Source organism: Citreicoccus inhibens, from assembly GCF_019039035.1.
Taxonomy (GTDB): domain Bacteria; phylum Myxococcota; class Myxococcia; order Myxococcales; family Myxococcaceae; genus Citreicoccus; species Citreicoccus inhibens.
Genome location: NZ_JAHNZT010000014.1, coordinates 1 through 55,884, shown reverse-complemented (window position 1 = coordinate 55,884; position 55,884 = coordinate 1). Strand labels below are relative to the sequence as shown.

Sequence of the window (55,884 nt, the reverse complement as noted above, 5' to 3'; positions counted from 1 at the left end):
GGCTTCCTCCACGGACAACGTGCCCAGGCTGCCCGCGAAGAAGCCGGCGACCGCGGGCGAGTCCTGCAAGAGGACGAGCCCCTCGGGCGCCAGGAAGTGCGCCGCGAGGGGACGCTCGCCAGAAACAGCAGCGGCGAGCGGTCGCTCGAGTTCGAGCGAGGCCGACTCGCCGCTGACTTTCGGAAGGGCCTTGGGTCGCGCCGCCACCGCGAGGCCTCCAAGAAACTACTTCTGCTCGGCCTTCTGACCGCCCGCCAGCTCGGCGTCGATGATGCTCTTGAACTCCTCGAAGGGCTGCGCGCCCGAGAGCATGATGCCGTTGATGAAGAACGCCGGCGTGCCGTTGACGCCGACCTTCGCGCCGTCCGCCTGGTCCGCCTTCACGACTGCGGCCTTCTCACCCGAGTCCAGGCACTTGTCGAACTTCGCCGTGTCCAGCTTCAGCTCGGCGGCGTACTTCTTCAGGTTGTCCACGCCCAGGCCCTGCTGCTGGCTGGCGAAGAGCTTGTCGTGCATCTCCCAGAACTTGCCCTGGTCGTTGGCGCACTGAGCGGCCTCGGCGGCCTTCTGCGCGTCCTTGTGGAAGTCGAGCGGGAAGTTGCGGAACACCAGGTGCACCTTGTCACCGTACGTCTTGGTCACCTCGTCCACCGTCGCGATGGCGCGGCTGCAGAACGGGCACTGGAAGTCGCTGAACTCCACGATGGTGACGGGCGCGTTCGCCGGGCCCTTGGCCGGGCCGGTCGCAGCCACCTGCTTGCGCTCGGCGGCCGGGCGCGGGGGCTCGGGGAGCTGGTACTGCACGTTGTTCTGCTTGCGGAGCTCGTCGAAGAGCGCCTGCGCGCGCTCCTGCTTCTGCTGACCGGTGAGGTACTCGACGATCTGCGGCTTCATCTGGTCGACGGTGGCGCCCGGGGGCAGCTGGCCCTTGGCCCCCTCGAAGACCTCCTTCACCTTGTCATCGGAAGGCGCGGGGATCTTGTCGTCGATCTCCGACTTGAGGAACTGGTCCTCCGTCTGGTTGTGCTTCTTCGCCTCGGCCTGCACCAGGCGCTCCGTGACGAGCCCCTCCAGGCCCCGCTTGCGCAGCTGGTACTTCTGCTTGTCGAGGTTCGCGAGCGGATCCTTGATGCGATCGTTCAGCTCAGCGAAGGTGACCTTCTGGCCGTTGCCGTACGTGGCGACGACGGCGTCCGGAGCAAGCTCACCCGCCGAGGCGGTCGCCGCCTGCGTCGGCGCGGTCGCCGGAGCCTTCTCCTTGTTGCAGCCGGTGGTGAGGGATGCCGCAAGGAGTGCGGCGGCCAGAATGACGCGAGTGGGGCGCATAGAGGACATAAGGCGCGGACTTAGTCGAGGCGCTCAGGGCTGGCAAGCAAATGGAACTACGCGACCAGCGGCTCCAATTCGAGACCACCCGACAGGCCCGGCATCGCCAACTCCATGCCCTCCACCTCGGGCCGGCGCACCGTGACAATCTCATATGCACTGGGGTCGGACAGGACCTTGCGCACGAGTTTGTGATTGAGCGCATGGCCCGTCTTGTAGGCCGTCATGTGTCCAATGACAGGCCGACCAAAGAGCGACACATCGCCCACCGCGTCGAGGATCTTGTGGCGGACGAACTCGTCCGGGAAGCGCAGGCCCTCGGGGTTGAGGATGGACACCTCGTCCACCACGATGGCGTTCTCCAGCGAGCCGCCGCGCGCCAGGCCCAGCTTCTTGAGCTTCTCCACGTCGCGCAGAAAACCAAACGTGCGCGCGCGGGAAATCTCTCGTGAGAAGCCGCGGTCGTTCAGCTCCACGTCGAAGGACTGCCCCTGGATGACGGGGTGCTCGAAGTCGATGGTGCAGCTGATCCGGAAACGGCGCGCCGGCGCGAGCGAGGCCTGCTTGTCCCCTTCCGCCACCGCCACGTGCTTCTTGATGACGAGGTACTCACGGGGCGCGTCCAGCTCGCGAACCCCCGCCTCCTGGATGACCTGCGCGAAGACGGCGGCGCTGCCGTCCATGATGGGCACCTCGGGCCCGTCCAGCTCCACCCGCGCGTTGTCGATGCCCAGCCCCGCCAGCGCCGACATCAGGTGCTCCACCGTGCCCACCCGCACGCCGTCCTTGCCCAGCGAGGTGGCCAGCGCCGTGTCCACCACGTACTCCGCCAGCGCGGGGATGGACACCGGCCGAGGCAGGTCCGTGCGCACGAACACAATCCCATGGCCCGCCGGCGCGGGGCGCAGGGTGAGCGTCACCGGCGTGCCCGAGTGGAGGCCCACCCCTTGGCAAGTGGCGGTCTGAGAGAGAGTGCGCTGGCTGTGGAAGGACTGGGACATGTGGGTGTCGCCTCGGTGGCTGCTTCGCTGCTGCCGCTCTCTGGGTGTGACTCCAGGCCGGATGGGAGCCCTACCGTTCATCAGTGGTCTGACGCGCCGCACACAACAGCAATCAGCATGCCATCCCGCTGTGACAGGCGGCTCGCGCCCGAGCGGGTCCTTGTGTCCGCCAACCTCTTGGAACTGCTAGCGAAATGGTGCCGCGGTCCGGGACCTCCGGCCCTTTCTCCGGCAGGGCCCCGCCAAGAAATGCGGAATTCATCCGCACCACCGTGACAACCTTGTCCGAGATCCATCACCCGACCCGCCTCGCCTCGCCCCCAGGACACGACTTCGCGGAGAGTGCGTGTCCTGGGTGAAACAGCGGCGGGTCTCTATCGCAACGGGCGGGCCCGAGGCAAACCCGGGAGGGCGGCTCTAGCGGGCCGCCGGGGGCAAGAAACGGTCGCGCAAGGCCTCCGCCTCCTGGCGATCAAACCCCCGGCCCTGCAGAAGCGCGCGCCGGCTGACCGCGTGGAAGGTCGTCTCGAGCGTCTGCGAGAAACGGCGCAGGTCCTCGGCGAGGCGGCTGCGGATGCCGGGGCCCTCTGGCGGCCAGGGCAGCTCCACCAGCAGCGAGGTGAAGCGATCGAAGGCGTCGTAATCCGCGTAGCGCAGCAGCTGGTAGCCGCCGTCGTGGAAGTAGTCGAGGAACGAGCGGAGCGCCTCCAAGACACGTTCGGCGGCGGGGACATCGTCGGCGCGCAAGTGCGCCTCGGCCGCGCGGCACAGCTGCGCGTAGACCCACAGGTCCTTGCGCAACCTCAGCGCGGCCTCTTGCGCGCTGGTGAGCTGCGCGAAGGCGTCATCGCCCGTCCCAAGGCCCGGGAAGAGGGCCTCGGCGAGCGCCACCACCTGCGCGCGCAGCACGGTGATGAAGGCATCGGCGGCGCGGCGCGGCGCCTCGGGCTCGCGGTCCAGGTCCACGAGCACCTCGCGCGCGATGCGGTCCGTCTCCTTGGCGAGGTCGCGCGCGGCCCGCAGCGCCGCGGCCTGGAGCGGCTTGGGGCCCGCCTTCGGCGACAGCTCCGTGTGCAGGTAGTTGGCCAGCGCCGAGCACTCGCCGCGCACGAGCGACAGCAGCACGCGGATCCGCCGCGGGAACGGCGGCTGCGCCTCCGCGTCCACGTGCGCCAGGTAGTGCAGCACGCGGAACAGGCCCAGGAACGCGGTGGTGAAGAGCGGGCGCGTGTCCTCGGGCAACGTGGCCAACGAGTCCAGCAGTCGCAGCGAGCGCAGCCGGTCGTATTCGACGCGGAACTCGAGCGGGCGGAACGGCCGGAAGTAGCGGTTGAGGACCACCTCGCGCAGCGCCAGCTTGCCCACGTCCTGGAAGAGGCTCAGGCCGATGACGGGCAATTGCAGCAGGTGGTCCAACAGGTTCTTCAGCGCGTCGAAGGCCTCGCGCAGGACGAAGAGGCTCTCGGGCGGAGTGACCTGGTCCAACTCCTCCTCGATGAGCAGGCGGCGCACCCGGTCATCCGCGAGCTGGGTCTCCACGTACTTGCGGAACACCATCTTCGGGTCGCTGTCCGGATCCTGTAGGTGGCGCGCGACGCGCACCGCGCGCTCCATGGCGTCCCGCACGTCCACGAGTTCCTCGTGGAAGTCGCGCGTGACGAGCGGACGGGCGCGCATGTCCACCACCGCGTTGTGGAGGTTCAGGTAGCGCTCCACGCCCCGCAGCCACATCTCGAACTCGAAGAGGAGCTGCTCGCGGCCTTCCACCGGCACGCCCCGCAGCCAGCGCTCGCGCTCGGCGAGGAAGCCGGCGCGCGCGGCCTGCGAGGTGCGCATCAAGTCCCCGTAGAAGTCCCGGGGAGCGTGGGGTGCCGCGGACACGGGGGCGGTGGCTTGGCTCATGGGTCGCTTGCGGCGGTCAGAAGAGACTTCCCTGAGGCGTGCTGGGGGGCGGCGCCTTCTTGAAGTACTGATAGGCGCGGTGCGTGGCGGTGCGGCCGCGTGGCGTGCGCTGGAGGAAACCCTCCTGCAGCAGGAAGGGCTCGTACACGTCCTCGATGGTATCGCGCTGCTCGCCCACGCTGGCCGCGATGGTCTCCACGCCCACGGGCCCTCCCCCGAACTTCTCCAGGATGGTGAGCAGGATCTTCCGGTCCATCGAGTCCAGGCCGCTGGCGTCCACGCCCAATCGGCTCAGCGAGTCGTGCGCGAGCGCGTAGGTGATGCGGCCATTGCCCTCCACCTCCGCGAAGTCTCGCAGGCGGCGCAACAGCCGGTTGGCGATGCGGGGGGTGCCGCGCGAGCGCGTGGCGATTTCCTGGCTCGCCGCGCGATCCAACGGCACCCCGAGGATGCGCGCCGAGCGGTCGAGGATGAGCTCCAGGTACTTGGGCTCGTAGTACTCGAGCCGCTCCTGAATCTGGAACCGGTCGCGCAAGGGCGACGTGAGCAGGCCCGTGCGCGTGGTGGCGCCGATGAGCGTGAAGGGCGGCAAGTCAATCTTCATCGCCCGAGCCGCGGGCCCGGTGTCGATGGTGATGTCCAGCCGGAAGTCCTCCATCGCCGGATAGAGGTACTCCTCCACCGCCGCGTTGAGCCGGTGGATTTCGTCGATGAAGAGGACGTCGCGCTCGTTGAGGTTGGTGAGCAGTCCGGCCAGGTCGCCCTTGCGCTCCAGCGCGGGGCCGCTCGTCACGTGCACGCCCACGCCCAGTTCGTTGGCGATGATGTGCGCCAGGGACGTCTTGCCCAGGCCCGGGGGCCCAGAGAACAGGCAGTGGTCCAGGGCCTCGCCTCGGGCGCGCGCGGCCGTCACGTAGACCTTGAGCTTCTCCGTGACGGCGTCCTGCCCCACGTACTCGTCGAAGGTGCGCGGGCGCAGGGAGGCATCGAGCCGGGCATCCTCCGGCTGGCTAGCCCCCGAGAGCGTGTCGGACTTCCTCGCCATGACCATGCCGACCCTATACAGGATGGGGGGCGCATGTCGCTGCACATCTGCCGCGGTGCGGCTTGGCCGGACGGGGACCGGGAGGCTTCCCCGGGAAGACCCGCGCCGGGCGCTTCTGCCATATTCCAGACATCGCCCGAGACCGCCGGCCACCAGGTGCCCCGCTTTGAGTATGGGAGACGAACCATGAGCCCCAGCGCCGTGTCCTTCCGTGCCCTGCCCTTCCTCGCCGAGGCCCGCGCCGAGCGCGTCCACGGACTGCGCATGCAGCGGCTGCGGCGCGCCACCCTCCAGGCCCGCGAGGCCTTCACCGCCGAGGGCCCCGTGGCGGCGGTGGCCACGTGCGACCTCATCACGTTCCCCTACCCCACGATTTTCGCCTTCAGCGGCGCGGCCATGTCTCCCGCGCCGTACGTGATGATGACCAACCGCATGCAGGTGGTGCAGTTCGTCGAGGCGGAGACGGGACAGCTGCGCACCCTCCTCTTCAACCCCACCGACTACGAGCGGGGCTACGCGGCGCCCTTCTACCGCGCGCTGCGCGAGCGCTACGGCGCCTTCCTCTCCGACAAGGTGATGTCCACCCGCCACGGCACCGTCCAGAGCCACCTGGAGCGCCTGGGGCTGACGCCCGGCGACGTGGACTACCTCGCGTTCGACCACCTCCACATCCAGGACCTGCGCGGCTGGCTGGGCGGGGATGGCCAGCCCGGCTTCTTCCCGCGCGCCAAGCTGCTCGTGCAGCGCGCCGAGTGGGAGCTGGTGAAGCACCTGCACCCCATGCAGCAGGTGTGGTTCGTGCCCGGGGGCGCCGAGGTCCCCGAGGAGCGCGTGGTGCTGCTCGACGGCGACGCGTGGCTCGGCCAGGGCGCCGCCATCCTCAGCACGCCCGGCCACACCCAGGGGAACATGTCCCTGGCCGTGGCCAACGCGCGCGAGGTGTTCGTCATCAGCGAGAACGGCGTGTGCACGGAGAGCTACACGCCGCTCCAGTCGCACATCCCCGGCGTGCGCCGCTTCGCCGAGCAGCTCGGCTGGGAGGTGGTGCTCAACGGCAACACCCGCGAGGACTCGCTGGAGCAGTACACGTCCATGGTGGTGGAGAAGCTGTTCGCCGGGCCCTCCGCCGTCGAGGGCGCGTACATCAACTTCCATCCGTCCTCGCTCCTCACCTCCCACCTGCTCGCGCCCGGGCTCGCTCCCTCGGTGGTGCTGCCCGCACCGAACGAGGGAGACGTGCGCCCCACGCCCGCGGCCCGCCGCGCCGCCTGAGCCGCGAGGCGCTCAGCGCGCCTCGGCCGCCACCGCCTCCAGACACCGAGGCGTGGCCCGCAGCGGGAGCGACCACAGCGCGTCGTCCCCCGTCCCGTCCGTGGCCGCGAAGTAGACGTTCCCCCCGAGCCCCACGAAGCCGTGCGGGTTCGACGACGCGGGCCCCGGCGCGATGTCCGTCAGGCGCCGCGCCGTGGACGGAAGGGCCTCGGAGAGCCACGCCTCGCGGCCGCGCTGCGGCGTGTCCGCGGAGAAGACGAGCGCGTCGCCCACCACGGTCAGCTGCTCGGGCGAGCTGCCCACGGAGCCCGGCTCCAAGTCCGCCCACAGGCGTGTGCCCGAGGACGTGCCGTCGCTCCTCCACAGCTCGCGGCCGTGCACGCCGTCATCCGCGGAGAAGAACAGCTTCCCGTCCAGCACCACGAGCCCCGAGGGCAAGGACGACTCCGCGCCCGGCCGGATGTCCTTCACCATGCGCGTCCCCAGCCACGTGCCGTCGCTCTTCCACAGCTCGCCGCCGTGGGCCCCATCGCCGGGCCCCCCCCAGAAGCCCTCGGCGCCCGCCATGAAGTACACGGCGTCGCCCATGCGCGTGAGCGAAGCCGGATAGTCCCCCTGGAAGCGCCGCAAGGGGAACGAGAGCAGGGGCAGGCCCCAGGAGACCCACAGCGCCGCGATGCCGTCGCCGGGGTCCACCAGGAAGAACAGCCGCGAGCCCACCGGCGTCAGCGAGAACACGAGCGAGGTCTCCGGCGCACGGAACAGCACCTGCGCCGCGCCGGAGGTCTCCAGGGCCCAGAGCGTCACGTCATGCTCGCCGGACGCCACCAGCACCAGCCGGTTGTTCCACACCGCCAGCCCCTCCAAGTAGACCGCCGCGGGCCCCGGCGCGAACTCCCGCGCGAGCACCGTCCCCGCCGACGTCCCATCGCTCACCCACAGCTCGCGGCCATGCACGCCGTCGTCCGCGGTGAAGTAGAGCTTGCCTCGAAGCTCGGTGAACCAGTCGGGCGCGCTGCCCGCGGGCCCCGGCCGCACGTCCTTCACCAGCACCGTGCCGCCAGACGTCCCGTCGCTCTTCCACAGCTCCGGCCCGTGCACGCCGTCATCCGCCACGAAGAAGACCTGGCGCCCCACCCGCTTCAGGAATCGAGGCGTGCCTCCCGCGGGGCCCGGGCGCACGTCGCGCAGCATGCGCGTGCCGGTGTCCTCGCCATTGCTCGCCCACAGCTCGCGGCCGTGGACTCCGTCATCCGCTGAGTAGAAGAGCTGCTCGCCCCCCAACACCAGCAGGTCCGGCCGGCCGCCCCCCGGCGGCGCATTGGGCGACGCGTCACCCACGCGATGCGGCGCGCCCCCACAGCGCCCCGCGTCCAACTCCTGGGATTCCACCCCCACGCCCGGGAGCCCGTCATCCCAACCCATGGGGCCACATCCCACCCCACAGCCCGCCAGCAACGGAACGAGGACATGAACACCACGCCACGCCATCATCGCGAGACTCCTTGTCCACGGTGGAAGCCCTCCCCTCCACCGTCCGGGCTGCAAAGTGACATCCCCGGCGGAATTCATCAGCAACCCTCAGGCTTCGGACCCGTTGGCATGTCCGAGAGCCTGCGTGCCAATCCGACCGTGCGTCCACCTCGACACCCGCGCCGTCCAACCTCCAACCGCTTCCATTTTAACTGGAATGGAAGTTTGTGCGGGTTCTGCCCGGAGTCCCGAACTTCAACCGCCTGAGCGCAACGCCTTGAGTGCCTCGCGGAAGAGGGCCTGGAACGTCGCTTCGGGGCCCAAGCGTTCACTGGCCAACTCGGCGGCCTTCTCCGCTTGGGGTGGTTTGTAGCCCAGGTTGAGCAGGGCGGAGACGAGGTCGGACTTCGTACCGCCGACCTGGGGAGTGGGGGCCGCGGCGCCCCGGGCCACGGCCTCCAGGTGAATGGACTTCACCTTGTCCTTCAGTTCCAGCACCAGTCGCTCGGCTGTCTTCTTCCCGACACCGTGAATCTTGGCCAGCCGGGCCACTTCTCCGTGCGCGAGCGCCGTCACCAGCTCCGCGACCTCCATGCCGGAGAGGACGGACAGGGCCATGCGCGGGCCCACGCGGGACACGCCGTTGAGCAGGAGGAACACCTCCTCCTCGGCGACGGTGAGGAAGCCGAACAGCTCGAAGGCGTCCTCGCGCACGACGGTGCGGATGCGCACCTCCACGGGCTGGCCATCCGCGGGCAGCTTCCCCAGCGAGAGCGTGGAGAGGTTCACCCGATACCCGACGCCGTTCACGTCGATGACGGCGTCTTCCAGCCCCTTCTCCACCACGGTGCCACGCAGCCGGGCAATCATCGCGTCTCCGGGCGCTTGTAGGCGGGCGCCAGCCGCTCCGCGAGCAACGACGCCGCGCCCTTGCGCTTGCCCCGGCCCGCTGACGGGCCCGCCGACGGAATGCCGGCCCGGCCCTGGTTGAGATGACACAGCGCCACGGCCAGCGCGTCGCTGGCGTCCGCGCGCTCCAGCGTGGAGGCGTCCAGGTCCAGGAACGTGCGCACCATGCGCGCCACCGCGTCCTTGCCGTCCGCGCCTCCCGCGCCCACCGACTTCTTCACCCGGGCCGGCGGGTACTCATGCACCGCGAGCCCCGCCTGCGCCGCCGCGAGCAGCGCCACGCCGCGCGCGTGTCCCAGCACCAGCGCGCTGCGTGCATTGCGGAAGGTGAAGACGCCTTCCACCGCCACGGCCGTGGGCTTGTAGCGCGCGATGGCCTCGCTCAGCGCGAAGTGCAGGTCGCGCAGGCGGTCAGCCAGGGGCGCGGACTCGGGCACCTTGATGACGCCATGGCCCACGTGCACCAGCTTGCCCCGCCGGTCCTCCACCACCCCGTAGCCCATGAAGCGGCTGCCAGGGTCCACGCCAAGCACGCGCACGTCCAGTGTCCTTTCCGCGGCCCGCGCTAGGGGGACAGCGACTCCATCAGGGATTCGTCGATCTCGAAGTTGGCGTGCACGTTCTGCACGTCGTCGTTGTCCTCGAGCGCGTCCATCAACCGCAGCACCTTGCGCGCGTTGTCGCCGTCCACCTTGAGGGTGTTCTGCGGCACGTAGGTCCACTTCTGCTCGCCCAGGCTCATGCCCGCGGCCTCCAGGCTGGCGGCCACGGTGTGCAGGTCCGTGGGCGCGGTGCGGACCTCGAAGCCATCCGCGCCCTGCTCGAGCACGTCCTCGGCGCCCGCCTCCAGCGCCTTCTCCATCACCGCATCCTCGCTGGGTCCGGGCTTCACCGTGATGACGCCCTTCTTGTGGAACATCCAGCCCACCGCGCCCTCGGTGGCGAGGTTGCCGCCCCACTTGCCGAGGATGGAGCGCACGTCGCTGGCGGTGCGGTTGCGGTTGTCGGTGAGGCACTCGACGATGAGGGCCACGCCGCCGGGGCCGTAGCCCTCGTACGTCACCTCTTCGTAGCTCTCGCCCTCCAGCTCACCGGTGCCCTTCTTGACGGCGCGCTCGATGGAGTCGCGGGGCATGTTGGCCTCGCGCGCCGCGGCGATGGCGACGCGCAGGCGCGCATTGCCCGCGGGGTCACCGCCGCCCAGGCGGGCCGAGACGGTGATCTCCTTGATGACCTTGGAGTAGAGCGCGCCCTTGGTCGCGCCCATCGCGGCCTTCTGGCGCTTGATCTTCGACCAACGGTTATGACCGGACATGGCAGCGTCGCCTCTCGCGGGTGCTCAGCGGTGGGAGTGCAACCCTGTCCGGCCTTCTGCCCTGAGGCGGGCCGCCGAGTCAAACCTTCACGAACCGGCGGGCTCGGGGGACTCGGGCTCGAAGAGGCGAGGCGCCTCGGCGCCCGGGAGCACGCGCTCGCGCTCCTCCACGAAGCACGCGGGCACCAGCACGCCCAGCATGAACAGGCGGGTGGCCGCCTCGTACGCCACGGCCTCGGGGAAGCGGCAGTCGAGCAGCATGGCGCGCAGCGTGCGCCGCCCGTCGAACAGGCGCACCACCTCGCCCACGTCCTCGGGCAGCGTGGGCAGGTGCCGCGCGAGCCGCGCGAAGTCCACCGTGAGCCGCGCGGCCAGGGGCAGCCCTCGGGCCCGGAGCACATCGAAGCGCGCCAGCCCCGGCAGCACCTGCTCGCACAGGAAGGCGCGGTCCATGGTGAACGAGCCCTTGTGCAGCTCCGGGCCGAACACCACCGCGTACGCCCCCGCGCCGAAGCACAGGAGCCGGCGGAAGGCCTGACTGCCGCGCTCGCCATGGAAGGCCGCGTCCACGAGGAGGCCGTGTCGGAACGCGAACCAGCCATCCCCGTCCGTCAGCGCCACGCGCCCGGAGCGCACGCCCGCCAGGAGCGCTCGCGCCACGTGGGTCAGCGGAAGGAGCGACGTGTCCGACGTGCAGGCCGCGTCCGCGCTGCGGTGTCCCGCGCGCAGCCGCGCGAGCGCCACGACGTCCGCCACGAGTGGCTCGGCCAGGTAGTCGTCCGCGCCCACTCCGCCGGCCAGGTCGCGGTGGAACTCCTCCTCGCGCCGCGCCAGGAGCAGCACCGGCACGTGCGCCGTGCGGGCCTCCGCGCGCAGCTGACCGCACAAGCTGAAGCCGTCTCCGTCCACCAGCTCCGTGTCCACCACCACGAAGCCCGGCAACGGCCCCTCGCCCAGCAGCAGGACGAGCGCGTCGCGCAGTCCCTCGACCTCCACGGTCGCGAAGCCCGCCGCGACGAGCGCCGACGCCAGCTCCGAGGTCCCCGCGCTCGCGCTCCCCACCCGCAGCACCCACCCCGGGGCCTCGCGCGCGGAGGACTCCGGCGCCGAGGAGGCAGGCGGCACGTCTGGATGCGAGGCGCGGTGAGAACTGGCAGACATGGATTTCTAATTCTTCGAGCGAAGCCTGACAGAGACGCAAGGGGCACTCAAGTCGGAGGAAGCGTCGGGTTCCGGTCATGCAGCCCCCAAGGTAGGGTGCGCGCATGAATCGCCTCGCGTTGTGTCTGTGCGTGTTGCTGGTGCCCACCGTGTCCGCCGCCGAGGGCGCGGAGCCGAGCCGGACCGCGGATGATCCGCTGGGCTCGGTGGTGGGCCCGGCCACGCTGCCGGCGGGCGCCACCGCGCTGTACGGCTACATGGGCGCGCCCGAGGTGGGCGCGGGGTTTCGTCAGGGCATTGGCGGCCTGGAGATGGAGGCGCGGGCCCGCTTCGACTGGTTCAAGGTCGCGGCCACGCTGGAGCTGGCGGCGCGCAAGGAGGTGCTGGAGCGCGGGGCGCTGCGGCTGGCGCCCGTGCTGGGCGTGGGCGTGGTGCTCAACTCAGGGGCCACGTACCTGGACTCGGACAACTTCTCCGGCGTGCTGATGCGGGTGTCGCCAGGGATGGTGGCGAGTTGGCGCATGGGCGAGACGGCGGCCCTGCTGGGGCTGGTGGATCTGCCGTTCGACTTCGGGCTGGGCCACGAGGCGAAGCGGCGCTTCCAGGCGCTGGGCGGCGGCGGCGTGGAGCTGTACCTGGGCGACAACCTGTCGCTGCTCGCCGCGGGCCAGCTGGGCGTGGAGACGTTCCAGGCGCGCAGCGGCCTGGGCCACACGCGCCTGGGCTTCAACGCCCGCGTGGGCCTGGGCACGCGCCTGTTCTGAGCCGCGAGCGCGCTCAGGTGAGGCCCAGGCGCTCCAGCTTCTTCAGGAGTCCCTGGCGAGACAGCCCCAGCGCCTCGGCGGTGTGCGTGCGGTTGTGCTGGAAGCGACGGAGCGCCTCCTCGATTTCGCGCCGCTCCAGCGCCTCCACCTTCTGCGCGAGCGTGCTGCCCCCCGGCGGCGCGGGGCGGGCGCGCTCGGCGCCGGTGAAGGAGAGGTCCTCGGGTTGGATCTCCCGGCGCTCCCCCGCGAGCACGGTGGCGCGCTGCATCTCGTGGCGCAGCTCGCGCAGATTTCCCGGCCACGCGTGCGCGCCGAGCGCCTCCGCGGCGCCGTCCGACAACAGCCTCGCGCGGCCATCCGGGCACAGGTGCGCGCACTGGTTCAGGAAGTGCTTGGCCAGCACGGGCACGTCCAAGGCGCGCTCGCGCAGCGCGGGCAGGCGGACCTCCACGCCCTTGATGCGCCAGAAGAGGTCCTCGCGGAACGAGCCCTCCTGCTGCATGCGCGCCAGGTCCTTGTTCGTCGCGGAGATGAGCCGCACGTCCACGTGGACCGGCGCGTCCGCCCCCACCGGGAGGAAGTCCCCTGTCTCCAGCGCGCGCAGCACCTTGACCTGGAGCGCGGGCGTCATGTCGCCAATCTCGTCCAGGAAGAGCGTGCCGCCGTCCGCCTCCATGAAGAGGCCCCGGTGGTCGCGCGTGGCGCCCGTGAAGCTCCCCTTCACGTGACCGAACAGCGCGCTCTCCAGCAGCGTCTCCGCCAGCGCCCCGCAGTTGACGGGTACGAACGGGCCCGCGTGGCGCCGGCTCCGCTGGTGCACCGTGCGCGCGAGCAATTCCTTGCCCGTGCCGTTCTCGCCCGTGACGAGCACGGGCAGGTCGCTCGCCGCCACCCGCTCCGCCAGCGACACGGCCGCGAGGAAGGGGGCGCTCTGCCCCACCATGGCCGTCTGCGCACCCACGTGCGCCAGCGACGAGCGCAGGCTCTCCACCTGCCGCTCCAGCGTCACGCGCGCCAGGGCCCGCTGCACGACCACGAGCAGCACGTCCGGATCCACGGGCTTGGTGAGAAAGTCGTAGGCCCCCAGTCGGATGGCCTCCAGCGAGTGCCGCGTGTCCCCCACGCCCGAGACGACGATGACCTTGCAGCCGGGCCGCGCGCCCAGCAGCGCCCCCAATTGCTCCAGCCCGGACGACACGCTGCCGTCGGGCGGGAGCATCAGGTCCAGGAGCACCAGGGGAAAGGCGCGGGACTCGAAGGCCGCCCGAGCCGCGGCACGGTCCGCGGCCTCCACCACCTCGTAGCCCGACTGGCGCAACAAGCCGCCGTAGACCTTGCGGAAGGCGGAGTCATCATCGACGAGCAACAGGGAGTGCGCGGACGGGCTCATGCGGGGCTCGGTGCCGAGGTTCAATCCGGGAGGGGCGCCTGACGGGGCGTGCCCATCAGCTCCAGCGTGCGCAGGGCCACCTGGATGAGCGTCTGGGCGCACGGCTCACATCCACCGCCACAGCATCGCGGCCAGTGCCCCTCGGGGTTGCGCAACAGCGGGCGCACACAGGCCTGGTAGTAGCTGGGGAACTGAAGCTCCGCGCTGGCCCGGGCGAGCGCGGCGTCGAGGTCGGCGGGTGTGGAATCGGTGACGTCGGACACGCCCCGCTTCATAGCAACCACCGCCCCGCGGGGCATCCTGGCGCCGCGCCTCACCCCAGAGGGCAGTGACACTTGCCAGAAGCTCGGGTGTTCCCGCCCCAGAAACGGCGCGATCGCGCGAAAACAAAGGACACCCCATGGACAACAGACGGCACGGGACGCAGGTGGGCTTGGCCCTCCTCTGGGTACTCCTCGCGGGGTGCGGCGAGGGCGTCGGCATCCAAGGAAACGGCACGTGGACCGAGGAGACGCGTGAGCCGGGGGCCTTCCTGGCGCTGGCCGTGGAGGACGACATCGAGGCCATGGTCGTGGTGGCCCCGGAGCAGCCCATCGAGGTGCGCGTCCTGGGAGATGAGAACCTCGTCGCGCGCGTGCGCACCCGGGTGGAGGACCACCGGACCCTGCGCGTCTCCTTCCCTGGCAACTGGACGTCCAGCCATCCGCTCCGCGTCCAGGTGCGCGTGCCCGTGCTCCAGGCGCTCTCGCGCTCGGGGACGGGCGCCGTGGACCTCAGCGGGGACGTCACCGGCCGCACGTTCGAGTTGGAGGCCAGCGGCGGAGGCGCGGTGAAGGCCGCGGGCCTCGCGGTGGACAACCTCCTGCTCGACCTGAGCGGTGACGTGGACGCTTGCATCCAAGGCACCGCGGCACGGTTCCAGGGGAGCCTGTCGGGCGCCACCCGGCTCCAGGCGCGGGAGCTGGCGGCGCGGGACGCCACGCTGACCGCCAGCGGCAGCGCCCATGTCCGCATGCACGTCTGGGGCACGCTGGGCGTCACCGGCTCCGGAGCCGTGGCGGTGTACGTCTCCGGAAGCCCCCAGGTGCTGAGCTCCAACCTGAGCGGCGGCTCGTCGCTCACGCTGGAGTAGCGCCCCTACCCGCGCACTTCCACTTCGTGGACCCCGCGGCTGACCTCGCGCGTGGACACCTTCACGTCGAGGAAGTGCGCCATCGTGTCGATCTGCGTCCGCGCGTGGCCATCCAGCGGCAACGTGCGGAAGCTGCCGCCTCGGGCGAGCGCGAGCAGGAGCAGGAGCTGATCACACAGGTGCTCGCCCACGGGCACCTCCGCGTCGAGGTACTGCTTCGCCTCGCGCGCGACCTCCTCGGCCACGTGCTCGGCGGCCCGGCCGCGCGAGCCGAACGCGGTGAAGACCTCGGTGACGTGCTCGCACTCCACCTCCACGCGCAGCACGTTGCCCGGCCCGATGCCGCGCTTGAGTTCGTCCGGGTGCAGTTCGTCCGGGCGCAGCTTGAGGATGTCCCCCACGGTGTCCAGCTCGCGGCGCGCGACGTCGTAGGGGATGCCCGACACCGTGGCCACCGCCGCGCGACGCACCACCCGCCCGCGCTCCGGCAGGTCCAGGGGTTGGAGCTTCGCGGGGTGCACGTCCACGCGGAAGCGACCGCCTCCCGCGGGGAAGAAGCCCGGGCGCTCCAGCGTCGCCTCCACGCGCGGCCCCATTCGCTGGACGAGCGGCAGGAAGGCCTTGGCCAGGAAGTCGAACGGCGGCGCCGCCGGGTTGTGCGTCCCCCCCTCCAGCCGCAGCGACGAAGGGCCCTCCGCCAGGAGGAGCGCGGGCAACACGGTCTGGAGCACCAGCGTGGCGCTGCCCGCCGAGCCCACCGCGAAGTGGTAGTTGCCCGCCGCCAGCGCGCGCGGCTCGAACGTCAGCTCTCGCGAGCCCAGCTCCGCGCCGGAGACCTCCGCCGCGCCCACCGCCTCCGCGGCCTTCACCGCGGTGAGGTGCTGGCGCAGGAGGCCCGGCTTCTCGCGCCCGGCGCGGATGTTCACCATGCGGAGCGGCGTCCGCGTCACCAGCGCCAGCGCCAGCGCCGTGCGCAGCACCTGCCCGCCCCCCTCGCCCTTGGAACCATCAATCGTCAGCATGTCCTGTATTCCTCCGCCGCCCCTCACGCGGGTGCAAGCCCTCTCCTGAAATAGCGGCGCCCGCTCCCCCAACCTGGCGACCTTGCGGTCTCGGAGGGAGCGGGCGCCTCGGCATGGTCATCCCGGCATGGAACCCTCCGCGTGGGGGGCGTGCACAAGAAGGGTGGGACTACCCCTTCACGCACACGACCTGCTTGAGGGTGTGGACCACTTCCACCAGGTCCGCCTGCGCCGCCATCACCGCGTCGATGGACTTGTAGGCACCGGGCGTCTCGTCAATCACATCCACGTCCTTGCGGCACTCCACCCCCGCCGTCGCCTTCGCGTGGTCATCCAGCGTGAAGCGCTTCTTCGCCGCCTCGCGCGACATCGCTCGGCCCGCGCCGTGGCTGCACGACTCGAAGGCGTCCGCGTTCCCCTTCCCGCGGACGATGTACGAACGCGCTCCCATGCTTCCGGGGATGATTCCCAGGTCCCCGGCACGCGCCCGCACCGCGCCCTTTCGCGTCACGAAGCAGTTCTTCCCGAAGTGGTGCTCACGGGAGATGTAGTTGTGGTGGCAGTTCACCGCCGACTCGGACAGCTCGAACGGCGGCAGCTCGTTGCAGCGCTGCAGCGCCTCCACCGCGGAGCGCAGCATGAGCTCGCGGTTCATCGCCGCGAAGTCCTGCGCCCACCCCACCGCGAACACGTAGTCGTCAAAGAGCGTCGTTCCCTCGGGCAGGTACGCGAGGTCCGCGTCCGGGAGGTTCACGAACCAGCGGCGCATGTCCTCCTTCGCCCGCTCGATGAAGTAGCTCCCGATGCGGTTCCCCACCCCGCGGGACCCCGAGTGCAACATCAGCCACACGCCGTCGGACTCATCGACACACAGCTCGATGAAATGGTTCCCGGTTCCCAGCGTTCCCAGGTGCCCCAGCTCCGGGCCTCGGCCGATGCGCGGGTGCTTGGCGACGATGGCGTCGTATCCCGTCACCAGCTTCGCCCACGCCTCCTGGTGGCCCTTGGGGGCCGCGCGCCACGCCCCTCGGTCATTGGGGCCGCCGTTATCGGTACGGCCGTGCGGCACCGTCCGCTCGATGGCCGAGCGCACCGCCTTCAGCGAGTCCGGGAGTTGCTCCGCGCGCAGCGTCGTGCGCACGGCGATCATCCCGCATCCGATGTCCACGCCCACCGCCGCGGGAATCACCGCGCCCACCGTCGGCACCACGCTGCCCACCGTGGCGCCGTAACCGCGGTGCACGTCCGGCATCGCCGCGACCCACTTGTGGATGAACGGCAGACCCCGGAGGTTTCGCAGCTGCTGCTTCGCCTCGTCCTCGAACGGCACCCCCACCGTCCACGCCTTGATGGGGCGACCCGCCTCGTCCGACAGCACCTCGTAACCCAAGTTCTCGCGGCTCATGTCCTTCACCTTTCGTCGTCCGCCGGGCGCTACGTCCCGGTCACGGGGGAGGCCTAGAGCAGCCGGCGTGCCAACTCCTCCCCCGAGGGAGAGCGTGGGTGGGGGCTCGTCATCTCTATCCTTTGGGATAAAGTCCTATCTCCATGGCTCAAAAGACGCGGGGGCGCAGGACGGTCGTGCTGGGGATGCTCGGGACGAGCCTGGACACAGGCCAGGGACCGCACCGCTGGACGAAGTGGCGGCCCACGGTGGCGATGTGCCAGCAGGATGACCTGGTGGTGCACCGCCTGGAGCTGCTGCATCCGCCGAGCGCCGGGCTGCTGTGCGCCACGGTTCAGGCCGACATCCAGCAGGTGTCACCGGAGACGCAGGTGCGTCCCACGCCGCTCGACATCCGCGACCCGTGGAACCTGGAGGAGACCTACTGCGCGCTGCTCGACTACGTGCGCACCTATCCCTTCCAGCCCGAGGAAGAGGACTACCTCGTCCACATCACCACCGGCACGCACATCATGCAGATCTGCATGTTCCTGCTGGTGGAGAGCCGCCACATCCCCGGCAAGCTCATCCAGATGACCCCCGGCACGGGGAGGGACCGCAGCGGGCCGGGCACGCACACGCTCATCGACCTGGACCTGTCTCGCTATGACGCCCTGGCCGCGCGCTTCCGCGAGGAGCAACGCGAGGGGCTCGCCTTTCTCAAGGCCGGCATCGACACGCGCAACACCGCCTTCAACCGCCTCATCGAGCGCATCGAGCAGGTCGCGCTCCAGTCGCGCGCGCCCATGTTGCTCACGGGCCCGACGGGCGCGGGCAAGTCGCAGCTCGCCCGGCGCGTCTTCACGTTGAAGAAGACGCGAAGACAGGTGAGCGGTCCGTTCGTGGACCTCAACTGCGCCACGCTGCGCGGCGACGCCGCCATGTCCGCGCTGTTCGGCCACGTGAAGGGCGCCTTCACGGGCGCGCTGGCGGACCGGCCGGGCCTCTTGAAGCAGGCCCACGGCGGCGTGCTCTTCCTGGACGAGATTGGCGAGTTGGGCGCGGACGAGCAGGCCATGCTTCTGCGCGCGCTGGAGGACAAGCGCTTCCTTCCGGTGGGCGCGGACAAGGAGGCCGAGAGCGACTTCCAGCTCATCGCCGGCACCAACCGCGACCTCCAGGCCGAGGTGGAGCGCGGGCGCTTCCGCGAGGACCTGCTGGCCCGCATCAACCTGTGGACGTTCCGCCTGCCCGCGCTGCGCGAGCGCCCCGAGGACATCCCGCCCAACCTCCAGTTCGAACTGGAGCAGGCCTCCCAGGCGCTCGGCACCCGGGTGACGATGAACAAGGAAGCGCAGACGCACTTCCTCCGCTTCGCCACGTCTGCCGAAGGCCGCTGGTCCGGCAACTTCCGCGACCTCAACGCCGCCGTGCTGCGCATGGCCACGCTCGCCTCGGGCGGTCGCATCACCCGGGACGTGGTCGAGGAAGAATTGGAGCGCCTGCGCGCGAAGTGGCAGCCCAGCACCCCGGTCGCCATGGGCTCGGGCTCGGACCGGGTGAGCGAGGTGCTGGGCGCCTCGCTCGCGGCGGAGCTGGACCGGTTCGATCGCGTTCAGCTCGAGGACGTGCTCGGCGTGTGCCGCTCGGCGCGCTCGCTCTCGGATGCGGGGCGGCTGCTCTTCGCGCGCTCACGGGCCCAGAAGAAGAGCGTCAACGACGCGGACCGGCTGAGGAAGTACCTCGCGCGCTTCGGCCTCGGCTGGAAGGACGCAAGTGGCCGTGACGAGAGCTTTCCCGATGATGGCTGAAAGCATGGACTGTCAGGGTCTGCCGCTAGCTTCCGGGCGCAGCACTTTCCCTGGAGGCACCATGCACCAGCGCAGCGCACGTCGTCTTGGAGCTCTCGCGATCATCCTGGCCGCCGCCCTGACGGGCTGTGGTGGCCCCGTGACGCCGTCGGAGGAAGCCCCCCAACTCGGGCAGACCGAGCAGGGCGTGGAGTACTGCGACATCGCCACCGGGCTGTACTGCTCGAACTCCAGCGCGACCTGTGTGTTCCACTCCTGCCTGCCCCGGTGCGACGCCGGCGGCTCGGCGTGTTCCTCGGGGTTCAGGTGCTGCCCCGGCGTGTACGACCCGAACACCGGGGCGGGCTCCGCTCCGTATTGCGCGAAGAGCTGCCTCAACTGAGCAGGGCTCGGTGAGGGCACCGGAGCACGGGGAGAAACGACATCTCGCCGTGCGCCGGTGACAGCCGGGTTGGGGCGCGGTGTTCCACGCGGTGGCCCCGTGAGCCGGACGGGCTGCCGGTGGGACCCGTCATGCGCCTTCCCTTCCACCTCTCGCCTCGCCACCTGGCGGGGCGGGTCGCCCTCGTGGCGCTCGCCCTTCCCGGGGGCCCGGCGGGTGCGCGAGAGCCCGACAACTTCATCGCGACCAGCGTCTTGTTCTCCTCGTCGTCACGGCTGCGCGACGTCTCGACGCGCCACGTGTCACCCACCCTCAGCGCGGGGTTTCGCGTGGGGGAGCAGAGCCAGCTTCGACTCGACTGGGGCCTGCCGTACACGTCGCTGACACCTCCGGGGGAGCCGCGCTGGAAGTCGATGGGGCCCTCCAACCTGCTCGCCGGCCTGAACACCGCGTTCACGGCCGCCGACCTCGCCTTCTTGCGCGTGGGCATCGCGGTGGCCCTGCCCCTGGCGTTCCATGACCGCGGCCGCGAGGACCGGCAAGTGCCGGCCATCTCCGAGGACGCCAACTACACCACCGCGTCCGCGGTCCGAGGCCGGACGGATCCATGGCTCTGGGCGCTCGACACCACTTCGTTGGTGGTGCCCGTGGCGGTGGGACTGGACTTGCCCGGGCTGCGCCTGGAGGCGGACGCCGCGCTCGGCATCCTCCTGCCCGTGTCACGCGACGCGGGTGGCTCGCGCTTCGTGCTGCAGACCGGCGCGGAGGCCACCTTGGGCCTGTTCTTCATCGAGCCCGGGGTGCGCGCCTGGTGGGTGTCCTCTCCGCGCGAGGCGCTCGGAGACCTGGGCACGCGCGACCGCGAGGCGCAGTTCTCCATCGAGCCCTTCCTGAGACTGAGTCTGGGCGGAGGCTTCGTCCGAGCCGGCGCGCGCTTCAACCTCGATGGACCCGAGGGGCAGCGCGCGCCGGGTGGCCGCGGGTGGGCGCTCGACGTGAGCGCGGGCGTGGGCTTCTAGCGGATCAGGTAGAAGGCCTCCTGCCGGGGCACGAAGAACTTGAAGCCCTCGTCCGTGAGGTAGGCCGGATCCTCCTCCATCACATACACCGTCTGCCCGTCCCACTCGGGCACCGCGGTGGCGGTGTTCAGCTCGACGGCGATGTACGAGCCCTTGCGCAGCACCTTGGGTGACTCCTTCCGCGCGGCCGAGCGGAAGTCGATGGCCGCGCCCAGCGCGTGGCCCTGGTTGCCGAGCGGATGGCTGTAGACCATCGCCGTGATGCCTTGCTGGCGCATGTCCTCCATGGTCGCGGTGTACACGTCGGCGGAGGAGCGCTCCGGCCGCGACTCCTTGAGCATCAGCGCGTCCTGGAGCGCGTGCGTGTTCGCCAACGCCTTCTCCAGGCCGGCGGGGACCTCCGTCTCGCCCTCGCGCAGGACGTAGGCCATCTTCTGCCAGTCCGTGTTCAGGCCCATGTGGGTGATGCCGAAGTCCACGTGCAAGAGGTCGCCGCGCTGGATGACGACGTCCTCGCGAGCCACGGCCAGGAAGCCTCGCGCCGTGCTCTTCTCCTGCCCCCGGCGCTGCACGCGCACGTCCGGCTGGAACCACGTGCGCACGTTCGCGGCCCACAGGGCGTCATAGAGCCAGCGGCGCACCTCGCCCACCGTCGTCTTGCCCGGCACCACCACCTCGTTGGAGAGCGCGCGGCGCGTGAGCGACTCGGTGAGCGCCACCATGCCCCGGTACGTCTCCCACTCCTCGGGCAGGCGCGTGTCCAGGTACTCCTCGATGAGCGGCTCGGCGCTCACGAAGCGGGACTCGGCCTGCGCGCCCAGCGCGTCCACCAGGAATTGATAGCTGTCACGCGTGAGGCTGCGGGTGACGCCGCGCTTGCCGCCCGTGCCCAGCGCGATGGCGCGCGGGTGATAGCGCGCGTCCAACGCCTGAAGCTGGGCCTGTGGCGTGGTGTCTTCTGGAGGCAGCTCGAAGAAGCGCGCCAGCGCCTCCTCTCCGTAGCCCGACAGCGCCACGCGCTTGAGCCCCTCATCGCCCGCGTCGACGAAGACGAAGATGTCTCGGTTGCCCGCGAAGGGCAGCGGCGGCGCGATGTGGGCCGTGAGCGGATCCTCGTGGAACTCCTCGTTGACGATGATCCACATGCCCACGCCGTGGCGGCGCATCATGTTCAACACGAGCGCGTGCCGCTTCTCCAGCCACGACTCGCGCACGGCGAGTTGCTCGGACCAGGACGCCAGCACGGGTGTCACCGGGGCCGGCTCCACGGACCGGACTGGCGCGGTGGCGCACGCGGCGCCCCACAACACCAGCGGCAGGGCCGCGACCTTCCAACGCTGCATCGGGGGACTCCTTGTCAGGATGGAGCCTCACCCTAGCTGCAATCAAACCGAGTTCCCCCGCTCCCAGAGTCCTTGGTGACTCCAGGAGCGGAGGACCTGGGGCGCAACCTGCCCTGTTCCCCTACGGCCCTCTGACTCCAGCCCCGCCCATTGGGCTCGTTCCCCCTCCATCCGAGCCCGACGCCTCCCGCACGGACATCCGTGCGGCCCGACGACGGCGACAGCGGCCATCCCCCGATGGCGCACCCGCTGGAGCGGAGGAAGCGACCTCGCGCGCCAAGTGCTTCAGTAACTGGCGATCCGGCACTCCAGGTCGTCCTCTGGGGAAAGCACCTCGACCTCCTCCACCTCGACTTCCATCCCCCCGATGGAAGGCTCATCCCAAAGCTGGCACCTCATCGCCTGCCCCCCGCCCCCCCGGGCCTCCCACCCCTGCTCACCGTCCCGCCCGCGCGCATCCTGAGAACCCGGTGCCCACATCCCAACGACCCCGTGGCTCAACGCGTCATGGCCGTACATCACATCCCCCCACTGCTGGATCCGGTGACAAGCCCCCCAACCGACGCCGCTCCGCCCTTCACTGAATTAAACGCGCACCGGATATTTCCTTGGGTTCCTGGCGATAAACACGCGCACGGAGCACAGGGATTTCGAGAGACACGCCGAGCACAACTCCAAGCAAAGTCATCAATTCGATACATTCAAATCAAAACAGAAACTCAAGAACACACTGGCGCTACTCAGAGGAGCGCGCGGACCGGACGCGGCCCATTCGCACGCGCAGACGGCTCACCCCGGGCCCGTGGCTCCCGGTGTCGCTCCAAACGACATGTCTCGGGGAACCGGCGCGTGTCTCACGGATGTCTCGGGGGCAGGCACGACGGAGCGCGCGGAGACGTGCTGCGCGCACGCCGGGGCTTCACGTCGTGGCTGAGCACCAGGCCGCCCCTCTCGAGGCCTCACGGAGGGGCGGAAGAACCGAGCGGCGCGGCGATTACGCGCCGGACGCGGGCGTGGAGGCGCCGTGCGAGCGCGCCTTGCCGGTCGACGTGGGCGACGTCGCCACAAGCCCCGGATTCTTCTCGGGAGGGACGTCCTTCGGATCCACCATGTTCTGCCCGCCGCTCCCCGAACCCTTCGAATCGATCGCCATGTGATTCCCCCCGGATTGGCCGCCGCGAGCCGACCCCATGCCGGGCTCCATGCGTGGCCTTCTGGCGAAAAGAACGCCGTGGGTTCGATTTCTTGGCGTTATTCGAACAGTAGGACGTGGGAGACCCATGTCGCGGTCGGATCCGCCGCGAGCCACCGCTGCCGCTCGTCACGCAACACGATGGCGGGATGCGCGCCCAAACGAATGCGCTCGCGCACGGACTCGAAGAAGCGCCCGGCCGAATCCGGCACGGGTTCCGTCGAGGCCAGCACCGCGCGCGCCCCCGCGTCCATGAACGCCACGGGGAGACTGAAGGACTCGTGAGGAAAGGGCCACGCGCGCGCCGCGCCACATGCGGCGAGCAAGACCAGCGGCGCGCCGCTCAGCTTTCGGGCTCGGACATCCGCGGCCGTGAGCGCGTAGCGCCCGTCATCCTCCGGCGAGAGCACCACGAGCGAGGCGTCCGACAACTCCGGACTGAAGAGGCCATGCGCGTGGATCTCCACCTCCTCCGCGGACTGCATCTCGGACAGCACGCGAGAGGGCGTGGCCTGCGCGCCGCGCAGCTCGATGCGGCGAGGGTCCTCGCCCCCGGGTGACTCCAGCGGCGAGAGCTTTGGCAGGCCCAGCGACGCAGGCGCCTCCACGCCCGTCACCACCAGATGCGCCCCGGACGGCGCGGGAGAGCGAGCCCCCGCCCCACTCACCCGATACCCCCACGCGAAGTCCACGGGCAGCAACCCCGCGAGCCCCTGCACCGGCGGCAGCGCCAGCACCTCCACCCAGGGACACCCCCGCAGCGCGTCCTGGATCGACGCGGGCACGAGCCCCGACGCATCCTGCCCGAGCGGCACCGTGCGCCCCGCATCGGAGTGCCCCAACCACTGGCCATTCGCGCCGCGCGCGGCCACCACCGTTCGCTCGGACTGCACCATGACGGCCAGCACGCAGCGCTCGGGCACGTCCACGCGAAGCGCCGCGCCCATCAACGCCAGCACCTCTCCGTGCGCGCTCGCCCTCCCGGCGTCCGCCACCAAGGCGCCGTACGCACCACGCCGCGCCTTGCGCGCGTCCGTGTCATCCGGCAGCAGCTCCGCCTGCGAGATGGCGCTGTGCAAGAGCCGTCGCCCCAGCGGCGGCTCACGCTCCAGTTCGAACTGTCCCTCGATGAGGCTCAAGAGCGACTGCTCACCCGGAGAGGGCCGCCCCTCGCGCGCCATCACGAGCGTCCGCTCCAACCACCGCGCGTCCTCGGGACCGCGCCCCAGCCGAGCGAGGTCCGCCAGCACCAGCGCGCCCGGCACGCCCAACGCCTGGCCACAGCGCGCGGCCTGCTCCAACTCACCTCGGGCCTCCTCCGGACGCAAATCCAGCCATGCCAACTGCGCGAGGTTGCGGTGCACGAAGGAGCGCTGCTCGCAATCGTCGGGCATTCGCGCCAGCGACTCCTGCAAGAAGGCGCGCGCGCTGGCGGTGCTATGGCGATAGCGCGCGACGATGGAGAGCTCCTCGAGGAACTGCTGCTCCAGGTTCCACTCCCCCAGGTCCTTCGCCCAGCGCCATCCGCTCGAAGCCTGCTCGTACGCGTCCGCGGGGCGGTGCAGCGCCACGTACAGGTCCACCAGCCGCTTCTTCAACGTAAGGCAGCGATAGGCCAGCCCCGCGCCCCGGCAGTCCTTCAGCGCGGCCAGCAGGCGAGACTCGGCCTTCCACCACTGCGAGGCCTGGCTCTCCTGCCCCGCCAGCTCTCGCTCGGAGAGGAGCTGGAGCCACGGGTCTCGCGACGCCTGGGCAATGCGCGTGAAGTCCCCCAGGTGCGTCCCCACGCGCCCCGCGTAGACGAGCGCGCCCAGGTACAAGTCGTCCTCGCCCGAGCGCCGGAGGGCCTCCACGAAGACATCCTTCGCGGGGTGCGAGCCCAGCACGAGCTGGGCGTACTCGCGCGCGAGGGGGCCGCGCGTCTGGAAGTCTCGGGCCGCCACGCGCTGCACGTACTCGCGCAGCACCGCTCCGCCCTGCACGCCGTCCAGTGCCTCCGCCAGGGGCAATAAACGAAGCGCCGCGTCCCGGGTGGGCGCGGCGCGCACGGCGTCGTAGAAGTTGAGTCGAGCGATGCCCGGCTGGCGCCGGGCTTCCTCAAAAGGGAGGGGGGCTCCCGCGTCCGTCATCAGTCCGCGCGTCGACGCGTAGGCTTCCTCGAAGGCGCGGGCGCGCCGCAGGGTGCCTTGTCGCAAGGCGCGGGCTCGCACCGCCGCCTCCTCCGCCCAGCCCGGCTCGCCTTGCTTCGCCACCGCGTCAAAGGCCTCGGCGGCCTGGAGCGTCAGCCCCAGCTCGCGCAGCACCAGCGCCCGGTTCCACAGACTTTGCGGATGCCCGGGCCGCTGCCGCAGCACTCCGTCCAGCAGCGCCAGCGCCTCGTCGAACTCGCCCTGCTCCATCGCAATCACGGCGCGGTCGCAGTCTCGGTCCAGCGACGGAGGCGAGCGCTGGAGGAAGTCCGCCGCCTGCCGCAGGTCCTTGCGCACCAGATACGCCGCCGCGATGCCGTGCAGGTCTCCTCGGTCCTGGAGGTCCGCCAGCTTGCGCAGGGGCAGCGGCGCGCGCGCGGCCTCGGGGCTGCGCTCCCCACGCATGGGCACATAGGGATGGTGATGATCCGCCGCGCCGTAGGCCACGCGCGCCTCCAACGTGCGCGTGGACGCATCCGCCAGCCACACCTCCGCCGGGACGTCGCGGGGCCCTCGCGTCATCACGACGACCGCCGCGAGCCCCGCCGCCAGCGCCAACCCCGCCCCCAGCCGCCAGCCCGCCGCGGGCGACCACTTCGGAGCGCGCGTGGGGCGCGTCAGGGGGACCACGACCGGAGGGGGCTCGGCGGGCTGCGCGCGCTCGACGGGAACATCCCGCAGCGCGTGCATGCCGAGCACCTCCAACTGCATGGCGTCATGGAGTCCGGAGGCGCACTCCTCACAATGCGCGAGGTGGTGACGGAAGGTCTCCTCATCCACCGACCCCAGCTCCCCGTCCACGAAGAGATACAGCCGCTGACACTGGGCACTCATCTCGGTTCCCCGCCTCCATCGCCGCCGGTCAGTGGCAACAACAGGTCCCGCAGTTCCTTGCGGGCCTGGAAGAGCCAGCTCCCCACGGTGCCCTCCGGCACCCCCATCTGCTGCGCGATGGCGCGATAGCGCTTTCCGGCGACGTGCAGCTCATAGGCCTCGCGAACGCGAGGGTTCGGCAACCGGGAGATGGCCGCACGAAAGTCGTTCTCGCTGATGTGCTCCCACACCTCGCCCGAGACGTCGTCCGGGCTCACCGTGTCGGTGCGCAACAGCCGCAGCTTCGGCTCCTCCATCACCTCCGTGCGCCGACGGCGACAGAGGTCGAGGAACCGGTTGTTGAGCGCGCGGCACAACCACGCGCGACACACCGGCTCGGGCAGGACCTTGAGCGTGCCGAAGTGCCGCAAGGCGCGCTCCAACGTCTCCTGGACCAGGTCCTCCGGGTCGATACCGCCCTGGCCACACAAACGCTTCGCCAGGGACAGCAGGACAGGCCGGAGTTCGCGCGCGAACTGCTCGAAGCCACCGTCGTGGGTCACGCCGGCACTGTAGGCCACATGGGCCTCCGCCGCCGTCGCATTGAGATGCACCCGCATTCGAGCCCGCGCCCTCCCTCAGCCCCCTCCTAACGCGCGGCCCCTGAATCCTTGGGCCCTCAGAGGACATGCACGGGAATCACAGGCATGACGGCGCCTTAACCGGTCCGCCTCGCGGCCTCCTGCGCCCGGGCTCGCCTGCTCGCAGCGCGTCCAGCGACTCCCCTCGAAGAGCGGTTCGGACCCACTCCGGCGGCCCCCCAGGCTCGCGGCGCGCCGCGCCAGAAGGGGCGCCACCCCGGACATGTATCTCCGAAGCACACCGTGGCCCACCTCGTCGCGTGCCCCGCCGGCGCACCGCCGCGTCCAAGTCCTTCCGCGCGGCATCCACTCCCGCGCGTCCCGGTCGAGGCGTGTCGTCACGGACCCGCCGCGCCGCCACCGCGCGTTCGCGGGCCGCGACGTCATCCAGGGCCAGCCGCGCCAGCACTTCCAATTGGAGCATCTCCAGAAGCCGGCGCCCACACGCCTCACAGCTCCCAAGGTGCCTGAGGAAGTGGCGCTGCGCCCGCGCATCCAGGAGTCCATCCAGGAAGGAGCGCAGGCGCGCGCACGCGGGGCTCATCGCTTCCTCTGCTGGCGGCGGGCCTCCGCTCTCTCGCGCAGCTTCTCGCGCAGGCCCTGGCGCGCATGGAACAGCCACGTGCCCACGGTGCCCACCGGCGCGCCCAGCCGGCGGCCAATCTCCGCGTGACGCAGGCCCTGGCAGCGCAGCTCGAACGCCTTGCGCTGGTTGTCCTGGAGCTCCGAGACGGCCTCGCGCAGCTCGTCCTCGGTGATGAACTCCCACAGCTCGAACTCTCCGGCCTCTGGATCCACGAAGAGCTGGTGCACGTTGGTCAGGTCGATGATGCGCTCGGACTCCGCGCCCTGGCGGCGGCAGCGGTCGAGGAAACAATTGCGCAGCACGCGCACCATCCACGCGCGCCGCGCCGGCTCGGCCCAGGTCTTCAGGCGATCCCAGCGAAGGAGCACGCGCAGCAGGACGTCCTGGACCAGGTCATCGCAATCACTCGCGCGGCCCCCGCTGAGGGTTCGTGCGATGGGCAACAACACAGGTTGATAACGGATGGCGAAAGCCGCGAACTCCTCGGAGGCCTGTTCGGGGGTATCTGGCATCGGGAGGCCCTCCCTCTCCCCTCAAAACGCCATCCGCCGAAATCCTTTCATTACCGAACCCCTGACGTCAGGGATTGCCCTGACATGTGACACACAGACTGGAAGACTGCGCTCTGGCTTCACCCCCAACCGCGAAAACACAGACATCCTCGCAGGTCAGGTTCAGTTCACGACGCCGCGACGGACACAGGGAGCGGCGGGGTGAATGGGAGGATCACCCCGAAGCAGGCGCCGCCCCAGGCTTCCGACGGGCCAGCGCGCACGCTGCCACCGTGCCGCTCGACGATGCCTCGCGCGATGGCCAATCCCAGGCCCGTCCCGGGGCGGGGCCCCTCACGCTTGCGCCCGGTGACGAAGGGCTGGAAGAGCCGAGGCAGCAGCTCGGGTGGGATACCGGGGCCGTTGTCCTCCACCCAGACATGGAGGTGCTCGTCCCTGGGCTCACATCTCACCCGCAACCGCGCGGATGCGACATCTCCCAACGCGAGCAAGGCATTCTCCAGAAGAATGACAAACACCTGGTGGAGCTGCGCCTGGTCCGCCTCCAGCTCCAGCCCCTCACCCACCGGAGGCGTGAACTCGACCTCGGGCGCCAGCGGGCCCAATCCCTGGCGCGCGGTGGAGTACGCCAGCGCCACGGTGGCGGCCACATCCACGCGACGCGGCTCCAGCGGGCGCGGGCGGCCGTAGCGCAACAGCTCGTCCACGAAGTGACTGGCGCGGGAGATCTGCTCGCGCATGGCGCCGAGGGACTCCGCGTCCACGCCCTGGCGCTCCAGGAGCTTCAGGTGCGCGGCCAGCACGCCCAGGGGATTGCGGACCTCGTGTGCCACGGCGGAGGTGAACTGGCCCAGCTCGGCCAGCCGCGCCGCCTGTTCGGCCCGAGCTTCCTGCACGGTCAGGGCCTCGACCAGCTCGGTGGCGCCAGCGCGGCCCTTGAGGAGCCTGCGCCCCAGCCACTCCTGGAAGCCCTGGCGCACGGGCTCGAAGGCCAGCGCCGCGAGGACCAGGAGGAAGAAGGCGCCCAGCCGGAACTCGGCCAGGAACGGCTCGCCCGAGCCCGCGAGCAACGTCAGCACCCCGAAGAGGAAACCGGCGGACAGCACGGAGGCGAGCGCCGAGTACACGAGGCTGCGCTCCAGGAGCCGCCGATCCGACGCGGGCTGATGCGCGCCAATCACCCGCGCCAGCACGAGCAGCGAGGCGAGCACCAGGTACATGCCCTGCGGCACCGCCCGGCCCGATGACAAGAGCAGCGCGGTGCCGATTCCCCCCGCGTACGCGAGCACGCCCGCGAGGCCGAGGCTGATGAGGAGCTTGCGGCGCTCGGGCGACTCGGCGCCGTACGCGCGGCCCAGGTGAACCAAGGGGACGGTCGCGGCGGCGACGGCCAGCGCCATGCTCGGCCAGAACAGCGGCCCGCGTCGCATGGCCAGCGGCCCATAGAGCGCCTCGGGGGCGAAGGCGCCCAGCGCGGTGATGACGAACGCCACGGCATAGGCCAGCGTGAGCAGCCGATAGGAGCGCTGGCGGGTGACGTCGTAGGCGGCGTGCAGGTAGCCCGCGGCGATGAAGGCCCCGACGGCGGCGAAGCGCTCCCCCAGCCACACCATCCGGGGGATGCACAGCAGCAACAAGTCCGCGCTCCACAGCGCGGTGGCCAGGCAGAAGAAGGCCAGGCCGCGCGCGTTGCGGCCCCGGAGCACGGCGGTGAACCCGAGGAGCAACGCCACGGAGAGCACCGGCACGAGGCTGTAGGCGAAGAGAGGCCCCATGCGCGGCAGTCTGTCAGACTCCCGTGCCCCGCGGCTCATCCCGCCTCCAGGAGCCCCTCGGTGACTTCCTCCACCGAGCCCGCCACCGATTGCAGCAGCTCCACCAGCTCGGCGTCCGGCCTGCCCGCGAAGCGCAAGAGCTGCAGCCGGGCGCCCATCTCCTCCAACTGGAGCACCACGCGCTCCAGGTCCGCGCTGGAGCGCTCGTGCATGGCCCGCAGGCGCTCCATGTCCCGCAGCCTCGCCTGCACGCTCTGCACCCGAGGGTCCTCGGCGCTCAAGCCGCGACGCCCCAGCGCCTCCAGTTGGGCCGTGGCGGCGCCCTTGTCGAACTCAGGCGTGGCCAGGAGCGCGGCCATCTCCGCCGCGCGTGCCTCCATGCGCCCCACGGCCTCCACCAGCGCACGCAGCCGCGCCATCTCGGGCCGGAGCACATCCGCCGCGAGCCCCTCCACCCGTTGCAGCGCGCTCAGCAATCGCGCCTTCGCCGTGCTCGCGACAAGCCCCTCAACCAGCCCGCGAGACACCGAGGCGCGGGGTGGCGCCAGCAGGAAGGGCGCGAACACCGGCCAGAAGAACACGCCCGTCACGAAGGTAGCCACGCGGCGGCTCGCGCCTCGGCCCTCCTCGCGCAACACCAGCGCCACCGCAACCACGCCGCCCAGCAGGAAGTAGATGACACCCGTCTCGATGATGCCCATGACGGCCTCCTTTTCACGACCACTTCCCGAACGCCTCGCCCAGCCGCCAGAGCGCCACCGGCGCCACCGCCGTGTAGACCGCGCCCCAGGCCAGGACGAGCCGCCGCAGGAAGCCCGCGCGCCGCTGATGCGTCACGGGCAGGTGCCCGGCCAGATGCACGAAGCCGCGATAGACAGCGGCCACGCCCCACAGGCCCACGAAGAAGGGCAGCACCACGCCCATCCCCATCACCCAGTCAGGCGCGAACGGCAGCCCCAGCACCGAGCCGAGCACCCACGCGGCATAGAATGGCAGCGCGCCCAACAGCAGCACCGACGCGGTGGTCTGTCCGCGCAGCGCCTGCGCCGTCACCAAGCGGAAGGACGCGTCCAGTCCCGCCAGCTGCGTGTAGAAGTAGAACGACGGCAGGCACACGCAGAGGGCACCGAGGAAGGCCCCCGTGAAGGCCACCGGCAGCCACGCGAGCGGCACGCCGGATTGAAACCACGCGGGGACGAACTCGGGTGGCAGGAAGCGCGCGCCCAGCCCCAGCACTGCGCCGTGCGTGGCGAGCCCCAACACCGACAGGCCCAGCATGCGAGGCAGCAGCTCGGGCAGCGCGGACTCCTCGCGCAGCACCTGGTTGAAGCGCTGCTCGCGGCGCAGCACCAGGTCCAGGATGCCCGGGATGGGGAGGCCCGAGTCCAGCTCACGCGCCTCGGAGTTCGACGCCGAGGGGACAGTGATTAGAGGAAGGGGCGACGACGGCGCGACAGGATTCAGGGTGTCCATGACGAGGCTCCGGAGGACGCGGCTCACGCGTCGAAGTGGAAGAGGGAGAAGAGGGCCATCAGCTCCGCGCCGATGACGCCGACGAGGCCCACCCAGACGGTGGCGAAGAGGGCGCCCCGCTCGGGTTCGAGCGCCTTCAGGGTCCTCAGGAAGACGTCCACCATGCACAGGCCCACGCCCGAGAAGACGACGAGGTTGGCCCCCACGCGCGCCCAGGGAAACGGGAGCGCCAGCCCGAAGAACCAGGTGATGGGCACGCTCGCCAGCAGCGCCAACGAGCCGAAGCTCACCGTCGCCAGCGCCGCCAACAGCGTGGTGGAGGCATCCAGCCGCGAGCCCAGCGCCGAGTTGAGGATGTAGAGCGCCGGCAGAGCCACCGTCCACGCGAGCCCCGCGGCCACAGGCGCCTTCACCGCCCCCAGCAACATGCCGCCCCACCCTTCGTGCAGCCGCATCACCATCCCGTAGAGCGACACGCCCACGATGGCGGTCGCCACCAGCACGGGAAAGACAAGCGGCGAGGGCGCCTCGGCGGCGGCGCGGGCGCGGTCTCTCCAGCGCAGGGTGAAGGCCTCGGGGCGGCGCAGCGCCACGCCAATCTCAGACAGCGACGCGTTCAGATGGGGAAGGAGGTTCATCGAAGGTCCTCGGGTGGGTGTCTCGCGCGGCGACAAAGCAGCGCGCGTGCCACCCGACGGTCCCGAGACGTTCCGAGCACTTGCCCTCAAACGCGCCCATGGAGCGACACATGGGTTGACGGTGGCTGTCGTCGACGTTGACAGCCGTGCCTCCTCCGAACTGCCCGGCGCTGCCTCCTCCGAACTGCCCGGCGCTGCCTCCTCCGAACTGCCCGGCGCTGCCTCGTCCGAACTGCCCGGCGCTGCCTCCTTGGAATTGCCCGGCCGCTCGGGGTGGTCTTCACAACGGACGCACGCTGGTCCAGGCTGCGCGCCCGGGTCCGGGGCCGCACGGGTCGCGCCCCCATCCACGCAGGGAGTCCTCGCAATGCGGTCCTTCGCCACGGTCGCGTCCGGCGCCATCCTCTGGGGGTGCTGGCCGCTGTTCCTCCATTCCACGAGCCTCAGCGGCGAGCAGATCGCGCTCCTCGCGCTGTTCGCCATGTCGCTGCCCGCCCCCTTCCTCCTGCGGCGCGAGCCCCTGCGAGACCGACGCGCCACGCTGGCGCTCGCGGCGGTGGGCCTGGCGGACGCAGGCAACGCGGCCCTCTTCTTCGCGGCCGTCCAGCGCGGGCCCGTGGCCGTGGCCGTGCTGTCTCACTATCTGGCGCCGCTGCTCGTGGCACTCGCCGCCCCGTGGGTGCTGCGCGAGCCGCGCTCGGTCCGCGCGGTGGTCGCGGGGCCCGCGACACTGCTGGGACTCGGGCTGCTCATCCTGCGTCCCGGGGGCGGCTTCTCCGCGACGACGGCGGCCCTGGGCGCGGGAAGCGCGCTCTTCTACGGAGTCATCATCCTGGGAGGCAAGGAGGCCGCGCGCGCGTGGTCTCCCTTGGCCGTCACGTCGTTGCACGCGCCCCTGTCCATGGTGACACTGCTGCTCTGCTTCGGGCGCGGCGCGCTCCCTCCGGCGCTGGACGTGAATGTCGCGTGCGTGCTGGCCGGAGGCCTGATGTGCGGCCTGGGCGGCAACCTCCTGTTCAACGCGGGACTGCGCCGCGTGCCCACCGCCGCGGCCGGCGCGCTGACATACCTGGAGCCCCTCACCGCGGCCCTCATCGGCTGGGCGTTCTTCCAGGAGGCGCTCACGCCCTGGGGCGTGGCGGGCGGCGCCCTCGTGCTGGCCGCGGGCGTGTGGGTTGCCGCCGGGTCGCGCGAGCCCTCGACGTCACCGGCCCCGGCGACCGCGCCGTAATCCCCTGGAAAACTCCCCCCTTTGCCCTATCCTCCCCGCACCGCCGTATGCCCATGGAAACCGCCGCCAACAGCCGTGAGTACCGCGTGGTCTTCTTCTGCCCCGCGTCGAGCGCTCGGCTGGAGCGGCTGGAGGTGCCCGTGCGCCGGCTGCTGTCTCGCATCCAGGCACCGCCCGCGGAGCTGGCGCCGCTGACGGAGGCGGGCGCGCTGACGGAGGCGGGGTGGCAGGTGTACCTGGTGCGCTCGTTGACGGAGCGCTCAGCGGCGCAGGCCCTGGCCGCGTACGTCAGCGAGGCCACGTGCGCGCTGGCGGCCGAGGTCGACGCGGAGGTGCTGGGCCTCTACGTGGACGTGTCAGGGGACTCGGCGCGCATCTGTCGCTGCGGTCCCGAGGAGGGCCCGGAGACCTTCGCCGGACGTCGGCAGGCCGCCCTGTCACGCACCGCCGAGTGGCTCGAGGTCGCCCCTGGCAGCCTCTCCGCCCTCTTCCATCTGGACGCGCCGGACGCCGAGTACGAACCCGACGAGGATGATCGCTTCGTCGAGGAGAAACTGCGCGAGGCCCGCGCCCTCATCGAACGGTACCGCCAGGGGAAATGAGGTCGCGTACCCCGGAGGACCTCGCCGGGCGCTGCCCGCGTTGCTATCTGCCCACCGCCTTGTGCCTGTGTGAGCACGTGCCCCGCGTCGTCACGCGCACGGAGCTGCTCATCATCCGCCACAACAAGGAGGCGGAGAAGTCGAGCAACACCGCGCGCATGGCGGCGCTCGCCCTGCCCCGCTGCCGCATCATTCCGTACGGCGCGCCGGGGAAGCCCTTCGATGCCTCGCAGTTGGAAGCGCCCGACACGTGGCTGCTCTTTCCAGACGCGCAGCCGCCCGAGCCCGGCGCGCCTCCGCCCCAGCGCCTCGTCGTGCTGGATGGGAGTTGGGGCCAGGCGCGGCGCATGGCCCAGCGCCTGCCCGAGCTGCGCCGCTTGCCGGGGCTCCGACTGCCTCCGCCGCCTCCGGACTCGCGCCGCCTGCGCCGTCCCCCGCATCCCGACGGCATGTCCACGCTGGAGGCCATGGCGGGCGCCATCGGCCACCTCGAAGGCGAAGAGGTGGCGCGGCCGCTCTATGACCTGCACGAGCTGATGATCGACCGGGTCCTCACCAGCCGCGGACGGCTGGGTGGGAACTGGGACTGAGCCGCGCGGTCAGCGCAGCACCTTCTTCATCTCTGCCACGAACGGCGCCGGCTCCAGGAAGCCGGTGACGCGGGGCTTCTCCAACACCGTGCCGTCCGCGGACACGAACGCCACGGTGGGCAGGCCCTCCACGCCCAGCCGCTCCATCAGCGCGTCGAGCGAGTCCTCGCTCTGGGTCGCGTCAATCTTGATGGTGAGGAAGCGCCCTGACTCGGCCTCGGTGATGACCTGGGTGGACGGGTACGTCTCGCGGTCCAGTTCCTTGCAGGCCGCGCACCAGTCCGCGAAGAAGTCGATGAGCACCGGGCGCCCATCCGCCTTCGCCTGCGCGAGCACCTGCTCGAAGTCCTGGACGGAGAACGTGGCCTTCTTCTCAGGCATGACGTGGTGCCAGGCGAACATCGGCGCGCGCGGAGCCTCGGCCCAGCCCATGCGGACCCACAGCGCTCCGGACGGGCTCGCATCCAGCGCGCCGCCGCGCAGCACCAGCGCGCCCACCACGAGCAGCACGCCCGCCGCCTTCCACGCGAACTCGCGTGCGCCCTCCTTGAATGAGCGGTGCACCGCGCCCAGGAGCACGCCCACGGTGGCGAGCACCGCCGCGATGAGCGCCCCCGGCATCCGGCCCACCTGAGAGCCCAGCGCCTTCACCGCGTCGCGCGCCCACGGCATCGCGTCCTTCACGTAGGAGAACGCGAGCGCCACGAGCACGATGCCCAGCACGCTCTTCACCCACTCCATCCACACGCCGCTGCGGGGCAGGCGCACGGTGAAGACGCCGATGAGAAAGAACGGCACGCCGATGCCCAGCGCGTAGACGAAGAGGAGCGCCGCGCCCAGCGTGGTGTTGGCGGACTTCGCCACGAAGGCCAGCAGGCCGGTGAGCACCGGCCCCGTGCACGGCGCGGCCAGGAAGCCCGACACACTGCCCATGAGGAACGCGCCCGCCACGCCCGCGCCGCCCACCGAGTTGAGCTTCGTCTGGAGCGACGACGGCAGCGCCAGCTCGAACGCGCCGAACATCGAGGTCGCCAGCAGGAGCAGGAACGCCGCCAGCCCCATCACCACCCACGGGCTGCCCAGCATCGCGCCGAAGGCCTGGCCCGTCTTCGCCGCCAGGATGCCCAGCGCGCTGAACACCACGCCCATGCCGACGATGTACGCGGACGTGAGGATGAGCGCGCGACCGCGGCCCTCCGTCTTGCGCGCGCCGAACACGGACACGGTGATGGGGATGAGCGGATAGACACAGGGCGTCATCGCCGTGAGCAGGCCGCCGGCGAACACCACCGCGGCGCCCACCGCGAAGCTGCCGGACTCGAGGAACTTCGCCGCGTCCAGGCCCGCGCTCGGTCCCGTAGGCAAGAGCCACGGAACCACCATCACCGCCACACCGGCCACGAGGGCCACCAGTCCCAGCTTCTTCGTATCCATGCGTCCCTGGCTCCCGAGGCTCGCTCGCGGCCCGTATCTATACGCGGCGCCCCTCGTCCCGGCTACTGCGCCGACTATTGCGCCGGTGAAGCAGCCGAGGAGGCAGGCACCTTCAACCCCGCCGAGCGAGCCAGTCCCATGACGCCCTCCACGGCGGCGGCGATGTATCCAAACGGGTTGGCGCCATCCACGGCCGTCACGTGAACCTCGCCCATCTTCTGCTGGAAGGCCGCGGCCACTTGCGGGAGCTGCCGCGCCAACGTCATCTGGATGACCTCGGGGCTCACCGTGTTCTCGATGTCTCGCAGCGCCCGAGCACGCGACAGCTCCAGCTCATGCTGCGCGCGCGTCTTGCGCACCTCCAGCTCGGTGATGGCCGTCTCCGCCTCGGCGATGGCCTGCTTCGCCTGCATCACCTGCAGTTGGGCCTTGAGTCGCTCCGCTTCCTGGAGCGACTCGGCCAGGAGTCCTTCGTGGCGAGCAGCCATCTGCTCCTGCTCGCGGCGCATGCGCTCGAGCGCCATGAGCGCCAGCGCGTTCTGGGCCTCCTGCTCGCGCTGCAGGCGCTCGAGTTCCATCTGCGCCTTGGCGGCCTCCGTCTCCTGCGCCAGCCGCAGCTTCTCCAGCTCAATCTGGGACCTGGCGCCCTCGGCTTCCTGGGAGAGCCGCAGCTTCTCCAGCTCGATTTCCGCCTTGCCGCCCTCGGCCTCCTTCGCGAGCCGCAGCTTCTCCAGCTCCAGCCTGGCGCGCGCGCCCTCCGCGGCCTTCTCGCGCTCCACGCGCTCCACCGCCATGCGTGCCCGCGCGGCCTCTGTCTCCTGTTCGCGCTCCAGCTTCTCCATCTCCACCTGCGCGCGTCCCACCGCGAGGTGGCGCTCGCTGGCGACCTTCGCCTCGACCATGCGCGCCTCGGCGGCGAGCAACTCCAGCTTCGCCTTCTCTTCGGCGGCCTGCTTGCGCTGGCGCACCTCGTCCTGCGCCGCGAGCTTGGCGATGGCCAGCTCGCGCTCGACCTCCGTCTGCTCCTGCTGCGCCTTGCGGTCCTGCGCCAGCTTCGCCTCCGCGACGCGCGCCTCCACCGCGAGCTGCTCCAGCCTGGCCTGCTCCTCGGTGGCCTGCTTGCGCTGGCGCACCTCGTCCTGCGCGCCGAGCCGCTGGAGGTTCCACTGGCGCTCGGCTTCGGTCTCCTCGCGCCGGACGAAGCGCTCCTTGGCCAGCTCCGCCTCGCGCGCCTGTCGCTCCTGCTCGCGGCGATAGCGGGCCTGCATGTTCTCGAAGACGGTCGAGGACAGGACGCGCACGTCCTGGATTTCAATCGTGTCCAACAGCACGCCCCAGCCGGTGTCCGTCCGGTCCTCCACCCGGCCATGCCCTGACAGCACCGGGGCAATCTCGCGCACCAACTCCGCGGCGATGCCCTCCTTGCGCCGCGACAGGCACTCCTCCACCGTGAGGTTCGCCACCAAGCGCCGCGCGGCGCCCACGAACATCTCGCGCAGCAGCTCCGCGAGCTTCTCCTGCGCGCGCTCTGGATAGGAGAAGTTGAGCATCCGGAAGGCCACCAGCGGCTCCGCGATGCGGTACACCGCCAGGCCCGTCACCTGCACGCCCACCTTCTCGCTCGTCACCTGATCCGCGGTGAACTGGAGCCGCTGGATGCTGGTGGGGACGATGGCCACCGAGTCTCCCGGCCACTTGAAGCAGCTCGCCCCCTGCCCGCTCACCTCGCGCACGCGGCCACGGCGCATGTGGATGAGGAACTCGCTGGGCCGCGCCGTGACGAGCCCCCAGCGCTTCACCTTGTCCGGATCCTCCGCGGGCTTGCCGGCGCGCCAGCCGTCCGCGTAGCGGGGCCGCTCGGACAGCCCCCCTCCCTCCACCCGGGCGAGGTGGGGCCGCCCCATCCCATCGCCGTCGGACCCCGTGCTCCTCGATGGCTGCTTCGCGTTGGCGCTCATGCGTGCTCCCTCCACGCACGGCCCAATGCAGGCGCCCGGCCAGGGGCCCGCCCCTCGGGAGCCCCACCCGTCGCATCCCCCGGAGCGCCCCATTCCGGCGCGTCGCTGCTCCAGATTGGCGCACCCTGGCGCCCCACCCCGGCGCGGCCGCGCGCACCGAGCAACCATGCCCCGCCCCCGGAAGCCGGCCTCATGTTCGCTTGACCCGAGGGCACCCCCTTTTATATTTGACCAGTCCGGTCCACATTCATGTGGTCCGTTGTAGGCCCTGCCGCTGCGCGCGGATTCACCGCGTCGCCGGGGAGCGGAGGGTGTTCCCCTCCCATGTCTCTTCTCGAGGAACCCATGCTGAAGCTGCCCATCTACATGGACAACCACGCCACCACGCCGCTGGATCCGCGGGTGCTGGAAACCATGATGCCGTACCTGCGCGAGGACTTCGGCAACGCGGCCAGCCGCAACCACGCCTTTGGATGGAAGGCGGAGGCGGCGGTGGAGAAGGCCCGCAAGCAGGTGGCGGAGCTCATCGGCGCCTCGGACAAGGAGATTGTCTTCACCTCGGGCGCCACCGAGTCGGACAACCTGGCCATCAAGGGCGTCCTCGAGTTCTACAAGTCCAAGGGCGACCACATCATCACCCTGAAGACCGAGCACAAGGCCGTCCTGGACACCTGCAAGCGCTTGGAGCGCGTGCGCCAGGAGCGGCTGGACGAGCTGAAGCTCCTGCGACTGTCGCAGCTGGCGGACCGCGACGTGCAGCCCGAGGAGCTGGCTGAGCTGGCGTCGCGCCACGACATCGAGAACGACCCGACCTACCGCAAGTGGGCGGAGCTGCCCACGGGCGGCGCGCGCGTGACGTACCTGGACGTCGAGGCGGATGGCCGAGTGAGCCTGGAGAAGCTGGCCGCGGCGATGACCCCCCGCACGGTGCTGGTCTCCATCATGTTCGCCAACAACGAGATTGGCGTCCTGCAGCCCGTCGCGGAGATCGGCAAGCTGTGCCGCGAGAAGGGCGTGCTCTTCCACTGCGACGCGGTGCAGGGCATTGGCAAGGTGCCCTTCGACGTGGAGGCCATGCGCGTGGACCTGGCCTCCATCACCTCGCACAAGATGTACGGCCCCAAGGGCGTGGGCGCGCTGTACGTGCGCCGCAAGCCGCGCGTGCGCCTGGCGCCGCTGGTGGACGGCGGCGGACATGAGCGCGGCATGCGCAGCGGCACGCTCAACGTGGCGGCCATCGTGGGCTTCGGCGCGGCGGCGGAGCTGGCTCGCACGGAGCTTGAGGCCGAGGCCCAGCGCCTCACGCGGCTGCGCGAGCGCCTGCGCACCGGCATCATGGAGCAGTTGGACATGACGGTGGTGAACGGCTCGCTGGAGCACCGGCTGCCGGGCAACCTCAACATCTCGTTCTCCTACGTGGAGGGCGAGGCGCTGATGATGGCCATCAAGGACGTGGCGGTGTCGTCCGGCTCGGCGTGCACGTCCGCGTCACTGGAGCCGTCCTACGTGCTGCGCGCGGTGGGCGTGGAAGAGGACATGGCCCACAGCTCCATCCGCTTCGGGCTCGGCCGCTTCAACACCGAGGAGGAGGTCGACTACGTCATCCGACTCATGGTGGACAAGGTGCGCAAGCTGCGCGAGATGAGCCCCCTCTACGAGATGGCGAAGGAAGGCATCGACCTCAAGAGCATCGAGTGGACGGCGCACTAGCGCCCCCCTTCTCAACGGCGGTCCGGGCGGATATGGGAGCCCCCGCCCCCCAGGCCGCGAGTCGTTTTCTCCCGGTCCGCATCCGTCCCAGCGGCAGTTGAAGGAGCAGCAATGGCTTACAGCGACAAGGTCATCGAGCACTACGAGAACCCGCGCAACGTCGGCACGCTCGACAAGAACGATCCGAACGTGGGCACGGGGCTGGTGGGCGCGCCGGCCTGCGGCGACGTGATGCGGTTGCAGCTGAAGATCACCGACGAGGGCGTCATCGAGGACGCCCGGTTCAAGACGTTCGGCTGCGGGTCGGCCATCGCGTCCAGCTCGCTCGTGACCGAGTGGGTGAAGGGAAAGACGGTGGACCAGGCGATGACCATCTCCAACAAGGACGTGGCCCGCGAGCTGGCCCTGCCGCCGGTGAAGATCCACTGCTCCGTGCTGGCCGAGGACGCCATCAAGGCGGCCATCGAGGACTTCAAGAAGAAGCGCGCCACGCGCCAGCAGCCCTGAAGCGCGAGCGCCGGAAGCGAGGACACCATGAGCGAGCAGGCAATCAGCCCCCAGCAGACGCCCACTCCGGCCCCGCCGGCGAAGGCGCCGCGCGGCATCACCCTGGCGGACAGCGCCGTGCAGCGCTTGAAGGAGCTGCTGGAGCAACGCCAGACGCCTGAAGCGGGACTGCGGCTGGCGGTGCGCGGCGGCGGGTGCTCGGGTCTGGCCTACGCCATGGAGTGGGCGGAGAAGGCCAAGGAGCGCGACAAGGTGTTCGAGCGGGACGGCGTGCGCGTCTTCGTGGATCCCAAGAGCTACCTGTACCTCATCGGCACCGAGCTGGTGTTCGAGCAGACGCTGATGGCGTCCGGCTTCAAGCTGAACAACCCCAACGTGAAGGCCGCGTGCGGCTGCGGAGAGAGCTTCTCCGTCTGACGCCCCCCTTCATCGCCACGCCCCTCTCCTCCGGGAGAGCGGGCGGCTGGGCCCGGCCCCGACGCCGGGCCCATTTTTGTTTCCCCCGACGAGGACGACTTCCACCGTGAGGACCCACTTCGACGTGTTCGGGCTGCCCCGCGCCTATGACGTGGACGTGCCGGCGCTGGAGAAGCAGTACCGGGAGCTGTCGCTCCAGCTCCACCCGGATCGCCAGGCGGGCGCCAGCGCCCGCGAGCGGCTGGAGGCGGCCGAGCGCACCACGGCCCTCAACGAGGCCTTCAAGACGCTGAAGGACCCGGTGCGCCGCGCCTTCTACCTGCTGAAGCTGCATGGGGTGGACCTGGACCGGGAGGACGCCGGCGCCCAGAAGGACATGCCCATGGAGTTCCTGGAAGAGGTCATGACCCTGCGCGAGGCCCTGGACGACGCCATGGCGGCCCGGAACGTGGCGCAGGCTCGCGGCATGGCCACCGACGTGGAGGCGCGCCGGAGGGCGGCGCTCGCGGAGGCGGCCGAGGCCCTGCGTGCCCTGGAAGGGAGCGGGGATGGGGCCCAGGTGAGAAAGGCATCGCATGCGCTGGGGCGCTTGCGCTACTTCACGCGCTTCCTCGAGCAGGTGGACGCGTTCGAGGAGGAGGTGCTCGCGTGAGCAAGAACGGCTACCTGCAGATCCACGACCCGCTCAAGCCCAAGGGGTACGCGGTGGGCATCGACCTGGGCACCACCAATTCACTGGTGGCGTCCGTCGTTCATGGCAAGCCGCAGTGCGTGCCGGTGGACGAGAACGCGTCGCTGCTGCTCCCCTCGGTGGTGAGCTACGCGAAGGATGGCGGCGTGCTGGTGGGCGCCCGCGCGCGGGAGCTCGCGGCGCAGGCCCCCACGGACACCATCGTCTCCGTGAAGCGCTTCATGGGCCGCAGCCCGGATGACGCCGAGACGCGCAAGCTGGGCCACGCCCGCTTCGTCCCCGGCGGCAAGGTGGTGCGCTTCGAGGTCGCCGGCGGCCAGCCCGTGACGCCCATCGAGGTGTCCGGTGAAATCCTGCGCGCCCTCAAGCGCCGCGCCGAGGCCCACTTCTCCGGCAAGGTGGAGCAGGCCGTCATCACCGTGCCCGCCTACTTCGACGACGCCCAGCGACAGGCCACCAAGGATGCGGGCCGGCTCGCGGGCCTGGAGGTGCTGCGGCTCATCAATGAGCCCACCGCCGCCGCGCTCGCCTACGGGTTGGACCGGGGCAGCCAGGGCACCTTCGCCGTCTATGACTTGGGCGGCGGCACCTTCGACGTCTCCATCCTCAAGCTGGTGGACGGCATCTTCGAGGTGAAGTCCACCGGCGGCGACTCCGCGCTGGGCGGTGATGACTTCGACCGCGCCATCGCGACGCGCGTGCTGGAGGCCCTGGGCGCCACCGCGCCGGACGCGAGCCTGGTGGCCGAGGCGCTCGCCGCCGCGCGCAAGGCGAAGGAGTCCCTCACCGACGCGGCCGAGGTGATTCTCACCGTGGGCGGCCGCGAGCACGCGGTGAAGCGCGCGGACTTCGAGCAGTGGATCCTCCCGCTCGTGCAGAAGACGGGCGTGGTGTGCCGGCGAGCGATGAAGGACGCGGGCGTGGCAGCCGGAGAGCTGGACGGCGTCATCCTGGTGGGCGGCTCCACGCGCGTGCCGGCCGTGCGGCGCTTCGTGGCGGAGCTGTTCGGCCGCGAGCCGCTGGGCGACATCGACCCGGATCAGGTGGTCGCGCTGGGCGCCGCGGTGCAGGCGGACCTGCTCACCAACGAGAACCGCCAAGACGAGCTCTTGCTGCTCGACGTCATCCCCCTGTCGCTGGGGCTGGAGACGATGGGCGGGCTGGTGGAGAAGCTCATCCCGCGCAACACCACCATCCCCACCGCGGCCGCGCAGGTGTTCACCACGTTCAAGGACGGGCAGACCGGCCTGGACGTGCACGTGCTCCAGGGCGAGCGCGAGCTGGTGGAGGACAACCGCAGCCTCGCGCGCTTCACGCTGTCCGGCATTCCGCCGCAGGCCGCGGGTCTGGCCCGGGTGGAGGTGCGCTTCTCGGTGGACGTCAACGGCATCCTGTCCGTCACGGCCAAAGAGCAGAGCAGCGGCGTGGCGCAATCCATCACCGTGCAGCCCAGCCACGGCCTGTCCGAGGAGGAGATCGAGCAGATGCTGCTCGACTCCATCGACTCGGCCGAGGACGACATCCAAGCGCGGCAGCTGCGCGAGCAGCGCGTGGACGCCGAGCGCGTCCTGGCCGAGGCCGAGCGTCAGCTTCGCGAGAACCCCACCCTGTTGGACGCGGGCGAGCGCGCCACCATCGACGCGGCGCTCGAGAAGCTGCGCCAGTCGGCCGGGGGCTCGGAGTACCTGGCCATCAAGGACGCCATCCACGCGCTCGACGAGGCCTCTCGGCCGTTCATCGAGCGGGTGATGAACCGCGCCATCACCCAGGTGGTGGCTGGCCACTCGGTGGAGGAGTACTGACCGTGCCCAAGGTGACCTTCAAGAGTCCGCTGGCCGAGCTGAGCGTGGACGTTCCCCCCGGCACCACGCTCCTGGACGCCGCCGAGAAGGGCGAGGCCCAGGTGGGCCACAGCTGCGGCGGGGTCTGCGCGTGCTCCACCTGCCACGTGTGGATCCGCAAGGGGCTCGACTCGCTGAGCGAGCAGACGGATCAGGAAGCCGACCGGCTGGACATGGGGTTCGACGTCCGCCCGTACTCCCGGTTGAGCTGCCAGTCGGAGATCGGCAACGAGGACCTCCTGGTGGAGATCACCGAGGAGTCCCTGTCCGCGTTCATGGATGAGAACCCCGCCATTCGTCATCGGCTCGAGGCCGAGGGGCGTTGGCCGCTGAAGAAGTGACGGCGCAACGTAGTGCTTGACGGAGCGGGGCAGGTTCCCTATATGTCCTGCCCATCGCAGCGCCCCACCCGCCCAGGTGGTGGAATTGGTAGACACACTAGATTCAGGGTCTAGCGCCTGCAAGGGCATGGAGGTTCGAGTCCTCTCCTGGGCATCAAGAGGCCCCCGGTCGAAAGACCGGGGGCCTTTTTCTTTTCCAGGCTCAAGGCACCGCCGGCTCCACCGCTTCGTGGGCCACGTGGTGCACGGCCTCGCTCGCGAGCTTCCCCCCCTTGCGCAGGTCCTTGAGCCGCAGCTTGCGCGCGACGACCGAGACGGTGCCCACCGCCACCTGGCTGAACACGGTGCCCAGGTGCGTGAGCGCGGAGAACGCCGCCGCGGACTCGGGTGAAGCGCCCAGCTCGCGCGCCGCCCAGCTCGTGACGAAGTAGTAGATGCCCAGGCCCGCGGGCACTCCCGGCACCGCCTGCCCCAGAGAGATCGCGCCCAGCACCACGGCCCCCGCGAACAGCCCGCCTCGCACGCCAATGCCCTGGAGCGCGAGGCTGTAGGCGGTCGCGGAGGCGAGCACCGGGGGGATGGAGAAGAGGAAGACCTTCGCCAGCCCTCGGAACGAGCGCGCGGTGCCCAGGCCCTCGCCCACGTGGGACAGGAAGCTGTCCACGCGCGGCAGGCTGTGACGGCGGTGCAGCCAGCTCCCCAGCGGCGCGGCCCAGTGCGCGAGCAACACCACCAGGGCCACCAGCCCGATGCACAGCGACAGCGCCACGCGCAGCTCGGTGCGGAAGCGCGCCAGGGTCGGCGCGAAGGGGCCCAGGAACGAGAGCGCCACCAGCAGCATGAGGCAGGCGAACTCGAGCAGCTTGCAGACCGCCACCGTGCCCAGACACCGCACGAAGGGCACGCGCTCCGTGCGGGACAGAAGGAAGGCGCGCGTCACCTCCCCCAGCTTTCCCGGCAGCGCGTTGTGGACGAAGGCGCCAATGGCCACCAGGTGGTAGCGCTCGCGAAAGGGGATGCGCCGTCGCAGCGTGGCCTGCCACTGCACCGCGCGCAGGGGAATGAGCGACGCCTGCAAGAGCATGAAGGGCACCCACCACACGAGGTGATGGGGCAGGCTCCGCACGAAGTCGCCCAGCGGGAAGCGCGGCGTGAGCAGCGAACCGCCGCGCAGGTTCCACCGGAAGAAGGCGGTGGAGATGAGCGCGACGGAGAACGCCGCGCCCAGCACCGCGGCCAGGGCCTTGAGCAGCGCACGGCCTCTCTCCAGGCGCGAGGCCCCCACGGTCACAGCACCACGCGCCTCGGGGCCGGATCCAGATAGGCCTCGGCCAGTCGCTCATGCAGGCGAGAGCAGTGCCCCAACCCGCCCAGGTCCAGCCGCGCGTCCGCGGGCCAGCACACCAGGCTGTTGGCCTCGGTGCGCGTCAGCCCCCCGTGCGAGCCGAACTCCCAGGCGAAGCCCACCGTGGCGCCCCGTCTCACCGGCTGGCCGAACAGCACCAGGTCCCCCGCCGTGGCCATGCGCGGCAGCCCCAACAGGAAGTCCGCCACGGCGCGGCGGCTGAACTCGCTGTCCAGCGGCGCGCGCTCCAAGTCGTCGGGGCCATAGACGCCCTCGCCCACGATGACCACCGCGTGAGCGCCGCGCCGCACCGCCACCATTCCAATGTCCCGGTTGCGCGTAGCCCTCGCGAGCACATCGCCGTGTCGGGCGAGCAGTTCGCGCGCCTCCATCGGCGCCGGCTCGCCCGAGAGGTAGACGTGCGCGAAGTTGCCGGCCTCGATGACCACGGGCGTGAAGGGCTCGCGCGCCGGGAGCACCGAGGGCAAGGGCGCGCGTCCATCCAGGAGCCCCCGTGTCACATCCGCCGAGAGCGTGGCGGGCGGCCCCTCCAGCAGCACCGCCTCCAGGCGCCGGCCCTGGCGCTGCTCCAGGGGAAGACTCTCCACGTGGCCGTGATCCGAGACGAGCACCACGTCGTAGGGCGTGGGCGCCGCGCGAGCCACCGCGTACAGCCGCGCCAGCGTGTGGTCCACCCGGTACAGCTCCTCCAGCGCCAGCGCCGAGCGTGGCCCACGGCGGTGGGCCACCTCGTCGTAGTTGCCGTACACGAGGTAGATGAACGGCACGCCGCGAACCAAATCCACCAGGGACTTGGTGAACGCGAAGCTCCACCCGAGCCGCTGCAGGAGGATGCGACTCAGGAGGAAGGACGCTTCGTGTCGCCAGTCCCGCAGCGCGGCGGACCAGGCGAGCACCTCGCGCGCGGCCAGCCACGACTCCATGCCGAACGAGCGCAGGAAGTCCCAGGCGCTGCGCGTGCGCGCCGGCAGGAGCCCCTCCATCTCCGAAGAGAACGAGCGCGCCATCAGCTTGTAGCTGCCCAGCGTGCTCATGCAGAGGCGATTGGCCGCCCCCGCCTGGAAGAGCGAGAAGTAGGTGTGGCCGCCCCCGTCCAGGAGGCTCATGCGCCCCAGGCCGCGCAGGCGCACGTCCACCGCGAGCGCGTCCGAGGGCGTGTTCATCTGAACCTTGCGACCCAGCTCCCGGTCGAACCAGCTGTAGCCCGGCAGGTTGGGGTGCTGGAGGCCGTAGAGCAGCCCCGCCTGGAAGAACGGCGTGGAGGTGGGGGCGCCCCAGAAAGCGTCGTCCAGGTGAAACGCCCCCGAGCGCACCAGTCGCCCGACGAACGGCATTCTCCCAGCGACAATCGCCTCGTCCAGCAGGGCCTTGGGGACGCCGTCCAGGTGCACCAACAGCACGTTCCTGGACCGTGGCGCCGCCACCGGCGGAATCTTCGCTCCGATTCTGGACACCAGGGACTGGGCCCATTTCTGGGCTTGCGGGCTGATCACGTTGCTTGCGGTGTGCACGAGGTTGACGCCTCCCCTCCCCAGGCAGCGAAAATGGGCATCCGGGGGGACGGGAACTTCTGGGGCCGTGGAGCTCTCTTGCAGAGCGAGCGGGCAGACTTCCCGTCCTGGGCTGGAATGATCCGCTCCCTCCTGGGAGCCCACCGGGGTCTCGATGCTCGTTCCCGCAGTACTCCTGCTCGTCACGTTGGGCGCGGCCACCGCGGGACGGCCCGCGCCTGGGCTGACGCCCGCGCCGAAGACGCCCGCGATGGACGCCATCGCGCTGCCCTTGGTGAGCTTCAACTCGGACCAGGGCCTGGGCTACGGCGGCGTGGGTGGCATGTACCTGTACGCGCCCGGCAAGACGCCCTACGCGCACGCCATTGGCGCTCAGGTCTTCTTCACCAGCAACGGCGCGCAGAACCACTACCTGCGCTACGACGGCCCGCAGCTCATCGGCCCGCTGCGCCTGGAAGCACGGCTGGAGTACCGACGGGAGAACCGCAGTCCCTTCTTTGGCGCGGGCAACCGCTCCGCCCCGGACTTCCGGGGCAACATGGACGACGAGCGCTACAACTACGACAAGGGCTCCCCGGGGTTCTGGGTGCGCCTGCGCGGGCGGCCCTTCGGCCCCAACCACCCGCTCCAGTCCTACGTGGGCTACGGGTGGCGCTACACGCAGGTCTCTCCGTATGCCGTCTCGGTGCTGGCACAGGAGAAGCCCATCGGCATCGAGGGCGGCCCCAACGGACAACTCCTGGCCGGCGCGCTCTGGGACACGCGCGATGACGAGTCGGACCCGACAACGGGCGGCGTGGAGGAGCTGTCGCTGCGCGTCTCCGGGCTGGCCACCTTCAGCCGCTACCAGTACGCGGGCATCACCCTCAGCGAGCGCCGCTATCTGAAGCTGTCACCCCGGCTCCTGTTCGCGCAGCGGCTCACCCTGGACATGCTGTTCGGCGAGGTGCCCTTCTTCGAGTGGACGATGACGGGCGGCGTGAACGTGTCCGAAGGCATCGGTGGGATGAACAGCGTGCGCGGCATCGAGCGCAACCGCTTCGCCGGCAACGTGAAGGCCTTCAGCAACTCGGAGCTGCGCTATCAGGCCACGCAGCTGTCCATCCTCGGGCAGCCCATGAAGCTGGGCGTGGTGCTGTTCCTGGACCTGGGCCGCGTGTGGCACCCCGGCGTGCCCAACGGCCCGTGGCACGAGTGGCACCCGGGCATCGGCGGCGGCGTGCGCCTGTCGCGGCGCGCGGCGGTGGTGCGCCTGGACTATGCGCGCTCCACCGAGACGGGGCGCCAGCGCTTCTACATCACCTTCGGGCACATGTTCTGAGCGCTCAGGCGCGCGCGTCGACCCAGCCGCGCAGCCGAGCATCCGTCACGGCCTCGCCGCGCACGCCGGGCTCCACGTCCAGCGGCAGGGTCAGGAACCCGCGCGACTCCAAGCCCTCGCGCAGCGCATCCCGAGCCGCGACATCCGGCGCGAAGAGGATGCACCCGTCGCCTCCGCCCGCACCGGACAGCTTGCCCGCGCAGCCATAGGCGCCGGCCAGCGCGAGCACGCGGCGCATGCCCTCGGTCTCCAGCGGGCCCAACTCCAAGAGCAGCGCGTGCTGGGCCTTCACGGCGTCGGTGAAGGCGCGGAAGTCTCCCCCGCTCAGCCCGGCCTCCACTTCCAACCCCAACGCGTCCGAGCGCGCCACGAAGTCGCCCCGGCCCGCTTCACTCAGCCGGGCCTCGACTTGCGAGATGAGGACCTTGGTGGAGGCGCTCTCGCCCGTGAAGGCGTAGGCCATGGCGACGCGCGGCGCGGGCAGCCGCCACGCATCCACGGGCGCGGACTCCGCGAGCGCGGCGAGGAAGCGGCCCGTGTTGCTCGCCTCCGCGAGCGGCGCCACGTCATAGCGGCGGTAGCGCAACAGGCTGCCGGTGAAGCTCGCCGCCACGTCGCCACCGCTGCCCTTGCCACCCTGCCCCAGCGCGTGCGCCACCAACGCGAGCTTCAACGCATCGAAGCGAGCCTCCAACACGAAGCGCGCGGCCTCGGCCGCCAGCACCGTCGCGCAGGCGCTGCCGCCCATGCCCAGCTTGTGCCCGTTGGGTCCCACCGCTCCGGGCGCGATCGCGAGGTCGAAGCCCACGCTGGCGCGGCCGTGGGCTCGCAGCGCCTCATCCAGCGTGCGCGCCACGAAGGAGAAGCCCGCGGGGACGTCGCGCTCCCAGCGCACGCCCAGGGGCGTCATGCTTCCGGCGAGCGTGCCCTCTTCCAAACACACGTGGACCCGCGCATCCGCTCGGCGGCGCACGTACGCGTGCGTGCGCGGCGCCACGGCGGCCACACGCGCCACGCCGCCCCACAGCACCGCGTACTCGCCCGAGACGAACAGCTTGCCCGGTGCGGAGAGGGCCCGGTCCATCAGAAGAGGTGCTCCGTGCGCAGCACCGCGTCGCCGCCCGGCACGCACCGCACCACGTCCAGCGCGCCGCACGCGCGAGCAAGGGCCTCGGCCGCCACTTCGTGCGCCGCGTCCGTGAGCAGCACCGGGTTGGGCCCCGCGTCCAGCGTGAACCACACCGGGATGCCCTTCTTCCGGTGCTCACGCAGGTGCTGGATGAGCCCGAGCGTCGCCGCGCTCATGTAGCTGAGCGGTGGATCCGCCGCGAACGACGTGGCGTGCATGCGCCACGCGTTGCGCTCACACAGGTCGCCGAGCGCCTCCAGGTCGCGACGCGCGATGATATCCCGCGCGCGCGGCACCTCGGCCTCCGCGTCCTTCACCCACGCGGGGTAGTACGGGCTGGTGTCCACCGTGTGCTTCATCCCGTCCCGCGACTTCACCTCTTTCTCGCCGCGGTCGAGGATGGCCACCACCATGCGCAGCTCCGGCCAGTGGCCGGCGTCGAAGCGCTGCACCGCGTAGCTGTCCGCGCCGTCCGCGCGCTCGCCCCGCTGCCACTCGCAGAAGCCGCCCTGCACGCTGCGGCACGCCGAGCCGCTGCCCAGGCGCGACAACACGCTGGCGGACTTTGGATCCGCGGGCAGCTCCGCCGCCGCGCGCGCCGCCACCGCCAGCGCCGCGAAGCCCGCCGCGCTGCTCGCCAGCCCCGCCGCCATGGGGAAGTCACCGCGAGACACCACGCGCGCCGGGCCCAGGGCCTGGCGCCCCTCGGCGCGCAGCGCGTCCAACAGGCGCAGCACGCGCTCGCGCTCGCTGCCCTTGGACACGTGGCCGTTGATCTCCACCTGGTCCGCCGCCACGCCGAACTCCACCGTCGTCGTCACCGACATGGGCGCGAGCGTCAGGGACAGGCTGGACTGGTGCGGAAGGATGAGGGCGTCATCCCGCTTCCCCCAGTACTTCACGAGGGCGATGTTGGGATGCGCCAGCGCAGTCGCTTTCATGCAAGGACTCTCACAACGCCCGCGGCCCCGCGAGCTGGCTGGCAAAGCAGCGCACGCCCGCGCGGGTGAGTGTCTCCACCACGGGTTCAGGTTCGAGGAAGAGGCCGATGACAGCGCCCCCGTCGCCGCCGGCCCCGGTGAGCTTGGCGCCCAGCGCTCCCATCGCGCGCAGGCGGTACACCATGTCCTCCAAGGAGGGGGAGGACAGCCCCAGGGCCGCCAGGAGACCGTGGTTGACGTTCATCGCGTCCCCCAGCGCCTCCAGGTCACCGGACTCCACCGAGCGCGCGGCCTCTGCCGCCAGCCGGCCAATCTCCGTGAAGAGCCGCTTGTAGCGCTCCGGCCAACGCTTCTGCCGCTCGCGCAACGCCCCCACCGTCACCTTCGTGGGACTGCGCTCGCCAGCCAGCGCCACCAGCACCTTCAACGCCCGAGGGCTCTTCACCACGCGAGCCCGGCCCGTCGCGGGGGTCGAGTCCAGCACGCGGCGGTAGAGGATGAGCTGCTCCTCCGCGCTGGTGGTGTGGTCCACGCCCGAGGGCGTGCCGTGGAACTCCTGCTCCATCGCCCACGCCACGCGCGCCACGTCCTTGGGCTTCGCGGGCAGGGCCGCGGCCTGGAGCAGCAGCCGCGAGGTGGCCACCGCCAGCGCCGCCGAGCTGCCCAGCCCCATGGACAAGGGCAGCTTGGGCTCCAGCGTCACCTTCACCGGAGGCTCGCCGACGAGCTTCGCCGCGCGGGCGAAGGCCTGGGTGAGCAGCTTGCGCTGCGGCCGGGACAGCTCCGCCGGGAGCGAGAGCTGACACTTGCGCGCGGGCACGCCGCGAGCCGTCACCCCTTGCGAGAGCGGTCCCGCCAGGGCCGCGTGGCCGTACACCACGCTGTGCTCGCCCAGCAGGATGACCTTGCCAGCGCCGAAGGTGACGAGGGGAGTCGGTGCAGGAGCCATGGGCACGCCCAGGTCAGCCGGTGGTTCCGGTGGCGGCCCGCGCCTCGTCGGCGGGGAGGCTCGCGAGGATCTCGCGCGCCTTCTCCACCTTCACGTGCCCGGCCTTCACCAGCAGGTTGGCAATCTTCTCCACCCAGTCGCCGCGCGCGCCCGCCGTCACCGCCACGCAGCGCGCGTGCAGGGCCATGTGGCCCTTCTGGATGCCCACCGAGCCCAGGGCCCGGAGCGCCGCGAAGTTCTGCGCCAGCCCCACCGCCGCGAAGACCATGGACAGCTCGCGCACGCTGTTGGCGCGCAGCAGCTTCAGCCCCACCTGCACGCCCGGGTGGACCTTGATGGGGCCGCCCACCGTGCCCAGCGCCATGGGCAGCTCGATGCGGCCCACCAGGTGCCCCTCCTCCAGATACCAGGAGGACAGCGGACGGTACTGGCCATCACGGCACGCGAAGGCATGCGCGCCCGCCTCGATGGCGCGCCAGTCCTGCCCCGTGGCGATGGCCACCGAGTCGATGCCGTTCATCACGCCCTTGTTGTGCGTGGCCGCGCGGTACGGATCCGCCTGCGCGAAGCGGCTCGCCTGCGCGATGCCCTCGGCGATGAGCTCGCCCGGCATCTCGAAGTCCGCCAGCATGGGCACGGGGATGCGGCACATGGCGCGCGCCAGCCGGCGGTCCGCCAGGTTGGACAGGATGCGCAGGTACACCTTGCCGCCCGTCACCTGCTCGATGAGCGGCGCCACGCCCTCGGCCATCGTGTTGATGAGGTTGGCCCCCATCGCCTCCTGCGTGTCGATGAGCAGGTGGACGATGAGCAGCGGCTCGCCGCGCGGGCCCTCGGGCGCCGGCAACAGGCGAACCTCCACGTCCCGGGCACCGCCGCCGCGCGCCACCATGCTCGGGTGGAAGCTGTTGGCCAGCGCGAGGATCTGCTCCTTGGCGGCGAGAATCTTCTCGGTCGCTTCGACCGGATCCCCGTACCGCGTCAGCTGCACCTGGCCGATCATCATCGAGTCGTCGGCCTCGGCGGTGAAGCCGCCGGACTCGCGGACGATCTTCGCGGCGAACGACACGGCCGCCACCACGGACGGCTCTTCCACCGCCATGGGCACCAGGTAGTCGCGCCCGTTGACGGAGAGGTTCAGTCCCAGGCCCAGCGGCAGGGAGAAGGTCCCCACCGCGTTCTCGATCATCTGGTTGGCCAACCCCAGGTCGAGCCCGTCGACGCCCCGCAACTGCGCCAGGTCCTCGGGCGTGAGCCGGAACATCCGGGCGAGCTGCGCGTGGCGCTCCTCCAGCGGCAGCTTGTGGAACCCGGAGAGCCGGGACGTCACGGTGTCAGACATTGTCTTCCTTCCCACTGCGTCACGGCACCCCTCTACAGCGCCGCCATCCAATCCTTCAACTCTCCGAAAATCACCCGGGGTCGCTGCCGCAGTTCAGCGCAGCTTCTGCTGCCCGTCAGGACGAGCGCCTGCCGCAGCCCGGCGAGGATGACCTGGAGTGCTTCCTCGGCGCCCTCGAGTCCGCCCGCCTGTTGCGCGCGGAACAGCGGCAGCGCCAGCCCGCCCAGGTCCGCGCCCAGCGCGATGGCCTTGGCCACATCCAGCCCGGTGCGCAGCCCGCCACTGCCCACCAGGCAGACATCCGGGCCCACGGCGCGGCGCACGCTGGCGATCGCCGCCGCGGTGGGGATGCCCCAGCCGCTGAACTCGGCGCCCACCTGCGCCTGCACGCCCCGCGCGCGAAGCTGCTCCACCCGCACCCACGACGTGCCGCCCAATCCCGACACGTCGATGTTCCGCACGCCCAGCTCCGCGAGCCGCCGCGCGACGTCCGGGCCAATGCCGCACCCAGTCTCCTTCACGAGCAGGCGGTCGCCGAACGCGCGCACCAGCCCTTCCACCACCGGGTAGCCACCGCGAAAGTCGCGATCGCCCTCGGGCTGGGTGAGCTCCTGGCCCGCGTTGAGGTGCAGCGCCATGCCGTCCGCGCCAATGGCATCCGCCAACCGACGCACGCCGTCCACGCCCAGCCCCACCGCCTGGTACAGCCCGATGTTGCCCACCAGCGCCACGGTGGGCGCCACGTCGCGCACTTGATACGAGGCCGCGCGCGCCGCGTCCTCCGCCATGGCCCGCTGGCTGCCCACGCCGAACGCCAGGCCGTTGCGCTCGGCCAGGAGCGCCAGGTCCCGGTTCACGGCGCCCGCGCGCTCGGTGCCGCCCGTCATGCCCGTCACGAGCAGCGGGTAGCGCAGGCGCTTGCCCAGGAAGCTCGCCGACAGGTCCACCTCGTCCACCGCCAGCTCTGGCATGGCGCAGTGGATGAGCCGGACATCCTCCAACAGGGTGCGGTTCTCGCGGGGCTCGACTTCACCGGTAGCGCAAAGGTCGAGGTGGGAATCCTTGCGCCTGGCTGTCGTGTCCTCGCCCATCTCGCTTTCGCCCGCCCCCCGGTTGGGGCCTCGAAGTGTCGCGTAAGTGCCCGAATGGGCGTGGGTTTCCTAGCAAGCGGGGGGGGCGGGGTGCAAGCCAAAGGGCCCGGGTGGTCGGCCGGTGGCCATGAATGGACGGACGCCGCCCGCGGACGGTATGAGCGGACCCCGTGAGCGTGCCCGCACCCAAGGTCATCGTCTTCCTGCATAGCGGAGACTACGACCGCGTCCACCAGGGCCTGTCCATCGCCGCCGCCGCGGTGGCCTCGGGCCGCCGCGTGGAGCTGTACCTCTTCTGGTGGGCCCTGGAGCGCTTCCTCCAGGACCGCCTGGACGAGCCGGACTTCGCGGGCCGGGAGGACATCTGCGACCGCTTCGAGGCGCGCGGCATGCCCACCGCGCGCGCGCTGCTGGAACACGTGCGCGACTCCGGGCTGGGCACCATCGCGGGGTGCACGGGCTCGCTCGGCGCGCTGGGTGCCGAGCAGCAGGCCCAGGCCTCGGGCGTGGACGTGTGGCTGGGCTGGAGCGCCATCCTCCAGCGCACCGCGGGTGTCGTGGACCGTTTCTATCTCTGACCCTCCCGTGAGACAGCGGAGACCCGGGGTCGCGAATACCCGCTCGCATTGACGCTCCCCTGCCCCTGTTTACGTTCTCCGAAAGCCCTCCCCCCGGGAGGCGAAAGGCACGGAGAGAGCCATGGCGAACGGGAGCATGGAGCAAGCGGCTCGGCGCGTGGACGGTCCGCCGCTGAAGGGAGGCGGCTGGCACCGCGTGGGCAACGCGCTCAAGACGACGGTGTTGCTGGCCGGCCTCACGGCGCTCGTGCTGCTCATCGGGCAGCGGCTGGGCGGCGCGCAGGGCCTGATGATGGCGGGCCTCTTCGCGGTGGTGATGAACTTCGGCTCGTACTGGTTCAGCGATCGCATCGCCCTGGCCATCCACGGCGCGCGGCCCATCCCCTATGAGCAGGCGCCCTGGCTGCACCAGATGGTGGAGCGGCTGGCGGCGCGCGCGGGCATGCCCAAGCCCAAGGTCTACCTGTTGCCCACCGCGCAGCCCAATGCGTTCGCCACCGGACGCAACCCGAGCCACGCCGCGGTGGCGGTGACGGCGGGCATCCTCGACATCCTCGACCAGCGCGAGCTGGAGGGCGTGCTCGCGCACGAGCTGGGCCATGTTCGCAACCGCGACACGCTCATCGGCACGGTGGCCGCGACGCTCGCGGGCATCATCAGCTACGCGGCGCAGATGCTGTTCTGGTTCGGCGGCAGCATGCTCAGCCGCGGCGATGAGCGGGAAGGCGGGCTCGCCAGCGCGCTGTCCAACCTGGGCCTGCTGCTCGTGGCGCCCCTGGCGGCCACGCTGCTTCAGCTCGCGGTGAGCCGCTCGCGCGAGTACGGCGCGGACGCCACGGGCGCGGAGCTGACGGGCGACCCCGACGCGCTGGCCAGCGCGCTGCTGAAGCTGGAGCGCGGCGCCGAGGCCATGCCCTACGACCGCGCGCCCGCCACGTCCCACCTCTTCATCGTCAACCCGCTGCACCACGGCGGCGTGATGTCGCTGTTCTCCACGCACCCGCCGATTCCCGAGCGCGTGCGCCGCCTCCGCGAGATGGGCGCGCGCCGCGGCGGGACGCGCGAGCGCGGCGGTTGGGAGTACGCCTACTGATGCTGGCGGGCCTCAGCCCGCGAGCCCGGGGACCTCGGGCTCACGGGCTGGCTCGGGCAGCGCATCGAAGCGCTCGAAAGGGTTCTCCAGCATCTCGCGCATCGTGTTCGCGAGCACGCCCGCGTGGAACCCGTCGATGAAGCGGTGGTCGAACGTGGCGTTGATGTTCATCACCTTGCCCGGCACCACGCGGCCGTCCTCCACCACCGGCACCTCCTTCACCGCGCCCGGCGCGATGAAGATGGGCACCCGCGTGTACGGCGCGAGCGGCACGTAGGCGGTGTCCAACCCCAGCGAGCCCACGTTGGTGATGATGGCCGAGCCGAACGCGTCCTTGGGCATCCCCAACCGGCGCAGGTCCAGGTTCAGCGTGTACATGAAGAAGGACAGCAGCCAGGTGAAGGCGTTGAGGAACAAGTACGGGATGCGCTGCACCGTGCTCTTGCCGCGCTCCAGCGCCGCGTCGCGCCGCTCGCGCACCCGGCGCACGGCCTCCTCCAGGTCCGCGGCAATCTCTCGCAGGCTCTTCTTGTCCGCGTCCTCGATGCGCGCGGAGGTGAGGTCCACCTTCCCGTCACCGTCGTCCGTCTGAACCACCAGCGTGGACAGCGTCACCTGCTTGCGCAGGTAGATGCGGTTGAAGCGCAGGATGGCGTTGGCGTCCGGGCAGCGGTGCAGCGCCTCGGCCATCGCCTTCGTCACCAGGTGCGTCACCGTCAGGCGGATGCCCGTGCGCTGGCGGAAGGCCTCGATGTAGGCCATGGCCTTGTCCATGCGCACGGTCAGCGTCCCGTAGACGGTGGGGTCATACGCCGTCTTCCAGGTGCCGATCGCCAGCTTGCGAAAGCTCGACAGGTCGCGCTTCGGAATCAGGTCCAGGTGCGCCATGGCCGCGGTCCCTCCTTGGGTGGCATGCACGGTAGGGCCCGCCAGTGTCGCGGCTCCTCGCGCACGAAGAAAAGGCCCTCCCGAGGCAGTGACACCTGCCGCACCGCGACACGCACGCGGGCCGCGCCCACCGTCCCCCGTCCAACATGCGCCCCAGGCACTCCCGGCGCCCCGGACGGGCGACCACGGGCCCGGACGCCCGCCGCTGGGACAGGAGGGCCCAGTTTCGGGTGTGCAGGCCCCCCTCCTCCAAGGCATAGAGAGCCCCAAGGGCGGGCGTCTGGCAGCGGACCCTTGACGGGCCGCGTTCGGGCGTTAGGCTGCCCCGCTTTTTGCATTCCGGAGGTTATTCTCGTGCTGGTTGCACTCATCCTCGTATCGATCGGGTTTGCCGTGACGCTCGGCATCCTGCTCTTCGGCGATCGCGGCTCGGCGGGCACTGGCCCGGCGGCCATGTCGTCCCCCACGGTCCGTGGCGAGCTGGAGACCGAATCCAAGGCGCGCGCCAAGGCGGAGTCGGAGCTCCAGCGCAAGCAGAAGGAACTGGACGAACAGCGGACCCAGCTCCAGGAGGTCAAGGAGCAGCTCAAGCAGACCAAGCGCAAGCTCTTCGAGCAGCGTGAGGGTGAGAAGGGCGCCGAGGACCTGGTGAAGGCCCGCGCCGAGGTCGAGCGCAGCGCGAGCCAGCAGCTCGAGCGCACCCGCGAGGAGCTGGCCCACGCCCTGTCCGAGAACGCCCGCCTGCGCACGGAGTCGGAGTCCCGTGGGGGTGGCCGTCGCCGTGAGCAGCCCCCGGCGGCCCAGCCCGCCGCCGCGCCCGCCCCGGCGCAGCCTGTCGCCGCCGCGCCGGAGGCCGAGGCCCCCGCCGCCGCGCCGCAGCCGG

51 protein-coding genes, 1 tRNA gene and 1 pseudogene (1 of these 53 only partly in view) are annotated in these 55,884 nt (G+C 70.9%); 20 read left to right on the top strand and 33 right to left on the bottom strand.

Translation table 11 applies throughout. The features are described from left to right. From KRR26_RS18350 to ruvB, 5 genes are all read right to left on the bottom strand, one after another. Window positions 1–207 carry the 5' end (the start) of a DUF4388 domain-containing protein gene (locus tag KRR26_RS18350; RefSeq protein ID WP_217080420.1) on the bottom strand. 1,029 nt of this gene lie to the left of the window's left edge, so only the first 207 of its 1,236 coding nucleotides appear in the window; it begins with the start codon at window positions 205–207; the stop codon falls past the left edge of the window. An 18-nt stretch (window positions 208–225) separates the two neighbouring features. Further along, window positions 226–1,326, bottom strand: a complete 1,101-nt coding sequence (locus KRR26_RS18345) for a thioredoxin domain-containing protein (RefSeq protein ID WP_217080419.1) — start codon at window positions 1,324–1,326, stop codon at window positions 226–228. 56 nt (window positions 1,327–1,382) lie between these two features. Next, window positions 1,383–2,327: a UDP-3-O-acyl-N-acetylglucosamine deacetylase gene (gene lpxC, locus KRR26_RS18340; RefSeq protein ID WP_120208500.1), complete on the bottom strand. Its 945-nt coding sequence runs from the start codon at window positions 2,325–2,327 to the stop codon at window positions 1,383–1,385. 417 nt (window positions 2,328–2,744) lie between these two features. Beyond that, window positions 2,745–4,229, bottom strand: coding sequence for a hypothetical protein (locus KRR26_RS18335; RefSeq protein ID WP_120208498.1), 1,485 nt, complete (start codon window positions 4,227–4,229; stop codon window positions 2,745–2,747). Window positions 4,230–4,245: 16 nt separating this feature from the next. After that, window positions 4,246–5,280, bottom strand: coding sequence for a Holliday junction branch migration DNA helicase RuvB (gene ruvB / locus KRR26_RS18330; protein ID WP_217080418.1), 1,035 nt, complete (start codon window positions 5,278–5,280; stop codon window positions 4,246–4,248). A gap of 180 nt (window positions 5,281–5,460) precedes the next feature. Between ruvB and KRR26_RS18325 the strand changes: the two genes are divergently transcribed. Beyond that, window positions 5,461–6,546: an MBL fold metallo-hydrolase gene (locus tag KRR26_RS18325; protein ID WP_120208495.1), complete on the top strand. Its 1,086-nt coding sequence runs from the start codon at window positions 5,461–5,463 to the stop codon at window positions 6,544–6,546. Between the two features lie 12 nt (window positions 6,547–6,558). Here KRR26_RS18325 and KRR26_RS18320 read toward each other — a convergent pair whose 3' ends face one another. The 5 genes from KRR26_RS18320 to KRR26_RS18300 all read right to left on the bottom strand — a co-directional run bounded on the left by KRR26_RS18320 (window position 6,559) and on the right by KRR26_RS18300 (window position 11,404). Next, window positions 6,559–8,040 (bottom strand): ELWxxDGT repeat protein, encoded by a 1,482-nt coding sequence (locus KRR26_RS18320; protein WP_158611534.1) that lies wholly within the window; start codon window positions 8,038–8,040, stop codon window positions 6,559–6,561. Between the two features lie 234 nt (window positions 8,041–8,274). Continuing rightward, the gene (ruvA, locus tag KRR26_RS18315; protein WP_217080417.1) at window positions 8,275–8,889 is read right to left on the bottom strand and encodes a Holliday junction branch migration protein RuvA; all 615 of its coding nucleotides are present in this window, start codon (window positions 8,887–8,889) and stop codon (window positions 8,275–8,277) included. After that, complete coding sequence (gene ruvC / locus KRR26_RS18310; RefSeq protein ID WP_217080416.1) at window positions 8,886–9,467, bottom strand: crossover junction endodeoxyribonuclease RuvC; 582 nt, start codon at window positions 9,465–9,467, stop codon at window positions 8,886–8,888. The genes ruvA and ruvC overlap by 4 nt, the downstream gene beginning before the upstream one ends. A 26-nt stretch (window positions 9,468–9,493) precedes the next feature. Further along, entirely contained in the window at window positions 9,494–10,243 is a 750-nt protein-coding gene (locus KRR26_RS18305) for a YebC/PmpR family DNA-binding transcriptional regulator (protein ID WP_120208488.1), read from the bottom strand. 87 nt (window positions 10,244–10,330) lie between these two features. Beyond that, window positions 10,331–11,404 (bottom strand): response regulator, encoded by a 1,074-nt coding sequence (locus KRR26_RS18300; protein WP_120208486.1) that lies wholly within the window; start codon window positions 11,402–11,404, stop codon window positions 10,331–10,333. 104 nt (window positions 11,405–11,508) lie between these two features. Between KRR26_RS18300 and KRR26_RS18295 the strand changes: the two genes are divergently transcribed. Next, window positions 11,509–12,168: a hypothetical protein gene (locus KRR26_RS18295; RefSeq protein ID WP_120208484.1), complete on the top strand. Its 660-nt coding sequence runs from the start codon at window positions 11,509–11,511 to the stop codon at window positions 12,166–12,168. Window positions 12,169–12,181: 13 nt separating this feature from the next. Here the strand turns inward: KRR26_RS18295 and KRR26_RS18290 are convergent, their stop codons facing one another. Both KRR26_RS18290 and KRR26_RS18285 read right to left on the bottom strand, forming a co-directional pair. Continuing rightward, window positions 12,182–13,558, bottom strand: coding sequence for a sigma-54-dependent transcriptional regulator (locus tag KRR26_RS18290; RefSeq protein WP_120208648.1), 1,377 nt, complete (start codon window positions 13,556–13,558; stop codon window positions 12,182–12,184). Between the two features lie 20 nt (window positions 13,559–13,578). After that, window positions 13,579–13,821: a hypothetical protein gene (locus KRR26_RS18285; protein WP_120208646.1), complete on the bottom strand. Its 243-nt coding sequence runs from the start codon at window positions 13,819–13,821 to the stop codon at window positions 13,579–13,581. 137 nt (window positions 13,822–13,958) lie between these two features. Here KRR26_RS18285 and KRR26_RS18280 point away from each other — a divergent pair, with 137 nt between their 5' ends. After that, window positions 13,959–14,690, top strand: coding sequence for a head GIN domain-containing protein (locus KRR26_RS18280; RefSeq protein WP_120208483.1), 732 nt, complete (start codon window positions 13,959–13,961; stop codon window positions 14,688–14,690). A 5-nt stretch (window positions 14,691–14,695) separates the two neighbouring features. Here the strand turns inward: KRR26_RS18280 and rtcA are convergent, their stop codons facing one another. Together rtcA and KRR26_RS18270 are read right to left on the bottom strand one after the other, a co-directional pair. Beyond that, window positions 14,696–15,712, bottom strand: a complete 1,017-nt coding sequence (gene rtcA, locus KRR26_RS18275; protein WP_217080415.1) for an RNA 3'-terminal phosphate cyclase — start codon at window positions 15,710–15,712, stop codon at window positions 14,696–14,698. A 169-nt stretch (window positions 15,713–15,881) separates the two neighbouring features. Further along, window positions 15,882–17,117 (bottom strand): RtcB family protein, encoded by a 1,236-nt coding sequence (locus KRR26_RS18270; RefSeq protein ID WP_328707166.1) that lies wholly within the window; start codon window positions 17,115–17,117, stop codon window positions 15,882–15,884. Between the two features lie 143 nt (window positions 17,118–17,260). On the opposite strand from KRR26_RS18270, the gene rtcR reads away from it, so the two are divergent. From rtcR to KRR26_RS18255, 3 genes are all read left to right on the top strand, one after another. Then, window positions 17,261–18,907 carry an RNA repair transcriptional activator RtcR gene (gene rtcR / locus KRR26_RS18265; protein WP_217080414.1) on the top strand — a complete coding sequence of 549 codons (1,647 nt, stop codon included), beginning with the start codon at window positions 17,261–17,263 and terminating at the stop codon, window positions 18,905–18,907. Window positions 18,908–18,968: 61 nt separating this feature from the next. Beyond that, window positions 18,969–19,289, top strand: a complete 321-nt coding sequence (locus KRR26_RS18260) for a hypothetical protein (RefSeq protein WP_120208476.1) — start codon at window positions 18,969–18,971, stop codon at window positions 19,287–19,289. Between the two features lie 131 nt (window positions 19,290–19,420). Then, entirely contained in the window at window positions 19,421–20,308 is an 888-nt protein-coding gene (locus KRR26_RS18255) for a hypothetical protein (protein ID WP_217080413.1), read from the top strand. Here the strand turns inward: KRR26_RS18255 and KRR26_RS18250 are convergent. From KRR26_RS18250 to KRR26_RS18210, 9 genes are all read right to left on the bottom strand, one after another. After that, window positions 20,305–21,651, bottom strand: coding sequence for a M24 family metallopeptidase (locus KRR26_RS18250; protein WP_120208472.1), 1,347 nt, complete (start codon window positions 21,649–21,651; stop codon window positions 20,305–20,307). The genes KRR26_RS18255 and KRR26_RS18250 overlap by 4 nt on opposite strands. Before the next feature lie 994 nt (window positions 21,652–22,645). After that, entirely contained in the window at window positions 22,646–22,804 is a 159-nt protein-coding gene (locus KRR26_RS18245) for a hypothetical protein (protein WP_158611533.1), read from the bottom strand. Window positions 22,805–22,902: 98 nt separating this feature from the next. Further along, window positions 22,903–25,866 carry a CHAT domain-containing protein gene (locus KRR26_RS18240; RefSeq protein ID WP_217080412.1) on the bottom strand — a complete coding sequence of 988 codons (2,964 nt, stop codon included), beginning with the start codon at window positions 25,864–25,866 and terminating at the stop codon, window positions 22,903–22,905. Beyond that, entirely contained in the window at window positions 25,863–26,465 is a 603-nt protein-coding gene (locus KRR26_RS18235) for an RNA polymerase sigma factor (RefSeq protein ID WP_120208467.1), read from the bottom strand. Before KRR26_RS18235 ends, KRR26_RS18240 begins: the two co-directional genes overlap by 4 nt. 561 nt (window positions 26,466–27,026) lie before the next feature. Beyond that, complete coding sequence (locus KRR26_RS18230; RefSeq protein WP_120208465.1) at window positions 27,027–27,584, bottom strand: RNA polymerase sigma factor; 558 nt, start codon at window positions 27,582–27,584, stop codon at window positions 27,027–27,029. A 167-nt stretch (window positions 27,585–27,751) separates the two neighbouring features. Next, window positions 27,752–29,359, bottom strand: coding sequence for a sensor histidine kinase (locus KRR26_RS18225; RefSeq protein WP_217080411.1), 1,608 nt, complete (start codon window positions 29,357–29,359; stop codon window positions 27,752–27,754). A gap of 35 nt (window positions 29,360–29,394) precedes the next feature. Beyond that, a complete protein-coding gene (locus KRR26_RS18220; RefSeq protein ID WP_217080410.1) occupies window positions 29,395–30,060 on the bottom strand; it encodes a hypothetical protein in 666 nt (221 codons plus the stop codon). Window positions 30,061–30,073: 13 nt separating this feature from the next. After that, window positions 30,074–30,832, bottom strand: a complete 759-nt coding sequence (locus KRR26_RS18215; RefSeq protein WP_120208460.1) for a hypothetical protein — start codon at window positions 30,830–30,832, stop codon at window positions 30,074–30,076. Window positions 30,833–30,855: 23 nt separating this feature from the next. Further along, entirely contained in the window at window positions 30,856–31,470 is a 615-nt protein-coding gene (locus tag KRR26_RS18210) for a hypothetical protein (protein WP_120208458.1), read from the bottom strand. A gap of 367 nt (window positions 31,471–31,837) precedes the next feature. Here KRR26_RS18210 and KRR26_RS18205 point away from each other — a divergent pair, with 367 nt between their 5' ends. The 3 genes from KRR26_RS18205 to KRR26_RS18195 are packed head-to-tail and all read left to right on the top strand — an operon-like array spanning window position 31,838 to window position 33,893. Then, window positions 31,838–32,701 (top strand): DMT family transporter, encoded by an 864-nt coding sequence (locus KRR26_RS18205; RefSeq protein ID WP_120208453.1) that lies wholly within the window; start codon window positions 31,838–31,840, stop codon window positions 32,699–32,701. A 53-nt stretch (window positions 32,702–32,754) separates the two neighbouring features. After that, entirely contained in the window at window positions 32,755–33,303 is a 549-nt protein-coding gene (locus KRR26_RS18200) for a hypothetical protein (protein ID WP_120208645.1), read from the top strand. Beyond that, window positions 33,300–33,893 (top strand): tRNA-uridine aminocarboxypropyltransferase, encoded by a 594-nt coding sequence (locus KRR26_RS18195; protein ID WP_217080409.1) that lies wholly within the window; start codon window positions 33,300–33,302, stop codon window positions 33,891–33,893. Before KRR26_RS18200 ends, KRR26_RS18195 begins: the two co-directional genes overlap by 4 nt. Window positions 33,894–33,902: 9 nt before the next feature. On the opposite strand, the gene KRR26_RS18190 is transcribed toward KRR26_RS18195, so the two are convergent. Together KRR26_RS18190 and KRR26_RS18185 are read right to left on the bottom strand one after the other, a co-directional pair. Beyond that, the gene (locus tag KRR26_RS18190; protein WP_217080408.1) at window positions 33,903–35,327 is read right to left on the bottom strand and encodes a protein-disulfide reductase DsbD family protein; all 1,425 of its coding nucleotides are present in this window, start codon (window positions 35,325–35,327) and stop codon (window positions 33,903–33,905) included. A gap of 74 nt (window positions 35,328–35,401) precedes the next feature. Next, window positions 35,402–37,285 carry an SPFH domain-containing protein gene (locus KRR26_RS18185; protein ID WP_120208448.1) on the bottom strand — a complete coding sequence of 628 codons (1,884 nt, stop codon included), beginning with the start codon at window positions 37,283–37,285 and terminating at the stop codon, window positions 35,402–35,404. Between the two features lie 348 nt (window positions 37,286–37,633). Here KRR26_RS18185 and KRR26_RS18180 point away from each other — a divergent pair, with 348 nt between their 5' ends. The 7 genes from KRR26_RS18180 to KRR26_RS18150 all read left to right on the top strand — a co-directional run bounded on the left by KRR26_RS18180 (window position 37,634) and on the right by KRR26_RS18150 (window position 42,946). Beyond that, window positions 37,634–38,995, top strand: a complete 1,362-nt coding sequence (locus KRR26_RS18180; RefSeq protein ID WP_236068760.1) for an IscS subfamily cysteine desulfurase — start codon at window positions 37,634–37,636, stop codon at window positions 38,993–38,995. A 111-nt stretch (window positions 38,996–39,106) separates the two neighbouring features. Then, entirely contained in the window at window positions 39,107–39,502 is a 396-nt protein-coding gene (gene iscU / locus KRR26_RS18175; protein ID WP_120208444.1) for a Fe-S cluster assembly scaffold IscU, read from the top strand. A gap of 27 nt (window positions 39,503–39,529) precedes the next feature. Beyond that, complete coding sequence (locus KRR26_RS18170) at window positions 39,530–39,919, top strand: HesB/IscA family protein (protein ID WP_120208443.1); 390 nt, start codon at window positions 39,530–39,532, stop codon at window positions 39,917–39,919. A gap of 106 nt (window positions 39,920–40,025) precedes the next feature. Continuing rightward, on the top strand, window positions 40,026–40,571 hold the full coding sequence (gene hscB, locus KRR26_RS18165) for a Fe-S protein assembly co-chaperone HscB (protein WP_217080406.1): 546 nt from the start codon (window positions 40,026–40,028) through the stop codon (window positions 40,569–40,571). Next, complete coding sequence (gene hscA, locus KRR26_RS18160) at window positions 40,568–42,412, top strand: Fe-S protein assembly chaperone HscA (protein WP_217080405.1); 1,845 nt, start codon at window positions 40,568–40,570, stop codon at window positions 42,410–42,412. The genes hscB and hscA overlap by 4 nt, the downstream gene beginning before the upstream one ends. Window positions 42,413–42,414: 2 nt before the next feature. Next, window positions 42,415–42,792: a 2Fe-2S iron-sulfur cluster-binding protein gene (locus tag KRR26_RS18155; protein WP_120208436.1), complete on the top strand. Its 378-nt coding sequence runs from the start codon at window positions 42,415–42,417 to the stop codon at window positions 42,790–42,792. A gap of 70 nt (window positions 42,793–42,862) precedes the next feature. After that, window positions 42,863–42,946: transfer RNA gene (locus KRR26_RS18150), tRNA-Leu, on the top strand. Between the two features lie 48 nt (window positions 42,947–42,994). Here KRR26_RS18150 and KRR26_RS18145 read toward each other — a convergent pair. Continuing rightward, complete coding sequence (locus tag KRR26_RS18145; RefSeq protein ID WP_328707164.1) at window positions 42,995–44,077, bottom strand: lysylphosphatidylglycerol synthase transmembrane domain-containing protein; 1,083 nt, start codon at window positions 44,075–44,077, stop codon at window positions 42,995–42,997. Between the two features lie 2 nt (window positions 44,078–44,079). Then, window positions 44,080–45,612: an alkaline phosphatase family protein gene (locus tag KRR26_RS18140; protein WP_328707163.1), complete on the bottom strand. Its 1,533-nt coding sequence runs from the start codon at window positions 45,610–45,612 to the stop codon at window positions 44,080–44,082. A 211-nt stretch (window positions 45,613–45,823) separates the two neighbouring features. On the opposite strand from KRR26_RS18140, the gene omp85 reads away from it, so the two are divergent. Next, on the top strand, window positions 45,824–46,990 hold the full coding sequence (omp85, locus tag KRR26_RS18135; RefSeq protein WP_120208432.1) for an Omp85 family outer membrane protein: 1,167 nt from the start codon (window positions 45,824–45,826) through the stop codon (window positions 46,988–46,990). A gap of 4 nt (window positions 46,991–46,994) precedes the next feature. Here omp85 and KRR26_RS18130 read toward each other — a convergent pair whose 3' ends face one another. Genes KRR26_RS18130 through fni form a run of 5 tightly spaced genes read right to left on the bottom strand, consistent with a single transcriptional unit; the run spans window position 46,995 to window position 52,442 of the window. Then, window positions 46,995–48,074, bottom strand: coding sequence for a mevalonate kinase family protein (locus tag KRR26_RS18130; protein ID WP_217080403.1), 1,080 nt, complete (start codon window positions 48,072–48,074; stop codon window positions 46,995–46,997). Further along, on the bottom strand, window positions 48,074–49,060 hold the full coding sequence (gene mvaD, locus KRR26_RS18125) for a diphosphomevalonate decarboxylase (RefSeq protein ID WP_217080402.1): 987 nt from the start codon (window positions 49,058–49,060) through the stop codon (window positions 48,074–48,076). The genes KRR26_RS18130 and mvaD overlap by 1 nt, the downstream gene beginning before the upstream one ends. A gap of 10 nt (window positions 49,061–49,070) precedes the next feature. After that, window positions 49,071–50,009 carry a mevalonate kinase gene (mvk, locus tag KRR26_RS18120; RefSeq protein WP_217080401.1) on the bottom strand — a complete coding sequence of 313 codons (939 nt, stop codon included), beginning with the start codon at window positions 50,007–50,009 and terminating at the stop codon, window positions 49,071–49,073. A 13-nt stretch (window positions 50,010–50,022) separates the two neighbouring features. Continuing rightward, window positions 50,023–51,351 (bottom strand): hydroxymethylglutaryl-CoA reductase, degradative, encoded by a 1,329-nt coding sequence (locus KRR26_RS18115; protein ID WP_120208424.1) that lies wholly within the window; start codon window positions 51,349–51,351, stop codon window positions 50,023–50,025. 32 nt (window positions 51,352–51,383) lie between these two features. Next, a complete protein-coding gene (gene fni, locus KRR26_RS18110) occupies window positions 51,384–52,442 on the bottom strand; it encodes a type 2 isopentenyl-diphosphate Delta-isomerase (RefSeq protein ID WP_120208422.1) in 1,059 nt (352 codons plus the stop codon). 170 nt (window positions 52,443–52,612) lie between these two features. Here fni and KRR26_RS18105 point away from each other — a divergent pair, with 170 nt between their 5' ends. Beyond that, complete coding sequence (locus KRR26_RS18105; protein WP_120208420.1) at window positions 52,613–53,020, top strand: hypothetical protein; 408 nt, start codon at window positions 52,613–52,615, stop codon at window positions 53,018–53,020. 121 nt (window positions 53,021–53,141) lie between these two features. Then, window positions 53,142–54,113, top strand: a complete 972-nt coding sequence (locus tag KRR26_RS18100; protein ID WP_236068748.1) for a zinc metalloprotease HtpX — start codon at window positions 53,142–53,144, stop codon at window positions 54,111–54,113. A 12-nt stretch (window positions 54,114–54,125) separates the two neighbouring features. On the opposite strand, the gene KRR26_RS18095 is transcribed toward KRR26_RS18100, so the two are convergent. Beyond that, complete coding sequence (locus tag KRR26_RS18095) at window positions 54,126–55,001, bottom strand: 2-oxo acid dehydrogenase subunit E2 (RefSeq protein WP_120208418.1); 876 nt, start codon at window positions 54,999–55,001, stop codon at window positions 54,126–54,128. 354 nt (window positions 55,002–55,355) lie between these two features. On the opposite strand from KRR26_RS18095, the pseudogene KRR26_RS18090 reads away from it, so the two are divergent. Next, window positions 55,356–55,884 (top strand): annotated as a pseudogene (locus KRR26_RS18090) (cell envelope biogenesis protein TolA); the annotation flags it as partial.

Bases quoted from the DNA above. Each gene is read 5' to 3' on its own strand.
- KRR26_RS18195 (WP_217080409.1), top strand. From the start codon at position 33,300: ATGAGGTCGCGTACCCCGGAGGACCTCGCCGGGCGCTGCCCGCGTTGC.
- KRR26_RS18260 (WP_120208476.1), top strand. From the start codon at position 18,969: ATGCACCAGCGCAGCGCACGTCGTCTTGGAGCTCTCGCGATCATCCTG.
- KRR26_RS18115 (WP_120208424.1), bottom strand. From the start codon at position 51,351: ATGTCTGACACCGTGACGTCCCGGCTCTCCGGGTTCCACAAGCTGCCG.
- KRR26_RS18320 (WP_158611534.1), bottom strand. From the start codon at position 8,040: ATGATGGCGTGGCGTGGTGTTCATGTCCTCGTTCCGTTGCTGGCGGGC.
- KRR26_RS18235 (WP_120208467.1), bottom strand. From the start codon at position 26,465: ATGCGGGTGCATCTCAATGCGACGGCGGCGGAGGCCCATGTGGCCTAC.
- KRR26_RS18170 (WP_120208443.1), top strand. From the start codon at position 39,530: ATGAGCGAGCAGGCAATCAGCCCCCAGCAGACGCCCACTCCGGCCCCG.
- KRR26_RS18240 (WP_217080412.1), bottom strand. From the start codon at position 25,866: ATGAGTGCCCAGTGTCAGCGGCTGTATCTCTTCGTGGACGGGGAGCTG.
- KRR26_RS18250 (WP_120208472.1), bottom strand. From the start codon at position 21,651: ATGCAGCGTTGGAAGGTCGCGGCCCTGCCGCTGGTGTTGTGGGGCGCC.
- KRR26_RS18280 (WP_120208483.1), top strand. From the start codon at position 13,959: ATGGACAACAGACGGCACGGGACGCAGGTGGGCTTGGCCCTCCTCTGG.
- KRR26_RS18220 (WP_217080410.1), bottom strand. From the start codon at position 30,060: ATGGGCATCATCGAGACGGGTGTCATCTACTTCCTGCTGGGCGGCGTG.
- KRR26_RS18345 (WP_217080419.1), bottom strand. From the start codon at position 1,326: ATGCGCCCCACTCGCGTCATTCTGGCCGCCGCACTCCTTGCGGCATCC.
- omp85 (WP_120208432.1), top strand. From the start codon at position 45,824: ATGCTCGTTCCCGCAGTACTCCTGCTCGTCACGTTGGGCGCGGCCACC.
- KRR26_RS18325 (WP_120208495.1), top strand. From the start codon at position 5,461: ATGAGCCCCAGCGCCGTGTCCTTCCGTGCCCTGCCCTTCCTCGCCGAG.
- KRR26_RS18215 (WP_120208460.1), bottom strand. From the start codon at position 30,832: ATGGACACCCTGAATCCTGTCGCGCCGTCGTCGCCCCTTCCTCTAATC.
- KRR26_RS18185 (WP_120208448.1), bottom strand. From the start codon at position 37,285: ATGAGCGCCAACGCGAAGCAGCCATCGAGGAGCACGGGGTCCGACGGC.
- rtcR (WP_217080414.1), top strand. From the start codon at position 17,261: ATGGCTCAAAAGACGCGGGGGCGCAGGACGGTCGTGCTGGGGATGCTC.
- KRR26_RS18335 (WP_120208498.1), bottom strand. From the start codon at position 4,229: ATGAGCCAAGCCACCGCCCCCGTGTCCGCGGCACCCCACGCTCCCCGG.
- KRR26_RS18130 (WP_217080403.1), bottom strand. From the start codon at position 48,074: ATGGACCGGGCCCTCTCCGCACCGGGCAAGCTGTTCGTCTCGGGCGAG.
- KRR26_RS18230 (WP_120208465.1), bottom strand. From the start codon at position 27,584: ATGCCAGATACCCCCGAACAGGCCTCCGAGGAGTTCGCGGCTTTCGCC.
- KRR26_RS18210 (WP_120208458.1), bottom strand. From the start codon at position 31,470: ATGAACCTCCTTCCCCATCTGAACGCGTCGCTGTCTGAGATTGGCGTG.
- fni (WP_120208422.1), bottom strand. From the start codon at position 52,442: ATGGGCGAGGACACGACAGCCAGGCGCAAGGATTCCCACCTCGACCTT.
- KRR26_RS18225 (WP_217080411.1), bottom strand. From the start codon at position 29,359: ATGGGGCCTCTCTTCGCCTACAGCCTCGTGCCGGTGCTCTCCGTGGCG.
- KRR26_RS18190 (WP_217080408.1), bottom strand. From the start codon at position 35,327: ATGGATACGAAGAAGCTGGGACTGGTGGCCCTCGTGGCCGGTGTGGCG.
- iscU (WP_120208444.1), top strand. From the start codon at position 39,107: ATGGCTTACAGCGACAAGGTCATCGAGCACTACGAGAACCCGCGCAAC.
- ruvA (WP_217080417.1), bottom strand. From the start codon at position 8,889: ATGATTGCCCGGCTGCGTGGCACCGTGGTGGAGAAGGGGCTGGAAGAC.
- KRR26_RS18295 (WP_120208484.1), top strand. From the start codon at position 11,509: ATGAATCGCCTCGCGTTGTGTCTGTGCGTGTTGCTGGTGCCCACCGTG.
- KRR26_RS18290 (WP_120208648.1), bottom strand. From the start codon at position 13,558: ATGAGCCCGTCCGCGCACTCCCTGTTGCTCGTCGATGATGACTCCGCC.
- KRR26_RS18200 (WP_120208645.1), top strand. From the start codon at position 32,755: ATGGAAACCGCCGCCAACAGCCGTGAGTACCGCGTGGTCTTCTTCTGC.
- rtcA (WP_217080415.1), bottom strand. From the start codon at position 15,712: ATGCTGACGATTGATGGTTCCAAGGGCGAGGGGGGCGGGCAGGTGCTG.
- ruvB (WP_217080418.1), bottom strand. From the start codon at position 5,280: ATGGTCATGGCGAGGAAGTCCGACACGCTCTCGGGGGCTAGCCAGCCG.
- KRR26_RS18300 (WP_120208486.1), bottom strand. From the start codon at position 11,404: ATGTCTGCCAGTTCTCACCGCGCCTCGCATCCAGACGTGCCGCCTGCC.
- mvaD (WP_217080402.1), bottom strand. From the start codon at position 49,060: ATGAAAGCGACTGCGCTGGCGCATCCCAACATCGCCCTCGTGAAGTAC.
- KRR26_RS18100 (WP_236068748.1), top strand. From the start codon at position 53,142: ATGGCGAACGGGAGCATGGAGCAAGCGGCTCGGCGCGTGGACGGTCCG.
- KRR26_RS18270 (WP_328707166.1), bottom strand. From the start codon at position 17,117: ATGAGCCGCGAGAACTTGGGTTACGAGGTGCTGTCGGACGAGGCGGGT.
- KRR26_RS18205 (WP_120208453.1), top strand. From the start codon at position 31,838: ATGCGGTCCTTCGCCACGGTCGCGTCCGGCGCCATCCTCTGGGGGTGC.
- KRR26_RS18305 (WP_120208488.1), bottom strand. From the start codon at position 10,243: ATGTCCGGTCATAACCGTTGGTCGAAGATCAAGCGCCAGAAGGCCGCG.
- KRR26_RS18255 (WP_217080413.1), top strand. From the start codon at position 19,421: ATGCGCCTTCCCTTCCACCTCTCGCCTCGCCACCTGGCGGGGCGGGTC.
- mvk (WP_217080401.1), bottom strand. From the start codon at position 50,009: ATGGCTCCTGCACCGACTCCCCTCGTCACCTTCGGCGCTGGCAAGGTC.
- KRR26_RS18095 (WP_120208418.1), bottom strand. From the start codon at position 55,001: ATGGCGCACCTGGACCTGATTCCGAAGCGCGACCTGTCGAGCTTTCGC.
- KRR26_RS18245 (WP_158611533.1), bottom strand. From the start codon at position 22,804: ATGGCGATCGATTCGAAGGGTTCGGGGAGCGGCGGGCAGAACATGGTG.
- lpxC (WP_120208500.1), bottom strand. From the start codon at position 2,327: ATGTCCCAGTCCTTCCACAGCCAGCGCACTCTCTCTCAGACCGCCACT.